Annotated in this window: 54 protein-coding genes (1 of these 54 running past the window's edge); 34 read left to right on the top strand and 20 right to left on the bottom strand. The window is 71.9% G+C overall.

The features are described 5' to 3' along the window. Positions 1-193, bottom strand: partial view of a D-alanyl-D-alanine carboxypeptidase family protein gene (locus tag WN71_RS30215; RefSeq protein ID WP_338058708.1) — the start only. 1,196 nt of this gene lie to the left of the window's left edge; only the first 193 of its 1,389 coding nucleotides appear in the window; its start codon is at positions 191-193; the stop codon falls past the left edge of the window. Positions 194-284: 91 nt separating this feature from the next. Between WN71_RS30215 and WN71_RS42965 the strand changes: the two genes are divergently transcribed. The 3 genes from WN71_RS42965 (at position 285) to WN71_RS30200 (ending at position 3,591) form a co-directional block, all read left to right on the top strand. Continuing rightward, the gene (locus WN71_RS42965; RefSeq protein WP_046584942.1) at positions 285-524 is read left to right on the top strand and encodes an SCO4848 family membrane protein; all 240 of its coding nucleotides are present in this window, start codon (positions 285-287) and stop codon (positions 522-524) included. A 16-nt stretch (positions 525-540) separates the two neighbouring features. Next, a complete protein-coding gene (locus WN71_RS30205) occupies positions 541-1,842 on the top strand; it encodes a metallophosphoesterase (protein ID WP_046584846.1) in 1,302 nt (433 codons plus the stop codon). A 192-nt stretch (positions 1,843-2,034) separates the two neighbouring features. Further along, on the top strand, positions 2,035-3,591 hold the full coding sequence (locus tag WN71_RS30200; RefSeq protein ID WP_046584847.1) for an ABC transporter substrate-binding protein: 1,557 nt from the start codon (positions 2,035-2,037) through the stop codon (positions 3,589-3,591). Positions 3,592-3,654: 63 nt separating this feature from the next. Here the strand turns inward: WN71_RS30200 and WN71_RS30195 are convergent, their stop codons facing one another. Both WN71_RS30195 and WN71_RS30190 read right to left on the bottom strand, forming a co-directional pair. Next, positions 3,655-5,190: a sensor histidine kinase gene (locus tag WN71_RS30195; protein ID WP_079178223.1), complete on the bottom strand. Its 1,536-nt coding sequence runs from the start codon at positions 5,188-5,190 to the stop codon at positions 3,655-3,657. Then, positions 5,187-5,873, bottom strand: coding sequence for a response regulator transcription factor (locus WN71_RS30190; protein WP_046584848.1), 687 nt, complete (start codon positions 5,871-5,873; stop codon positions 5,187-5,189). Before WN71_RS30190 ends, WN71_RS30195 begins: the two co-directional genes overlap by 4 nt. A 164-nt stretch (positions 5,874-6,037) precedes the next feature. Here WN71_RS30190 and WN71_RS30185 point away from each other — a divergent pair, with 164 nt between their 5' ends. Further along, the gene (locus WN71_RS30185; RefSeq protein ID WP_046584849.1) at positions 6,038-8,467 is read left to right on the top strand and encodes an MMPL family transporter; all 2,430 of its coding nucleotides are present in this window, start codon (positions 6,038-6,040) and stop codon (positions 8,465-8,467) included. A gap of 42 nt (positions 8,468-8,509) precedes the next feature. Here the strand turns inward: WN71_RS30185 and WN71_RS30180 are convergent, their stop codons facing one another. The 4 genes from WN71_RS30180 to WN71_RS30165 all read right to left on the bottom strand — a co-directional run bounded on the left by WN71_RS30180 (position 8,510) and on the right by WN71_RS30165 (position 10,891). Then, complete coding sequence (locus WN71_RS30180) at positions 8,510-9,307, bottom strand: TetR/AcrR family transcriptional regulator (RefSeq protein WP_079178222.1); 798 nt, start codon at positions 9,305-9,307, stop codon at positions 8,510-8,512. A gap of 9 nt (positions 9,308-9,316) precedes the next feature. Continuing rightward, entirely contained in the window at positions 9,317-9,925 is a 609-nt protein-coding gene (locus WN71_RS30175; RefSeq protein WP_079178221.1) for a thiol-disulfide oxidoreductase DCC family protein, read from the bottom strand. A 5-nt stretch (positions 9,926-9,930) separates the two neighbouring features. Further along, the gene (locus WN71_RS30170; RefSeq protein ID WP_046584850.1) at positions 9,931-10,338 is read right to left on the bottom strand and encodes a hypothetical protein; all 408 of its coding nucleotides are present in this window, start codon (positions 10,336-10,338) and stop codon (positions 9,931-9,933) included. A 130-nt stretch (positions 10,339-10,468) separates the two neighbouring features. Further along, the gene (locus WN71_RS30165; RefSeq protein WP_046584851.1) at positions 10,469-10,891 is read right to left on the bottom strand and encodes a VOC family protein; all 423 of its coding nucleotides are present in this window, start codon (positions 10,889-10,891) and stop codon (positions 10,469-10,471) included. Positions 10,892-11,020: 129 nt separating this feature from the next. Here WN71_RS30165 and WN71_RS30160 point away from each other — a divergent pair, with 129 nt between their 5' ends. Further along, complete coding sequence (locus tag WN71_RS30160) at positions 11,021-11,461, top strand: hypothetical protein (protein WP_046584852.1); 441 nt, start codon at positions 11,021-11,023, stop codon at positions 11,459-11,461. 58 nt (positions 11,462-11,519) lie between these two features. Continuing rightward, positions 11,520-12,431, top strand: a complete 912-nt coding sequence (locus WN71_RS30155) for a hypothetical protein (RefSeq protein ID WP_046584853.1) — start codon at positions 11,520-11,522, stop codon at positions 12,429-12,431. On the opposite strand, the gene WN71_RS30150 is transcribed toward WN71_RS30155, so the two are convergent. From WN71_RS30150 to WN71_RS30120, 7 genes are all read right to left on the bottom strand, one after another. Next, a complete protein-coding gene (locus WN71_RS30150) occupies positions 12,386-12,733 on the bottom strand; it encodes a hypothetical protein (RefSeq protein WP_046584854.1) in 348 nt (115 codons plus the stop codon). The genes WN71_RS30155 and WN71_RS30150 overlap by 46 nt on opposite strands. Beyond that, positions 12,733-13,305: a hypothetical protein gene (locus WN71_RS30145; protein WP_143074890.1), complete on the bottom strand. Its 573-nt coding sequence runs from the start codon at positions 13,303-13,305 to the stop codon at positions 12,733-12,735. The genes WN71_RS30150 and WN71_RS30145 overlap by 1 nt, the downstream gene beginning before the upstream one ends. 143 nt (positions 13,306-13,448) lie before the next feature. Further along, the gene (locus tag WN71_RS30140; protein WP_046584856.1) at positions 13,449-14,210 is read right to left on the bottom strand and encodes a succinate dehydrogenase iron-sulfur subunit; all 762 of its coding nucleotides are present in this window, start codon (positions 14,208-14,210) and stop codon (positions 13,449-13,451) included. After that, positions 14,210-15,964, bottom strand: coding sequence for a succinate dehydrogenase flavoprotein subunit (gene sdhA, locus WN71_RS30135; protein WP_046584857.1), 1,755 nt, complete (start codon positions 15,962-15,964; stop codon positions 14,210-14,212). Before sdhA ends, WN71_RS30140 begins: the two co-directional genes overlap by 1 nt. A 19-nt stretch (positions 15,965-15,983) precedes the next feature. Beyond that, a complete protein-coding gene (locus tag WN71_RS30130; protein ID WP_046584858.1) occupies positions 15,984-16,466 on the bottom strand; it encodes a succinate dehydrogenase hydrophobic membrane anchor subunit in 483 nt (160 codons plus the stop codon). A 5-nt stretch (positions 16,467-16,471) separates the two neighbouring features. After that, complete coding sequence (gene sdhC, locus WN71_RS30125; RefSeq protein WP_079178220.1) at positions 16,472-16,852, bottom strand: succinate dehydrogenase, cytochrome b556 subunit; 381 nt, start codon at positions 16,850-16,852, stop codon at positions 16,472-16,474. Between the two features lie 408 nt (positions 16,853-17,260). Continuing rightward, positions 17,261-17,782 (bottom strand): 2-oxo-4-hydroxy-4-carboxy-5-ureidoimidazoline decarboxylase, encoded by a 522-nt coding sequence (locus tag WN71_RS30120; RefSeq protein ID WP_276208139.1) that lies wholly within the window; start codon positions 17,780-17,782, stop codon positions 17,261-17,263. A gap of 154 nt (positions 17,783-17,936) precedes the next feature. Here WN71_RS30120 and WN71_RS30115 point away from each other — a divergent pair, with 154 nt between their 5' ends. From WN71_RS30115 to WN71_RS42035, 8 genes are all read left to right on the top strand, one after another. Then, on the top strand, positions 17,937-19,583 hold the full coding sequence (locus WN71_RS30115; RefSeq protein WP_046584861.1) for a beta-N-acetylhexosaminidase: 1,647 nt from the start codon (positions 17,937-17,939) through the stop codon (positions 19,581-19,583). Between the two features lie 240 nt (positions 19,584-19,823). Continuing rightward, on the top strand, positions 19,824-20,390 hold the full coding sequence (locus tag WN71_RS30110) for a hypothetical protein (protein ID WP_046584862.1): 567 nt from the start codon (positions 19,824-19,826) through the stop codon (positions 20,388-20,390). Between the two features lie 171 nt (positions 20,391-20,561). Further along, a complete protein-coding gene (locus tag WN71_RS30105; protein WP_206300177.1) occupies positions 20,562-20,984 on the top strand; it encodes a hypothetical protein in 423 nt (140 codons plus the stop codon). Between the two features lie 59 nt (positions 20,985-21,043). Further along, a complete protein-coding gene (locus WN71_RS30100) occupies positions 21,044-22,522 on the top strand; it encodes a DHA2 family efflux MFS transporter permease subunit (RefSeq protein WP_046584863.1) in 1,479 nt (492 codons plus the stop codon). A 168-nt stretch (positions 22,523-22,690) separates the two neighbouring features. Further along, positions 22,691-23,419 (top strand): RNA polymerase sigma factor, encoded by a 729-nt coding sequence (locus WN71_RS30095; RefSeq protein WP_079178219.1) that lies wholly within the window; start codon positions 22,691-22,693, stop codon positions 23,417-23,419. Next, positions 23,412-23,612, top strand: coding sequence for a hypothetical protein (locus WN71_RS30090; RefSeq protein WP_046584864.1), 201 nt, complete (start codon positions 23,412-23,414; stop codon positions 23,610-23,612). Before WN71_RS30095 ends, WN71_RS30090 begins: the two co-directional genes overlap by 8 nt. Before the next feature lie 485 nt (positions 23,613-24,097). Beyond that, a complete protein-coding gene (locus WN71_RS30085; protein WP_046584865.1) occupies positions 24,098-24,760 on the top strand; it encodes an RNA polymerase sigma factor in 663 nt (220 codons plus the stop codon). Continuing rightward, positions 24,760-25,806 (top strand): hypothetical protein, encoded by a 1,047-nt coding sequence (locus tag WN71_RS42035; RefSeq protein ID WP_052743015.1) that lies wholly within the window; start codon positions 24,760-24,762, stop codon positions 25,804-25,806. Before WN71_RS30085 ends, WN71_RS42035 begins: the two co-directional genes overlap by 1 nt. Positions 25,807-26,114: 308 nt before the next feature. On the opposite strand, the gene WN71_RS30075 is transcribed toward WN71_RS42035, so the two are convergent. Continuing rightward, the gene (locus tag WN71_RS30075) at positions 26,115-27,095 is read right to left on the bottom strand and encodes a L,D-transpeptidase family protein (RefSeq protein ID WP_079178218.1); all 981 of its coding nucleotides are present in this window, start codon (positions 27,093-27,095) and stop codon (positions 26,115-26,117) included. 157 nt (positions 27,096-27,252) lie between these two features. Here WN71_RS30075 and WN71_RS30070 point away from each other — a divergent pair, with 157 nt between their 5' ends. The 3 genes from WN71_RS30070 (at position 27,253) to leuE (ending at position 30,236) form a co-directional block, all read left to right on the top strand. Next, positions 27,253-28,833 carry an acyl-CoA mutase large subunit family protein gene (locus WN71_RS30070; RefSeq protein ID WP_046584866.1) on the top strand — a complete coding sequence of 527 codons (1,581 nt, stop codon included), beginning with the start codon at positions 27,253-27,255 and terminating at the stop codon, positions 28,831-28,833. Between the two features lie 92 nt (positions 28,834-28,925). Further along, positions 28,926-29,504, top strand: a complete 579-nt coding sequence (locus WN71_RS30065; protein WP_046584867.1) for a Uma2 family endonuclease — start codon at positions 28,926-28,928, stop codon at positions 29,502-29,504. Between the two features lie 75 nt (positions 29,505-29,579). Further along, positions 29,580-30,236: a leucine efflux protein LeuE gene (leuE, locus tag WN71_RS30060; protein WP_046584868.1), complete on the top strand. Its 657-nt coding sequence runs from the start codon at positions 29,580-29,582 to the stop codon at positions 30,234-30,236. On the opposite strand, the gene WN71_RS30055 is transcribed toward leuE, so the two are convergent. Beyond that, positions 30,211-31,686, bottom strand: a complete 1,476-nt coding sequence (locus WN71_RS30055; protein WP_046584869.1) for an FAD-dependent monooxygenase — start codon at positions 31,684-31,686, stop codon at positions 30,211-30,213. The two genes, leuE and WN71_RS30055, sit on opposite strands and share 26 nt — an antisense overlap. Before the next feature lie 77 nt (positions 31,687-31,763). Between WN71_RS30055 and WN71_RS30050 the strand changes: the two genes are divergently transcribed. The 3 genes from WN71_RS30050 (at position 31,764) to WN71_RS30040 (ending at position 34,968) form a co-directional block, all read left to right on the top strand. Beyond that, the gene (locus WN71_RS30050) at positions 31,764-32,414 is read left to right on the top strand and encodes a TetR/AcrR family transcriptional regulator C-terminal domain-containing protein (RefSeq protein ID WP_046584870.1); all 651 of its coding nucleotides are present in this window, start codon (positions 31,764-31,766) and stop codon (positions 32,412-32,414) included. Between the two features lie 131 nt (positions 32,415-32,545). Beyond that, a complete protein-coding gene (locus WN71_RS30045; RefSeq protein WP_046584871.1) occupies positions 32,546-33,529 on the top strand; it encodes a glycosyltransferase family 2 protein in 984 nt (327 codons plus the stop codon). Then, entirely contained in the window at positions 33,526-34,968 is a 1,443-nt protein-coding gene (locus WN71_RS30040) for an alpha-2,8-polysialyltransferase family protein (protein ID WP_240529819.1), read from the top strand. The genes WN71_RS30045 and WN71_RS30040 overlap by 4 nt, the downstream gene beginning before the upstream one ends. Positions 34,969-35,100: 132 nt before the next feature. Here the strand turns inward: WN71_RS30040 and WN71_RS30035 are convergent, their stop codons facing one another. The 3 genes from WN71_RS30035 to WN71_RS30025 all read right to left on the bottom strand — a co-directional run bounded on the left by WN71_RS30035 (position 35,101) and on the right by WN71_RS30025 (position 38,791). After that, positions 35,101-36,267 carry an acyltransferase family protein gene (locus tag WN71_RS30035; protein WP_206300176.1) on the bottom strand — a complete coding sequence of 389 codons (1,167 nt, stop codon included), beginning with the start codon at positions 36,265-36,267 and terminating at the stop codon, positions 35,101-35,103. 131 nt (positions 36,268-36,398) lie between these two features. Beyond that, complete coding sequence (locus WN71_RS30030) at positions 36,399-37,811, bottom strand: polysialyltransferase family glycosyltransferase (RefSeq protein WP_046584872.1); 1,413 nt, start codon at positions 37,809-37,811, stop codon at positions 36,399-36,401. Beyond that, positions 37,811-38,791 carry a glycosyltransferase family 2 protein gene (locus tag WN71_RS30025; protein ID WP_046584873.1) on the bottom strand — a complete coding sequence of 327 codons (981 nt, stop codon included), beginning with the start codon at positions 38,789-38,791 and terminating at the stop codon, positions 37,811-37,813. The genes WN71_RS30030 and WN71_RS30025 overlap by 1 nt, the downstream gene beginning before the upstream one ends. Before the next feature lie 198 nt (positions 38,792-38,989). Between WN71_RS30025 and WN71_RS30020 the strand changes: the two genes are divergently transcribed. The 14 genes from WN71_RS30020 to WN71_RS40290 all read left to right on the top strand — a co-directional run bounded on the left by WN71_RS30020 (position 38,990) and on the right by WN71_RS40290 (position 55,167). Beyond that, the gene (locus WN71_RS30020) at positions 38,990-40,306 is read left to right on the top strand and encodes a DUF6716 putative glycosyltransferase (protein WP_046584874.1); all 1,317 of its coding nucleotides are present in this window, start codon (positions 38,990-38,992) and stop codon (positions 40,304-40,306) included. A 20-nt stretch (positions 40,307-40,326) separates the two neighbouring features. Beyond that, positions 40,327-41,553 (top strand): N-acylneuraminate cytidylyltransferase, encoded by a 1,227-nt coding sequence (locus tag WN71_RS30015; protein WP_046584875.1) that lies wholly within the window; start codon positions 40,327-40,329, stop codon positions 41,551-41,553. 11 nt (positions 41,554-41,564) lie between these two features. Then, positions 41,565-42,503, top strand: a complete 939-nt coding sequence (locus WN71_RS30010) for an N-acetylneuraminate synthase family protein (RefSeq protein ID WP_046584876.1) — start codon at positions 41,565-41,567, stop codon at positions 42,501-42,503. 37 nt (positions 42,504-42,540) lie between these two features. Then, positions 42,541-43,629 carry a hypothetical protein gene (locus tag WN71_RS30005; RefSeq protein ID WP_046584877.1) on the top strand — a complete coding sequence of 363 codons (1,089 nt, stop codon included), beginning with the start codon at positions 42,541-42,543 and terminating at the stop codon, positions 43,627-43,629. 495 nt (positions 43,630-44,124) lie between these two features. Continuing rightward, entirely contained in the window at positions 44,125-45,342 is a 1,218-nt protein-coding gene (locus WN71_RS30000; RefSeq protein WP_046584878.1) for an amidohydrolase, read from the top strand. A gap of 296 nt (positions 45,343-45,638) precedes the next feature. Then, positions 45,639-46,667: a BMP family lipoprotein gene (locus tag WN71_RS29995; RefSeq protein ID WP_046584879.1), complete on the top strand. Its 1,029-nt coding sequence runs from the start codon at positions 45,639-45,641 to the stop codon at positions 46,665-46,667. Positions 46,668-46,896: 229 nt separating this feature from the next. Continuing rightward, entirely contained in the window at positions 46,897-47,946 is a 1,050-nt protein-coding gene (locus WN71_RS29990; RefSeq protein ID WP_046584880.1) for a BMP family lipoprotein, read from the top strand. 247 nt (positions 47,947-48,193) lie between these two features. Then, positions 48,194-49,897, top strand: coding sequence for an ABC transporter ATP-binding protein (locus WN71_RS29985; protein WP_167382968.1), 1,704 nt, complete (start codon positions 48,194-48,196; stop codon positions 49,895-49,897). Then, on the top strand, positions 49,894-51,021 hold the full coding sequence (locus tag WN71_RS29980; protein WP_046584882.1) for an ABC transporter permease: 1,128 nt from the start codon (positions 49,894-49,896) through the stop codon (positions 51,019-51,021). Before WN71_RS29985 ends, WN71_RS29980 begins: the two co-directional genes overlap by 4 nt. After that, positions 51,021-52,283: an ABC transporter permease gene (locus tag WN71_RS29975; RefSeq protein WP_046584883.1), complete on the top strand. Its 1,263-nt coding sequence runs from the start codon at positions 51,021-51,023 to the stop codon at positions 52,281-52,283. Before WN71_RS29980 ends, WN71_RS29975 begins: the two co-directional genes overlap by 1 nt. Continuing rightward, positions 52,280-52,681, top strand: coding sequence for a cytidine deaminase (locus WN71_RS29970; RefSeq protein ID WP_079178217.1), 402 nt, complete (start codon positions 52,280-52,282; stop codon positions 52,679-52,681). Before WN71_RS29975 ends, WN71_RS29970 begins: the two co-directional genes overlap by 4 nt. Before the next feature lie 87 nt (positions 52,682-52,768). Beyond that, positions 52,769-54,052 carry a thymidine phosphorylase gene (locus tag WN71_RS29965; protein WP_046584884.1) on the top strand — a complete coding sequence of 428 codons (1,284 nt, stop codon included), beginning with the start codon at positions 52,769-52,771 and terminating at the stop codon, positions 54,050-54,052. A 109-nt stretch (positions 54,053-54,161) separates the two neighbouring features. Beyond that, positions 54,162-54,755, top strand: coding sequence for a Uma2 family endonuclease (locus tag WN71_RS29960; RefSeq protein ID WP_046584885.1), 594 nt, complete (start codon positions 54,162-54,164; stop codon positions 54,753-54,755). A 25-nt stretch (positions 54,756-54,780) separates the two neighbouring features. Beyond that, positions 54,781-55,167: an STAS domain-containing protein gene (locus tag WN71_RS40290; protein ID WP_143074889.1), complete on the top strand. Its 387-nt coding sequence runs from the start codon at positions 54,781-54,783 to the stop codon at positions 55,165-55,167. Here the strand turns inward: WN71_RS40290 and WN71_RS29955 are convergent. Then, complete coding sequence (locus WN71_RS29955) at positions 55,051-56,073, bottom strand: sigma-70 family RNA polymerase sigma factor (RefSeq protein ID WP_046584886.1); 1,023 nt, start codon at positions 56,071-56,073, stop codon at positions 55,051-55,053. The two genes, WN71_RS40290 and WN71_RS29955, sit on opposite strands and share 117 nt — an antisense overlap. Between the last annotated feature and the right edge of the window lie 191 nt (positions 56,074-56,264).

The following is a 56,264-nucleotide window of genomic DNA, read 5'->3' as shown; positions in this document are numbered from 1 at the left end:
CGGACGCGCCGGAGCCCGCGGACGGGCCGGAGGTCGCCGAGGGGCCGGAACCCGTGGCGGCGCCGGAACCCGCCGACGGGCCGGGCGAGACCCCGGGCGCGGCGAGGGCGACGGGCGCCGACAGGGCGAGGGACAGCGAGGCCGCGGCTGCGACCAGCGGGAACCGCCTGCGCGGCGGGACGGGAGCGGGCACGGACGAGACCGTACCCGCCGCGTGGGCCGATGTGCCGCTCCCCACCCCACCCCGGGACCGGAACCGGCCGGACGGCGGAGATACTGAACGCATGAAGCTCACCCGCCCCCTCTCCTGGTTCCTGCTCGCCTTCGGGGTGTACTCGTGGGTCATCTGGGTCACTTTCGTCAAGAATTTGGTCGCGGACAGCAGTGGGCAGGCGTTCCACGACGGCAGTCCGACCGCCTTCTTCTGGGTGCATCTGACGCTGGCCGTCGTGTCCTTCGTATTGGGGACGGTCATCGGGGGCATCGGGTTGCGCGGCCTGCGCGCACTGCGCCGGACCGCATAGCGAAAGGGCCGGCAGCGTGATCGTCGTCTTCGTCCTCGCCGCCCTGGTCGCGCTCGCCGTCCTGGCGCTGGGGCACTGGTACCTGTGGCGGCGGCTGGTGCGCGACACCACCCGCGGCCCCGGCGCCGCCCGCCGCGCGGGCACCGCCGTCTTCGTGGCCGGACCCGTCCTGATGGTCGCGGCCCTGGTCACCGAGCGCTCCCACGCGCCCTTCTGGCTCCAGCGCACGCTGGCCTGGCCGGGGTTCCTGTGGATGGCGCTGGTGCTGTACCTGCTGCTCGCGGTGGTCGCGGGCGAGGTCGTACGACCGCTGCTGAGGCGCGTCGTGGAGCGCCGGGCCGCCACCGCGGCGCGGGCGGCCGCCCCGGAACCGGAACCGGCCGTGCGGACGCCCGAGGCCGTACTGCCGCGCCCGCGCCCGGAGCCGGACGGCGGCGCCACGCCGCCCGAGCCTCCGCCCGCCGTCACCCCGGACCCGCCCGGGTCCGACGGCCCCTCCCGGCGGCTGTTCGTCTCCCGGGTGGTCGGGGGCGCCGCCGCCGCGGCCGCCGTCGGTACGGTCACAGGCGGCACCTACGGCGTGCTGCGCGGGCCCTCCGTCAAGCGGGTCTCCGTGCCGCTGGCCAAGCTGCCGCGCTCCGCGCACGGGTTCCGGATCGCGGTCGTCAGCGACATCCACTTGGGCCCGATCCTCGGCCGGGGCTTCGCGCAGAAGGTCGTCGACACCGTCAACCACACCCGGCCCGACCTGATCGCGGTCGTCGGCGACCTGGTGGACGGCAGCGTGAAGGACCTGGGGCCCGCCGCGGCCCCGCTGGCCCGGTTGCAGGCCCGCCACGGCGCCTGGTTCGTCACCGGCAACCACGAGTACTTCTCCGGCGCCGAGCAGTGGATCGAGGAGGTCCGCACGCTCGGTCTGCACCCGCTGCTCAACGCCCGCACCGAACTGCCCGGCTTCGACCTCGCCGGGGTGAACGACCTCCAGGGCGAGAGCGAGGGCCAGGGCCCCGACTTCGACAAGGCGCTCGGCGACCGGGACACCACCCGCGCCTGCGTGCTCCTCGCCCACCAGCCCGTCCAGATCCACGAGGCCGTCCGGCACGACGTCGACCTCCAGCTCTCCGGCCACACCCACGGCGGGCAGCTCTGGCCCGGCAACCTGGTCGCGGAGCTCGCCAACCCGACCGTCGCGGGCCTCGAACGCTACGGCGACACCCAGCTCTACGTCAGCCGTGGCGCGGGCGCCTGGGGGCCGCCGACCAGGGTCTGGGCGCCGTCCGACATCACGGTCGTGGAGCTCTTGTCCCGCAAGGCGTGAAGCGCTTTCTGAGCGCCCTGTCCGGAACATTGGATTCCACTGTGCGTGGTCACGAGAACACTCATGGGTAACGTCTTGCTCATGTCCCTCACATCCTCTTCCCCCGCCTGAAACTCCTGTGGTTATGTGTGTCGCCGCCGCTAGGGGAGCGGCATTTCCACAGGGCCCTGGCCGGGTCCGGGGAGGGCACCCATGCGATCGGTTCGCATGCGCATTCTCGCCACGCTCGCCGTACTGGCGGCCGTCGGCGTCGGCGGCTGGCAGTTACTGCCGTCGCAGGAGAACACCGGCAAGACCATCACCGTCGGCACGACCGACGCCGTCACCTCGCTGGACCCCGCGGGCGCCTACGACGCCGGCTCGTGGGCCCTGTACAGCAACGTCTTCCAGACGCTGCTGACCTTCCAGCCGGGCGGCTCCTCGCCCGTCCCGGACGCGGCGAAGTCCTGCGGCTTCGTGGGCACCGCCCTGACGACGTACCGCTGCACGGTGCGCGACGGGCTCACCTTCCCGAGCGGGCGCGCGATGACCGCCGAGGACGTGAAGTACTCCTTCGACCGGGTCAAGAAGATCGCCGCCGACGTCGGCCCGTCCTCGCTGCTCTCCACGCTCCGCTCGGTCGACGCGAGCGGCATGACGGTCACCTTCCACCTGTCCTCGGCGGACGCCACCTTCCCGTTCAAGGTGGCCACCGGGGCCGGCTCGATCGTCGACTCCACGGAGTACCCGAGGAACTCCCTGCGCACCGGCACCTCCGTCGACGGCACCGGCATGTACCGCCTGACGTCGTACGACAAGGGCAAGCAGGCCCGGCTCAAGCCCAACCCCGGCTACCAGGGCGCGGTCTCGGGCGGCGGGCGCCCCATCGACCTGCGGTACTACGGCTCCGCGGCGCAGCTCGACACCGCCTGGAAGACCAAGCGGATCGACGTCGCCTCCCGCGCCCTGACGCCCAAGCTGCTGGCGAGCCTGTCCCCGAGCGACCCCGACATCAGGGTCTCGGTCTCCGACAGCTCCGAGACCCGCAACCTGTACTTCAACACCCGCTCCGGCTCGCCGCTGCACGACGTGCTGGTCCGCCGCGCCATCGCGCTGCTGGTCAACCGCGAGCAGCTGGCCGCCACGGTCTACGACGGCACCGTCGACCCGCTCTACTCGCTGATCCCGACCGGCATCACCGGCCACACCACGGCCTTCTTCGACGCCTACCCCGAGCAGGACGTGCAGAAGGCGAAGGCGCTGCTGAAGCAGGCCGGCGTGACCACCCCGGTCACCTTCACCTACGGCTACGGCAAGGGGCGCGGCGCCGCCGCCGAGGAGGCGGCGGACCTGAAGCAGCAGCTGGAGGCGAGCGGCCTGTTCAAGGTCCATGTCGTGGGGTACGAGTGGACCGACTTCCAGAAGCGCTGGGCGGGCGGGAAGCTGGACGCCTACGCGGTCGGCTGGGTCGCGGACTACCCCGACCCGGACACCTTCGCGGCCCCGCTGATCGGCACCGGCTCCACGATGAACACCGGCTACAGCAACAAGATCGTCGACGGGCTGATCCAGGACAGCCAGCGGTTCGTCGAACGCGACCGGACGGACGCCGACTTCCGCGACCTCCAGGCGGACGTGGCCGCGGACGTGCCGCTGATCCCGCTGTGGCAGGGCAAGGAGTACGTGATCAGCACCGAGGACATCGGCGGCGGGCAGTATCTCTCCGACGGCACGGGCGTGTTCCGGCTGTGGAAGCTGTCGTGGATCTGAGCCGACCGCGGACCGGGCGCCCGCGCACCTCGGAACGTGACGTGAACCGCTCGCGGTGCCGTGTCACGGCAGCGCGGGCGCCCTCGCCGGGGCCGCGCCCTGGTCGTGGGCGGCTCCCGGATCCTGGGCGGCTCCCGGGTCGTGGGCGGCTCCCCGGGGCAGGGTGACCGTCACCTCCAGGCCCCGGTCCGGCTCCGTGCGCACCGACACCGCGCCGCCGTGCGCCTCCACCACGCCCTGCACGATCGCCATGCCCAGGCCGCTGCCGGCCCCGCCGCCCACCCGGAAGAACCGGTCGAAGATCCGGGCCGCGTCCTCCGCGTCGAGCCCCGGACCCTCGTCCGCGACGCGCAGCCGCACCGCCCCGTCCACCCGGTCCACGCCGAGCCGTACGGGCACGTCGGCGGGCGTGTGGGTGCGGACGTTGGCCACCAGGTTGCCGAGGACCTGCCGCAGCCCCGACTCGTCGGCGTGCACCAGCAGGGCGCCCTCGGCGTCCACCGCGACCGGCCGGCCCGGCTGCTGGGCACGCAGATCCGCCGCCGCGTCCCGGACCAGCCGGCTCATGTCGACGTTGCGGAACCGCAGTTGGGGCCGCTGGTCCAGGCGGGCGAGGGTGAGCAGTTCGTCCACGAGCCGCCCCATCCGGTCGACCTCGCCGTTCATCCGGTCCCAGGCCCGCCGGCGCTCGTCGGGATCGCGCAGCATCCCCTGGTCGTAGAGCTGGAGGTAGCCGCGGATCGCGGACAGCGGGGTGCGCAGCTCGTGCGAGGCGTCGGCGACGAAGCGGCGCAGCTGCGCCGCGCTGCGCTCGCGGGTGCGGTGCGCCGACTCCACCTGCTGGAGCATCGAGTTGAGCGCGAGGCGCAGCTGCTCGACCTCCTGGGTGGGGTGGTGGCTGGAGGGCACCCGCCGGGTCAGGTCGCCCTCGGCGATCGCGGAGGAGGTCTCCACCATGTCCTCCAGCGGCCGCATCCGCGTGCGGACGCTGAACATCGTCAGACAGGCCAGCAGCGCGAGCAGCAGGGTGCCGACCGCGAGGTCGAGGTGGAGCGCCTTGCTGATGCCCTTGTGCAGGGCGTCCGCGGAGGTGGCGAGCAGGATGTAGTCCCCGTCGGACAGGCGTACGGCGGTGGCCCGGTAGGCCGCGCCGTGCACCTGGACCTCGCGCGGCTCGGGCGCCGCGGCCAGCGCGCGCGGGTCGCCGGCCGCGGCGGCCAGGGCGTGCTGCGCGGCCGTCGGCTCGAACCCGGCGATGGTCAGCGACCGGCCGGTGGAGTCGACGGCGGTGAAGATCGACTGGGGGCGGGCCTGGCCGCCGTCCGGCGGGGTGACGAACCGGTCGCGGACCACGGCGAGCGCGGCCAGCGAGTCGACCTGCTCCAGGGTCAGTCCCGAAGCGCCCAGCGACTGGCGGGTCTTGGTCAGCTGGGCGTCGATCTGCCCGAGCAGGTAGTGCCGCATCCCCATCAGGCTCACGGCGGTCGCGACGACGATGCCGACCGCGAGCAGTGCCACGTTGGCCAGGGTCAGCTTGCCGCGCAGCGAGTGGATGCCGTGGTGGCAGCGCAGCCGGGCCGGGAGCGAGGGCAGCCTCATGCCAGCCCGTATCCGATGCCCCGGCGGGTGGTGATGACCGGCGGCCCGAGGGCGTCGAGTTTGCGCCGCAGATAGCTGATGTAGGTCTCCACGACGGTGGATTCGGCCGGCGCGTGCTCGTACTGCCAGACGTGGCGCAGCAGTTGCTCCTTCGGTACGACCCGGCCGCCGTTGCGGACCAGGAAGCGCAGCAGCGCGTACTCGGTGGGGGTCAGCTCCACCGAGCGGCCCGCGCGGCGCACCGAGTAGGTGGCCTCGTCGAGTTCGAGGTCGCCGTAGCGCAGGGGCGGCCGTTCGGGCAGCACGTCGGCGGGCCGGGTGCGGCGCAGCACCGCGCCGATCCGCGCGACGACCTCGTCGATGTTGAACGGTTTGGTGATGTAGTCGTCGCCGAAGCCGAGGGCGCCCACTATCTCGGCGGGGGAGTCCCGCGCGGTCAGGAAGACCAGCGCGAGGCCCGGCTGGCGGGCGCGCAGCTCGCGGCCGAGGGCCCGCCCGTCGCCGTCGGGCAGCATCACGTCGAGCAGGGCCACGTCCGGGCGGGTGCCCTCGGCGAGCGCGAGGGCCGCGCGGACGGTGCCCGCGGTCATCACCTCGAAGCGGTGGAAGCGCAGGGCGATGGCGAGGACGTCCGCGATGCTCGGTTCGTCCTCCACGACCAGCACGGTGCCGGGAGCCGTCATGCCCTCAAGTATCGGCGCGGGGGCGGGCGACGGGGGCGGCCGGTCCCTTGGAGTTCCTTGAGAGTCCGCCGTGACGCCTCCCCGTGCGCGAGCCCCGCCGGAAATCCTGGTGCCCACGACCTGGGGGACCGACCGAGCAGTGAAGGAGTCAGAGCGTGGCGGCATTGGCGCGGTGGTGCTACCGGCACCGGCTGGTGGTCGTGGTCGTCTGGGTGGCGGCCTTGCTGGGCCTGGGCGTTTCGGCCTCGGCGGCGGGTACGGACTACGCGAACGTGTTCTCCCTCCCCGACACCGATTCGAAGCAGGCCTACGACCTGTTGCAGAAGGCGTTCCCGGCGGGGGCCGGCGACACGGACACGGTGGTGTGGCGGACCACCGGCACCTCGGTGCGGGAGGCGTCCGTCAAGGAGCGGATCCAGCCCGCCCTGGACGAGATCGCGCGGATGAAGGGCGTCGGTGAGGTCACCGGCCCCTACTCCGGGGCGCAGGGAGCGGCGCAGATCAGCCGGGACGGGCACATCGCCTATGCCCGGATCACCTTCACCGAGCAGGCGAACGCGGTGCCCAAGGACCTGGTGCAGCGCGTCCTCGACACCGCGCAGGGGGCGCGCGCCGAGGGCCTTCAGGTCGAGCTGGGCGGGCAGGCCATCCAGCGGGTGCAGCAGCCGCCGCAGGGCCTGTCGGAGACGGTCGGCATCCTCGCCGCGGCCGTCGTGCTGTTTCTGGCGTTCGGCTCGTTCCTCGCGATGACGCTGCCGATCGGGATCGCGGTGTTCGGCGTGGGCACGGGGCTGTTCTCCGTGCAGCTGCTCAGCCACGCCACCGACATCCCCGACATCGCGCCGCTGCTGTCGTCGCTGATCGGCCTCGGCGTCGGGATCGACTACGCCCTGTTCATCGTCACCCGGCACCGGCGCGGCCTGCTGCGCGGCATGGATCCGGAGGAGTCCGCGGTCACCGCGCTCGACACCTCGGGGCGGGCCGTGCTGTTCGCGGGCGGCACGGTGTGCATCGCGCTCGCCGGGATGCTGGTGACGCGGCTGCGCTTCCTGGACGGCGTGGTCATCGGCACCTCGCTGACCGTCGTGCTCAGCGTGCTCGCGGCGATCACCCTGCTGCCGGCCCTGCTCGGCCTGCTCGGGCCGCGGGTGCTCAGCCGCGGACAGCGCCGCAGGCTCGCGGCCGAGGGCCCGGAGCCGGAGCGGGCGAGCGGTCTCGCGGCCCGCTGGTCGGGGGCCGTGCAGCGGCGCCCGCGCGCGATCGCGGCGGTCGCCTTCGTCGTCATGGCGGTCCTCGCGCTGCCGGTGCTGTCGCTGCGCCTCGGCGCCACCGACCAGGGCAACGACGACGCCTCCACCACCACCCGCAAGGCCTACGACCTGCTGGCGGACGGCTTCGGACCCGGCTTCAACGGGCCGCTCCAGGTGGTCGTGCAGAGCGGCGACACGACCGCGCTGGTCAAGGACATCCGGGCGACCGCGGACGTCGCCCAGGCCGGGGCGGTGCCCGCCCGCGGTGGTGTGACCGTCGTCCAGGTGGTGCCGAAGACCTCGCCGCAGTCGAAGCAGACCGACGACCTGATCGACGACCTGCGCGACCGGGTGATCCCCGAGGCCGGGGTGCAGGCCCATGTCGGCGGGGTGACCGCGATCTCCAAGGACTTCGCGTCCGTCACCGGCGACCGGCTGCCGTACTTCGTCCTGACCATCATCGGGCTCGGGTTCCTGCTCCTGATGGTGGCGTTCCGCTCGGTGGTGGTGCCGCTGACGGCGGCCCTGATGAACCTGATCGCCGCGGCCGCCTCCTTCGGCGTCCTCGTCGCGATCTTCCAGTGGGGCTGGGGCCTGGATCTGCTGGGCCTCGGCAAGGAGGGCCCGATCAACGCCTTCCTGCCGGTGATCATGCTGTCGCTGCTGTTCGGACTCTCCATGGACTACCAGGTGTTCCTGGTCAGCCGGATGCACGAGGAGTGGGTCCACACCAAGGACAACGCGCGCGCGGTGCGGGTCGGCCTCGCGGAGACCAGCCGGGTCATCAACAGCGCCGCGCTCATCATGGTCTGCGTCTTCATGGCGTTCGTGCTCAGCGGCGACTCGGGCGCGGCGATGGCGGGCGTCGGCCTCGCGGCGGCGGTCGCCCTGGACGCGTTCCTGCTGCGCACCGCACTCGTGCCGGCCGCGATGCATCTGCTCGGCTCGGCGAACTGGTGGCTGCCGGGCTGGCTGGACCGGCGGCTGCCGCATCTCGCGGTGGAGCCCGCCGACCCGGCCGCGGAGCGCGGCGCCCCGGCCGACGGCCCCGGCCCCGGCGCGTCCGGTCCCGCCTCGGCCGTGCACGGCTTCGTCCGCGCCGCCGACGGCGCCGCGGTGGAGGGCGCGTCGGTCTCCCTGCTGACCCGCGGCGGCCGCCGCCTGGACGGGGTGGCCTCGCTGGCCGACGGCTCCTACATCCTGTCGGTCCCGGCCCCGGGCCCCTACCTGCTGTCGGTCTCCGCGCCGTCGTACCTCTCCCGCGCGGAGCAGGTCGTGGTGCAGGACGGGCCGCTGGTGTACGACGTCGAGCTGGCCGACGGCGAGGTCGACGCGGTCAACTGACGTACGGCCGACGCGGTCGACCGACGTACGACCGGAGGTTGTTCAGTCGGACTTCTTGCCGGGGTCGGGCAGTGCCCGGGTCATCCCCGGCAGGAAGTCCGTGAACAGTTCGTGCACCTCGCGGACCAGGGGGCGCAGCACGCGGAAGCGGGCCAGTGACACGCCGCGGGCGGTCAGGCGGGCGCCGCGCTCGGCGAGCCGGTAGCTGCGCTCGCGCCCCTCGGTCCGGTCGAAGATCCAGTACAGCACCAGGCCCATCTGCGACAGCCACATCAACTCGGGCAGGATGTCCCGCAGTTCGTCCGGGACCTTGGTCTTCGTGGCCCCCGCGAGCACCTGCCGGTGGACGCTGATCGCCTCCAGGCGGGCGTGCTCCGACTCCGGCGAGAACGGGCTGAGCGGGCTGTCCGGGTCGGCGGCGTTCTTGAAGAACTGCACCGCGAACTCGTGGTACGGCGTGGCGATGTCGAGCCAGGCCGTCAGCACGCCCCCGAGCCGCGCCTCCAGTTCGGTCTCCCGGGCCAGGACCTCCCGGACCGCCGCCTGGTGCTCTGCGGCGATCCGGTCGTAGAAGCCCTGGATCAGGTGCTCCTTGCCGTCGAAGTAGTAGTAGGCGTTGCCGACGGAGACGCCGGCCTCCTTGGCGATGGCCCGCATGGTCGTCTTGTCGTAGCCCCGCTCCTGGAACAGCCGCATCGCCGTCTCGAGGATCAGGGCGCGGGTCTGCTCGGACTTGCTCAGGGAGCCGGCCGCGCCGGGGCGGTCGTCGGCGGCCGCCGGACGGTCGTCGGCGGCTGCCGGTCGCTCGCCGGGCGCGGGGCTGTCGTTCTTCGCGGGCACGGACCGAGCCTAACCAGTGGGGCAGGTCCCGTCGTCACAGGCCGGTGCGTGGTGGGTCCACCCGCGGTCCGGGTCGTACCACCAGCCGTCCGCGCGCCGGTAGCCGGTGCCGCCCCAGCGGGGCTGGGTGTTCCACTGCGCGCCGCGCCACTTGGCCGCGCCGAGCACCGCGCCGCGGGCCAGCCGCGCGCCCGTGGGGGTGCTCAGCCGGTGGGCGAGCGGGCGCAGTTCGCGCAGCGCCCACAGCACGACGATCCAGGCGGCCGTTCCCCGGTAGACCTGGCCGGCGTCCCCGACGACGGTGACCTCGTCGAGGGTGGCCGCGTGGTCGAGCCCCGGCAGGCGGCGCCGGGCCTCCGCGGAGCCGGCCGGGACCAGTTCGAGCGGCACGAGCTGCGCCTGCCGTACGAGCCAGTCGCGCACGTGGACGCAGAGGGAGCAGTCGGCGTCGTACAGGACCGTGAGCCCCCGGACGGGGACCCGCGGGGCGGCGTCCCGGACGGGGGCGCCGGGCGCGGTGGCCGCTGCCGGGGCCGCGGTGGCCCGCACCGGGGCCCCGGGTGCCGTCGCCCCGACGGGGGTGCCGGGCGTCGCGGCCCGGCTCCGCCGTTCGGTCATGGCGCTCACGCCCCGGCCGTCGGGGCGACCCAGCCCTGCGGGGCGACCGGCGGGACCTGCTCGCGCTCCATGAGCCCGCGCCGCCGGATCCGGTTGAGCACGTAGACGTTGCCCAGGTGCATCACGCCGAGGACCAGCAGCACCACGCCCAGCTTGGTGGACAGGGCCTCGAAGATGCCGCGGGTGTCGGCTATGTCGTCGTCGCTGCTGAGATACAGAGCGACGAAGCCGAGGTTGACGAGGTAGAAGCCGACCACGAGCAGGTGGTTGACGGCGTCGGCCAGCTTCTCGTTGCCGTGCAGCACGTCGGCGAGGAAGACCCTGCCGTTGCGGCTGAGCGTGCGGGCGACCCAGACGGTCAGCGCGATGCTGACCAGCAGATAGATGACGTAGGCGATGACGGTGCGGTCCATGCCCCACCCCTCCGTGAGCATTCTTGAACCCGTTCAAAACGCTGACGAGAGAGACTCTAGACGCGTTTCTGAACACGTTCAACTCGGCGGGGGAGTGGCGCCGTTCACGCCCGGCGCGCACCAGCGCCCTTCACATCCCGCGTGCCCCCGTGCGCCCCAGCTCGGGCCGCTTGCCGTAGTCCGTGAACCCGACGACGTTGCCCCAGGGGTCCGCGATCTCGACGGTCCAGCCCGTGGCCACGGCGAACGGCTCGTCGAGCAGCCGGATCCCACGGTTCGTCAGCACCTTGGCCGCCAGCCGCGCGTCGGCCACCTCGACCCATACCCGCCCCGACGGCCAGGGCGGCGGCCGGTGCCCGACGGCCTCCTCGGCCCGCAGCAGGATCCCCGGCGTCTCGCCCCCCACCTTGAGCGACGCGATCCCGCCCGCATCGAACCGGAACCCCACGGCGAACCCGGCACGCCGGTAGAAGTCCACGGCCTCGTCGAGATCTCCGACGGGCAGAAGAACATGGTCGAAACCGAGCAGTTCGTACGACTCGTCATCTGACATGCGATCACATTAGGAGCAGAAGCGAAGCTTGCCGGGCGGCCTGCCCGCGGGGTCACTCATTGAGCCGAGAAGCGGCACGCGACGGCGCTACGCTGAGCCGCCTTCAGTACGGCACGTGAGGGGGCGGGCATGGCGTTGGGGACGGAAGCCTTCTTCGGCGAAGTGCGGGCGGCGTTCGCCGATGTGGCCGAGCGGCTGGGGCTGGACGGCCCGGGCCGGGCGGAGGTGGATCGGCATCTCGCCGTGGCCACGTATTCCGGTTCCGGGGTGACCTACAACGCCGTACTCGGCCTGTGGCAGGGGGACATCGAGATCCACGCCTGCCGCGCGACGGCCTGGTCCGAGTGCAAGGTCGGCGTGGAGGGGCTGGCCCTGGCGGCGGGTGTGGTGGGCCGCCGGGGCGGGGTCACCTTCGGCGCCCGCAGCGTGCGACAACTGCGCAAGTCGCTGACCGGCCAGGTCCGTTGCGTCGAACTCGTCCACCCACTGATCTCCGGCGAGCCGGACTCGGCGCTCCGGCTGATGCGCGCGGCGGGCGCGAGGGAGTGGCGCAAGCCCGCCATGAGGTGAGAAAGCCGCCGGCCTCATACTGAACACCGCTCAGGGGTGTTCGGGGAGGACGGGCTTCGTGCGACGGGTGCTGTCGGTGCGCTTCGCGCCGTGCGCGCTGTTCGTCACGGGCGTGCTCGCGCTGATCCGCGCGGGAAGCTTCTCGGGCCGGAGCCACTGGGCCACGGTGTGGCCGCAGCGACCCACCGCCATGCTGGAACTGGTTGCAGCGACCGCCGCCGGCGCAGCAGTACTCGGCCTCCTGGTGCAGCCGTTCCAGGTGCGGGCAGTGCGCGTGCTGGAGGGGTACTGGGACCGCTGGCCGCTGACGGCCCGGCTGGCCGGATTTCTCGCCCGCGTCCAGCGCAGACGCTGGCGGGCCTTGCAGCGGCGTGCCGTGGCGTCGGCGGACGACGACACCGACCGGCGGGTACGGGCCGACGCGCGTCGGCGCCTGGCCGTCCGGCCCGCGGTCGAGGTGCAGTTGCCCACCGCGCTGGGCAACGCGCTGCGAGCGGGGGAGTTGAGCGCGGGCGAACGCTACGGACTGACGACGCTGCCCTCCTGGCCGCGTATCTACCTCCAGGTCTCCGAGCGGCTGGCCGAGGTGCTCGGCTCGGCACGCGACACCCTGGATGGCGCGGTGAACCTGTGCTGGGCGTTCTCGGCCCTCTCGGTCCTGGGCGTCGTCGCCCTGCATGACGAGCCGTCGGCCTGGTGGCTGTGTCTGGTCGGCCTGATGCTGGCGGCGGTGGCGTACAAGGGCGCGGTCACCGCTGCGCAGGCGTACTCCGGCCTGATGCACATCGTGTACGACCTGCACCGCTTCGACCTGCTGGACGCGCTGCACTACCCACTGCCCGCGGACCCGGCGAGCGCGGAGGCTCTGTTCGCGGAGCTCTCCGACGAGTTCGCCGGGCGCCGACCGCGGCGGCGGCCGTACGATCAGGCGTCGTCGGCCGGACCGGAGGCGGAGTCACCGGAGGGCTGACAGTCGTCCAGGACCGCCCCCACCTTCTTGAGCTGAGCGAGAAGTTCCTCGTTCCCGCAGAGCGCCAGTACTGCCGGCGGCAGACACCTGAAGGGGCATCCGGGCATGTGCTGCATCGTGAGAGCCCCGGAGATCTCGAGGTGGGCCTTCGCGGCTTCGGGCCCCACCTGGAGCGCCTCTTCCCACTTGTCGATGTCGCGCCTGGAGAACCTCGCGTTCGGAAATGTCGCGGGGCACTGGAGCTGGGGGCACTCGATCGTTCCCGGCCCGTTGCCAGGCAGTGTCACGTCGTAGAGAACCATCAGGTCCCTCCGTCCAAGGGCTTTGGCTTTTCTGGGGTCTCATCGAAGCGCTCGTGGAAGAGGTGGTGGAGCCACCATGCCTCGACCAGGGCGCTCGCGAGCGTCAGTCCCGAGGCGATCCAGCGCACCACGGCATGGTTGTCGCGCGGGAACAGAGCGGTGGACACCGCAAGGATCAGCAGCATGGTGCCGGCGTTGAAGACCACTACTGCAAGGCGATTGCGCTTTCTCCACTCGATGAAATGCTTGGTGCGCCTCACCAGTATCCCGGCGCGTTTGGCCTCGTCTTCCGTGTACCAGGCGGCGATGGTCTCCCGGTTGTAAAGGTACTTCCGGGCGTCGGCACCTATTTGAATGCTTGCGATCAGCGCGATGGATGAGGTGACCACAAGGAGCAGAGTCAATTCAGGGACTCGAAATTTTGTGTCGTCGACGATGATCACGCCCACGAGGGTCAGCGCTGCCCCCGTCAGCAGTGGAGCCGTCATCGTCTGAGTGAACGAGGTCGCCTCGGCATAGCCGAGCGGATACGGGACTCGCGGTCCTATCTCAGGTTTCAGGTTCTGTGTCATGACCCGCCCCACCGATTGGGCAATGTGCCCGGAGTGTGGCAGGCGGAACGGGCCGTTCAGTAGATGGCAATTTCGGCCGGGAACGCCAGAGGGCCCTGTTTCCGGAGTTTCGGAAACAGGGCCCTGAGGCGAAGCCGAGGAGATCAGTAGCGGCGCGTGATCAGTGCTCGCTTGACTTCCTGGATGGCCTTCGTGACCTCGATGCCGCGCGGGCAGGCGTCCGTGCAGTTGAAGGTCGTGCGGCAGCGCCACACGCCGTCGCGGTCGTTCAGGATCTCCAGGCGCTGCTCGCCGGCCTCGTCACGCGAGTCGAAGATGAAGCGGTGCGCGTTGACGATCGCGGCCGGGCCGAAGTACTGGCCGTCGTTCCAGAACACCGGGCAGGACGACGTGCACGCGGCGCACAGGATGCACTTGGTGGTGTCGTCGAAGCGCTCGCGGTCCTCGGCGGTCTGCAGGCGCTCGCGCGTCGGCTCGTTGGTGTCCTTCGTGATCAGGAAGGGCATCACGTCCCGGTACGCCTGGAAGAACGGCTCCATGTCGACGACCAGGTCCTTCAGGACCGTCAGGCCCTTGATGGGCTCGACCGTGATCGGCTTCTCGGGGTTGATGTCCTTGATCAGCGTCTTGCACGCGAGGCGGTTCTTGCCGTTGATCCGCATCGCGTCCGAGCCGCAGATGCCGTGCGCGCAGGAGCGGCGGAACGTCAGCGTGCCGTCGACCTCCCACTTGATCTTGTGGAGGCCGTCGAGGACGCGCTCCTTCGGGTCGATGTCCAGCTGGAAGTCTTCCCACACCGCCTCGGCCGAGACCTCGGGGTTGAAGCGGCGGACCCGGAACGTGACCGTGATGTACGGGGAGGCCGCGGACTCCGCCTCGACCTTGTCCAGAACGGGGGTTGCCATCAGTACTTACGCTCCATCGGCTGGTAGCGGGTCTGCACGACCGGCTTGTAGTCGAGACGAATGGAATCGGTGCCGTCGGCGCCGACCTCGCGGTACGCCATGGTGTGGCGCATGAAGTTGACGTCGTCGCGGTTCGGGTAGTCCTCGCGGTAGTGACCGCCGCGGGACTCCTTGCGGGCGAGCGCCGAGACGGCCATGACCTCGGCCAGGTCCAGCAGGTTGCCCAGCTCGACGGCCTCCAGCAGGTCGGTGTTGAACCGCCGGCCCTTGTCCTGGATCGCGACGTTCTTGTACCGCTCGCGCAGCTCCGCGATCTTCTCGACCGCCGTCTTGATCGTCTGCTCGGTGCGGAACACCATGACGTTGGCGTCCATGGTGTCCTGGAGTTCGCGGCGCAGGGTCGCCACCCGCTCGGTGCCGGTCGAGGAGCGCAGGTTCTCGATCTGCTCGACCACGAGCGAGGCCGGGTTCTCCGGCAGCTCGACGTACTCGGCCTTCTGGCTGTACTCGGCGGCGGCGATGCCGGCCCGGCGGCCGAAGACGTTGATGTCGAGGAGGCTGTTGGTGCCCAGGCGGTTGGCGCCGTGCACGGACACGCAGGCGACCTCGCCGGCCGCGTACAGACCCGGGACGACGGTGGTGTTGTCCGAGAGGACCTCACCCTCGACGTTGGTCGGGATGCCGCCCATCGCGTAGTGCGCGGTGGGCTGGATCGGGATCGGGTCCGTGTAGGGCTCGATGCCGAGGTAGGTGCGCGCGAACTCCGTGATGTCCGGGAGCTTGGCGTCCAGCTGCTCCGGCGGGAGGTGCGTGAGGTCGAGGTAGACGTGGTCGCCCTCGGGACCGCAGCCGCGGCCCTCACGGATCTCCGTGTAGATGGAGCGGGACACGACGTCACGGGACGCGAGGTCCTTCATGACCGGCGCGTACTTCTCCATGAAGCGCTCGCCGTCCTTGTTGCGGAGGATGCCGCCCTCACCGCGGGCGCCCTCCGTCAGCAGGATGCCCATGCGCCAGATGCCGGTCGGGTGGAACTGGAAGAACTCCATGTCCTCCAGCGGCAGCCCGCGCCGGTAGACGGCGGCCTGGCCGTCACCGGTCAGGGTGTGCGCGTTGGACGTCACGCGGAAGAACTTGCCGCAGCCGCCGGACGCGTAGATCACGGCCTTCGCCTGGAAGATGTGGATCTCGCCGGTGGCCAGCTCGTAGGCGACCACGCCGGCCGACGTCTTCACGCCGTCGACCTCGGTGATCAGCTGGTCCAGGACGTAGAACTCGTTGAAGAACTCCACGCCCTCCTTGACGCAGTTCTGGTACAGCGTCTGGAGGATCATGTGGCCGGTGCGGTCCGCGGCGTAGCAGGACCGGCGCACCGGGGCCTCGCCGTGGTTGCGGCTGTGCCCGCCGAAGCGGCGCTGGTCGATGGTGCCGTCCGGCGTGCGGTTGAACGGCAGGCCCATCTTCTCCAGGTCGAGGACGGAGTCGATGGCCTCCTTCGCCAGGATCTCGGCGGCGTCCTGGTCGACCAGGTAGTCACCGCCCTTGACCGTGTCGAAGGTGTGCCACTCCCAGTTGTCCTCCTCCACGTTGGCGAGCGCGGCGGCCATGCCGCCCTGCGCGGCGCCCGTGTGGGAGCGGGTGGGGTAGAGCTTGGTCAGCACGGCGGTGCGGCTGCGCTTCGTCGACTCGATGGCCGCGCGCATACCGGCGCCACCGGCGCCGACGATGACGGTGTCGTACTTGTGGATCTTCATGATTCTCGCAGCCCCGTGCCTAGCGGATGTTCGGGTCGAAGGTGAAGATCACCAGCGTGCCCAGCAGGATGGTCCACACCGTGGCGGTGTACAGCAGGGCCTTCAGCCACATGCGCGAGGCGGGCCGCTCCGCGTAGTCGTTGATGACCGTGCGCAGGCCGTTGGCGCCGTGCAGCATCGCGAGCCACAGCATGGCGAGGTCCCAGACCTGCCACCAGGGCGAGGCCCAGCGGCCCGCGACGAACGCGAAGCCGACCTTGGACACGCCACCGTCCAGCACCAGCTGGATCAGCAGGTGGCCGAGGACCAGGACGACCAGCACCACGCCGGACAGGCGCATGAACAGCCAGGCGATCATCTCGAAGTTGCCGCGGGTGGACCGCGGGGTCTTCTTGGTGCGCCGGCGCGGGGCCTCGATCAGCGGGGCCGGGTTGTCGACGCCGTAGAAGGGCGCGCCTTCGACCGGTCCGATCCCGGAGGGGGTGGTTTCAGTGGTGGACATCGCGGTCAGCTCCCGAAGACGACACGAGCGGCGTGGCCGAGGACGGGGTAGATCGCGCCGGCCATCAGCACGACCCAGAGTCCGACGACGGACCAGAGCATCTGCTTCTGGTAGCGCGGGCCCTTCGACCAGAAGTCGACGGCGATGACGCGCAGGCCGTTGAGCGCGTGGAAGAGGATGGCGGCGACGAGGCCGTACTCCAGGCACGCGACGATCGGCGTCTTGTAGGTGGCTACGACCTTGTCGTAGTCCTCGGGTGAGACACGGACGAGTGCGGTGTCCAGCACATGGACGAACAGGAAGAAGAAGATGAGGACGCCGGTGACTCGGTGAGCCACCCAGGACCACATTCCTTCCCGTCCGCGGTACAGCGTTCCAGCCGGCACGGAAGAACCCTCCGGGAGCGGGGACTAGGGCCGCGCCGGCTTCACTGTCGGTCGGGCCCGGCCGGGTACGGTCCACCGGCCCCCAGCATCGTAGCCAGCCGCTGGCGCTGGGCTTACAGGGGGCCTACCTGTGTGATCAAACTGGCACGCGTTCGGGTGAGCGGTACGGCGCCCGGACCCGCCCGAACGGCCCGGCGGCCCGACCTGCGGACGCGTTCGCACTCCGGGCGTGGCGACGGCCCCGCGGGGGACGGAATCGGCGCGAGCGGGCGAAAGGGACGCGGTGGTTCAGCCGCCTGGGGCCGGTGGTTCAGCACCCCGGCGCGGTGGTCCAGCACCCCGGCGCGGTCGCACGGCCGCCCCGGCGGGGTCGCTCGGCCGCCCGGCGAGGTCGCCCGGCACGGCTGCTCAGCCCCCCGGCGTGGTGGCCGGTTCGTCCGAGGGGCGGGGCAGGCGGGGAGCGGGTGCGGACGCCGTGGACCGCAGCGTCCCGGCCAGCCGGGACCGGGCCAGGCGGCGCAGCTGCTCCGCCGCCACCACGCGCTCCTCCTCGGGATCGTTCGCCAATCGTGACCGGATGCCGGTGAGCACATGGTCGAGGGCGTGGCGGGGATCCACCCCGTCGAGCGCCACAACGAACACGTGTCCGAATCGGGTCTCGTAGGCGGCGTGCGCCGCGCTCAGCGCCGTATGGGCCGCGAAGTAGGTGCCCGCGGGCAGCGCCGGCAGGGACTCGCCGGCGAGCGCCTCCGCGATGTCGCCCGCGGTCATGTCGTACGCCGCCTCGTCCGACGCGGCGAGGAGCGAGTCCAGGTCCGGGTAGGGGCGGTGGGCCACTATCCGGCGCGCCCAGTGGCGGCTGCGCAGGCAGGACAGCACCATGCGGTGCGCCTCGGCGGCGGGAGCGGAGTTCAGATCGGTGAGCGTCACGTGAGTGCCGGCAGGGGATGCTGTGTGCAAAGTGATCTCACGCTATCGACACCGGTCAGTACCTGTCCGACGGATGCCCGAATTTCACCCGGACGAGAGGACTTCGCGTCACGAGGTGGACGAGCCGTGCGCCGGGCGGGCTTAGGTTGGTCCGGTGAGTCAGCACAGGCGCCGACGGCCGGCGAAGAAGAAGGTGAAGCAGCGCAACGCCATCGTCGCCGGGGCGTTGGCCGCGACCGTCGCCCTCGGGATCGGCATCGCCCTCGCGGCCGGCGGCGGCGACGGCGGGTCACCGGACGGCGCCACCCGGGCCTCCGGCGCCGGGTCCGCGGCCTCGCGGAGCGGCTCCGGCGCCGCGAGCCCGTCGCCGACCCGCAGCTACCCGCTCTCCACCACCCCGCAGGTCATCCCGGCCGTGCGCGCCCACACCCCGGCGCACGGCCCCGGCTGGCGGCCCGCGCACGGCGAGCGGGTGGTCGTGACCGACGCCCGGCTCGCCGACGAGGGGCGGCTGATCGCCCAGGAGCTGGGCCTCACCTACGCCGGCGAGAAGAAGGACGCCCGCGCCGGCGACGTACGCCTCGCGATCGCGGGCGGCGGGAACGCCGAGTCGTACACCATGACCGTGCGCGGCGGCCGGGTCGACATCACCGGACCCACCGACACGGGCGTCTTCTACGGCACCCGCACCCTCAAGCAGGAGGTGCACGGCTCCGCCGCCGCCCCGGAGGGCGTGGTGCGCGACCAGCCGGCCAAGCCGGTGCGCGGCTTCATGCTGGACATCGCGCGCAAGCCGTTCACCGCGTCCTGGATCGAGGACCGGGTGCGCGAGCTGGGCGACCTCAAGTTCAACGAGCTCGGCCTGCACTTCTCCGACGACCAGGGCTTCCGCATCGAGTCCGACACCCACCCCGAGATCGTCTCCGCGGACCATCTCACCAAGGCCGAGGTGCGGCGGATCGTGGCCCTCGCGGCGTCCCGGCACATCACCGTCGTGCCCGAGATCGACTCGCCCGGCCACCTCGGCGCCGTCCTCGCCGCCCACCCGGACCTGCAACTGCGCAACGCCTCGGGCACGCCCACGCGCGGCGCGATCGACATCTCGAACGCCAAGTCCGCCACCGTCCTCGACGACCTCCTCGACGAGTACGCGAGCCTGTTCCCGGGCGGCGAGTGGCATCTCGGCGGCGACGAGTACCAGGCCCTCACGGTCAGCGACCCGCAGGCGTCCTACCCGCAGCTCGCGGCCGCCGCGCGCAGCGCCTACGGCTCCGGCGGCAACGTCGCCGACCTGACCACGGGCTGGCTCAACGACCGCGCCTCGACCGCCCGCGCCCACGACCGCACCCTGCGGGTCTGGAACGACGGCTTCTTCCGCAGCAGTTCCGTGCAGCCCGCCAAGGACCTCCAGGTCGCCTACTGGACCGGCAAGGAGTTCGGCGCCCGGCTGCCCACGGAGTACCTCGCCGCCGGGCGCAAGGTCGTCAACTACAACGACGAGTACCTCTACTACGTCCTCGGCGAGCCGCAGACCTTCGTCTACCCGACGGGCGAGCGCATCTACGAGCAGTGGAACCCGCGGGTGCTGCGCGGCACGACCGCCGTCTCCGCGCGCTACGACTCCCAGATCCTCGGCGGCACCTTCGCCGTCTGGTGCGACCTGGCGAACTCGCAGACCCAGGACCAGGTCGCCGCGGGCATCCGGATGCCGCTGCGCGCCACCGTCCAGAAGCTCTGGGACCCGGGGCGGCCGGCGATGTCCTGGAGCGCCTTCGAGAAGCTGGCGGACCGGCTGGGCTGAGGGCCTGTCCCGATGGTCCCGTTCGTCCTCCCGGTTCCGTTCGTCCCCCGCCCGGCGTGGAGATCCGGTGAGGGTCGCCCGTTATTCCCGCGGATCGGGCGTTGCCGACCCGTTGGCCGAAAACCACTTCTTCCGTATGCTCGGGCGCCTTGGTGCGGTGCCCTGTGACACTCGGGCGCCGTCGCACGCAGTAAGGGGAAGTGCGGGCTCCGTTAGGGCGCCCTGGCAAGGGAGACGTTGATGAGCCTGGTAAACCTGATCGCTCAGGCCGACGAGCGAGGGCTGGCCGCCAGCGGGTTGGCTTGTTTGGATCGGTGCGTCCCCCTGCTGGGCGGCGACGACGAGATCCTGCGTCCGCTGTGGGCGAGCCTCTCCCCGGGCGCGGCCGACACCGACTGGGGCAGCTCGCTGGAGCAGGCGCGGGAGAAGCTCGCCGCGGCCGAGGGCGTGGACGCGGACGGCGACGAGGCCGCGCGGCTCGCCCACCGGATGCTGGAGACCGCCCCCGCCGAGCCCGCCGGCGAGCAGCTGCGCCTGTGGGCGGACGCCTGCTCCGTCGCCGCGCTCCAGATCCACCGGCTGCTCGACCCCGCCGAGAACGCGAACGAATGCGTCGACTCCCGGCGCGAGGGCCGTACCGAGGACATGTCGCCGCTCGTCGCCGCGGAGCTGCGCCGTCAGGTCACCGTCCTCGAACTGCTCGCCGAGCACGGCGCGGGCGCCCTGCGCCGGGCCCTGGAGATCTCCGTGGAGGGCCGCCGGGTGCTGCGCGCGGTCGTCTCCCGCCGGGCCCGCTCGCAGGGCTGAGGACCCGTCCGCGGCTCACGTGTGACGGTCCTGCGGGAAGCTGGGGCGGTCCTGCGCCGGTTGCCGCCCCGGGCCGGAAGGCGGGTGACGAAACCGCCCGCGACCTGGATCTTCTCTGGTGTGACCAGTGTGACGACTGTGACGACCGCCCTGACCGCCTCGATCGTCCCGATCGCCCCGACCGGTAGGGACACCGCGACCGCGCCCCGGGCCGGAAGGCCGCACGCCGCGGCGAAACCGGTGCGCTGGGCCGCGGACATCGTGTCCGTGATGCGCGAGGGCGCGCGGCTGCGCCTCGACCACTCGGCCCAGAGCCTGTGGCGGGTCGACCGGGTGATCGACGACCTGCGCCGCGAGGGCGCCCCGTACCCGGCCGTGGCGCGCGTGCTGCGCGGCTTCGGCGCCTACGCCGGTGAGGTGATCGTGCGTCAGGCCGGCGGCGAGTGGTGGGCCACCGGCGCCGAGCACTGGGTCCGCACGCCCGAGGGCCGGCTGTGGGACCCCATCGAGGAGGCTCGGCGCTGCTTCGGCGGGCACGGCTCGCTGCGGCTGCTGTGCCGGGAGGCGGCGGCGTCGGCAAAATCGGCGCAATGACGCCCCGATAAGAGACGCGACCGTTCCCAAATCCCGTACGGCGGGAGCACGATGAGGGCATGGCCGACAACCGTCGTTGGTGGGCGCTGGTCGTCATAGCGCTCGCCCAGCTGATGGTCGTGCTCGACATGACCATCGTGAACATCGCCCTGCCCTCCGCCCAGTCCGCGCTGCACATGTCGGACGGGAACCGGCAGTGGGTCATCACCGCCTACACACTCGCCTTCGGCGGCCTCCTCCTGCTGGGCGGCCGCGTGGCCGACCTCGCGGGCCGCCGGAACACCTTCATGATCGGACTGCTCGGCTTCGCCGCGGCGTCCGCGCTCGGCGGCGCCGCCGTCAACTCCGGGACCCTGTTCGCCGCGCGGGCGCTCCAGGGCGTCTTCGCGGCACTGCTCGCCCCCTCCGCGCTGTCGCTGCTCGCGACGACGTTCACCGATCCCAGGGACCGTGGCAAGGCGTTCGGCATCTTCGGTGCCATCGTCGGCGCGGGCGCCGCGATCGGGCTGCTCGCGGGCGGCTTCCTCACCCAGTACCTCGACTGGCGCTGGTGCCTGTACGTCAACGTGCCCATCGCGCTGGCCGCGTTCCTCGGCGCGCTCACGCTGCTCGCGCCCGGCGAGCGGCACCCCGACGCCCGGCTCGACGTGCCCGGCGCGCTGCTCGGCTCGGCCGGAATGCTCTCGCTGGTCTACGGCTTCTCCGAGGCCGAGTCCCGCGGCTGGCACGACGCCCTGGTGCTGTCGCTGCTCACGGCCGGGGTGGTGCTGCTCGCCGGGTTCGGCTTCTGGCAGACCCGGGCCCGGGTGGCGCTGCTGCCGATGTCGGTGGTGAAGGACCGTCAGCGGATCGGCGCGTTCCTGACCACGCTGCTGGTCACCATCGGCATGTTCGGCGTCTTCCTCTTCCTCACCTACTACATGCAGGGCGTGCTCGGGTACTCCCCGGTGAAGACCGGCGTCGCCTATCTGCCGGTCACGGTCGGCATGGTGACCGGCTCCACGCAGATTGCGGCCCGGCTGCTGAACCGGGTGCCGCCGCGGCTGCTGCTGGTGCCCGGTCTGCTGCTCGCCGCGGGCGCGCTCGCGATCATCGCCCAGATCGGCGTGGAGCCGGCGTACGCCTCGCACGTCCTGCCCGGGATGCTGATGCTCGGCCTCGGCATGGGTACGGCGATGATGACCTCGGTGTCGCTGGCGACCGGCGGCGTGGCGCCCCGGGACTCGGGTGCCGCGTCGGCGACCTTCAACACCGCCCAGCAGGTGGGCGGTTCGATCGGTACGGCGCTGCTCAACACCATCGCGGCGTCGGCCACCACCCGCTATGTCGAGGCCCACGCGGGCCGCGCCGCCGGGAGCGGGCGGCGCCTGGTCCAGGCGGAGGCCACGGTCCACGGCTTCAACGTGGCCACCTGGTGGGCGATGGGTGCGCTGCTGCTCGCCGCCCTGATCGCCGGTCTGGTGGTGAACGTGGACCGGGCCCCGGCCCTCCAGGCGCGGCCCGCGCCGACTCCGGAGGCCGTGGAGTCGCACAGCTGACGTAGCGTCAGAACAAGCCAGGGCGCCGCCCGTTCACGGGACCTCGGTCCGGTGGGCGGGCGGCGCCTCGCTGTGACACTTCCGTCCGGCCCGGCGCTGATGACCATGGGGCGTGCCCGCGGGCGCGGTCCACCGCGGACTCGGTACCGACACGGACGAGGACACTTCGTGGGCCAGGGAGGCGAACCCCGCCGCGCGCAGCCGTACGACGGTGACCTCGGCGCGGCCGTCGCGCGGGCCCAGGAGGGCGACGAGACGGCGTTCGCGGCCGTGTACCGCCTCGTGCAGCCGGGCCTGCTCGGCTATCTGCGCGGACTGGTCGGCGACCCGGACGCGGAGGACGTGGCGGCCGACGCCTGGCTGGAGATCGCCCGCGACCTCGGCCGGTTCCGCGGCGACGGGGCCGGCTTCCGCGGCTGGAGCGCGACCATCGCCCGGCATCGCGCCCTGGACCATCTGCGGCGCGGCCGGGCCCGGCCGGGGCTGGCGCCGCCGACGCCGGAACTGCTCGAACTGCCCGGCCCGCACGACACGTACGTCCAGGCCATGGAGGCCCTGTCCACCGACCGGGCGCTCGCCCTGGTCCGCGAACTGCCGCCGGACCAGGCGGAGGCGGTGCTGCTGCGGGTGGTCGTCGGCCTCGACGGCCCCGCCGCGGCCCGGGTGCTCGGCAAGCGCCCCGGCGCCGTCCGCACCGCCGCCCACCGGGGCCTCAGGCGCCTGGCCCGGCGCCTGGGGGTGGAGGGGGAGGGCGGGAGCGAGGAGCCGGCGCCTGAGCGGGAGGCGGGGTCCGACGGGCGCGCCGGGCCTGGGTCCGATGGGCGAGCCGGGCCTGGGTCCGATGGGCGAGCGGGTGTGGGTCCGATGGATGAGGGGGGCGGAGAAGGCGATGGATGAGCGGCAGGGGGCCGGCCCCGTCGGGTTCGAGCGGCTGCTCGGTCATGCGCTGCGCGAGCCCGCCGTGGACCGCGAGGCGGCCGCGCGGGCGCTCGCCGCGTTCCGCGACGCGCGGGACAGCGGGGCGCACCGGGTGCGGCCCCGCCGCCGGGACGACTGGCGGCCGGGCGAGCGGCGGCTTTCCGGCCGATGACGAAGCCGATAGCGAGGCCGACGACGAGGCCGACGACGAAGCCGATGACGAAGCCGATGACGGATCGGGACGGCACGGGTGCGAAACGGGCGCCCGGGGAAGGGCGGTCGCGGGTCCCCGGGTCCGGCCACGCGGCCGGGGCGGGTGCGAGGTGAGCGCTCTCATCGCGCCGGTGATGTGAGCGCTCCCACCGGGCAGGAGGGGAAAGGGTGCCGCCAAGGCAACGGCCGGGGCCGCCACCCCCCACAGGAGAGGCCCCGGCCGTCGCGCGGCACGGGCCGCGCGGCGGCCCGTACTTCCTACAGCGCCATGAGTGCGTTTTCTGTCACACCCCGCCCCGTCCCGCATTGGTTGAGTCTTGTACGGACATGGACGAGCAGCGGTTTCACGCCGTAACGTGCCTTTCGCGCCGGGCGCGGGACGGCCGATCCCCCGGAGACGGCGACCGCAACGAGTCATTCACAGGCGCAAGAGGGGCATGCGGGGTGCTGGGGGACGACGCGGAGCTGACCGCCGCGGTGCTTGCGGCACAGGACGGGGACGAGACCGCGTTCCGGACTGTGTACCGCGCTGTGCATCCGCGCCTGCTCGGATATGTCCGCACGCTGGTCGGTGACCCGGACGCCGAGGACGTCGCGTCCGAGGCGTGGCTGCAGATCGCCCGCGACCTGGAACGCTTCTCCGGCGACGCGGACCGGTTCCGCGGCTGGGCCGCCCGGATCGCCCGCAACCGCGCGCTCGACCACATACGGATGCGCGGCCGCCGCCCCGCGATAGGCGGTGACGAAACGGAACTGACCGGCCGCGCCGCCGAGTCCGACACCGCGGGCGAGGCCATCGAGGCGCTGACCACCGACAGCACCCTCTCCCTCATCGCCCAACTGCCCCAGGACCAGGCCGAGGCGGTCGTCCTGCGGGTGGTCGTGGGCCTGGACGCCAAGACCGCGGCGGAGACCCTCGGCAAGCGCGCCGGCGCCGTACGGACCGCGGCGCACCGGGGTCTGAAGCGGCTCGCCGAACTGCTCGGAGCCGATCCGGAATCCGCCGGTGTGCTCGACGCGTTGCCGCCCCAGCGGGAACGGCGACCACGTGCGGTGACGTCCACCACTGTGACGCATCCGCGGACGCGGACGCAGAAGGACATGTGATGGCCGACGAGCAGTACAGATGGCTGGACCGCGCGACCGCGGAGCGGTTGCTGCGCGGCGAGCCCCTGGACCCCGTCGATGTGACTTTCCGTGACCAGGCCGAACGGCTCGCCGGAGCCCTCGGCGCGCTGGCCGTGCCGGACGCCGAGGAGGGCGCCGAACTTCCTGGTGAGGCCTCCGCGCTGGCCGCGTTCCGCAAGGTGCGCGAGGCTCGCGCCGGCGACCCGCTGGCCGCCGGCCACGGCGTCACCGGCCCCCGTAACCGGGTCGCCGACGCGGGCCTGGTGCGACTCGGCGTCCCCGGCGGCCGCGGTGTGCGTCGCCGGTCGCGCTGGGGCCGCCCGGTGCGCTTCGCCCTCGGGGCCGCGCTCGCCTTCGGCACGGTCGGCGGGGTCGCGGTCGCGGCCGGTACCGGGGTGCTGCCGACGCCGTTCGTGGACCAGAAGCCCGGCCGCCCCGCCTCCTCCGTCTCGGCCGCGGACCGGCCCGGCCGCCCGTCGGCCTCGCCGTCCGAGGATGCCGTGACCGGCCCCGGGTCCGGCCTGCCGCTCTCCGGCGGCGTGACGGGCGCCCCCTCCGCCGGCGCGTCCCCCGCCCCGACGGGCACCGACACGCCCGGCTCCACCCCGTCCGGCGGCCCGGAGCCCAGCGGCCGCGCGTCGGCCGGCAACTGGCCCGGGACCACCGCGGCCTGCCGGGCCGTCAGGGACGGCAAGCGGCTCGACGCGGACCGCAAGCGCACCCTGACCAGCCTGGCGGGCGGCTCCGGCCGGGTGTGGCGGTTCTGCCGCGGGGTGCTGGAGGCCGCAGGTGAGAGCGTGCAGTCCGGCGGCCACGACGACGGCCAGGGCGGCGACGGGCAGGACGGCGGCGGCCAGGACGACCAGGGCGGGAGCGGCGACGACGACGGGCACCTGGCCCCGGGCGGGCACCACGGCAGCGGCGTCGTCGCCACCCCCGAGGCGACGGCCGTCGCCCCGGCGACCCGGGAGGCCGTGCCGACCACCCCCGTCCCGGAGCCGGACACCTCCTACACGCCGCTCTGACCTGCCCCGTACGCCGCGCCGACCGGCTCTGCACGCCGCGCTGACCTGCCCCGCACACCGCGCCGACCGGCTTTACACGCCGCGCTGACCTGCGGAAACGCGAGTCTCGGACATTTTCTGGAAATTCCCGGCCGCCGGGTGTGACGTTTCCGCCGACTACGGCGCAGTAGTAAGTGAGCCGACTGGTCATCGGCTTCGCACAGAGCCGGGGTTCCCCCCGTACCTACGGCTCGTGCACACGGCGCGGGCGGGACACGTTCCCCCGGTCCCGCCCGCGCCCCGAACTCTTCTCCCCGCACGCGGGTTCCTCACCAGTACACGACGACCTTGTCGCCGACCCGTACCTGGTCGAACAGCCGGCTCACGGCCGCCTGGTCGCGGACGTTCACGCAGCCGTGCGAACCACCGGCGTATCCCCGGGCCGCGAAGTCGTAGGAATAGTGCACGGCTTGGCCGCCGCTGAAGAACATCGCGTACGGCATCGGGGAGTTGTAGAGCGTCGACACGTGGTGCAGCGACTTCCAGTAGACGTGGAAGACGCCCTCCCGGGTAGGGGTGTACTGCGCGCCGAAGCGGACGGACATCGTCGACACGGTGCGTCCGTCGATCATCCAGCGCAGGGTGCGGGTGGTCTTGTCGATGCACAGCACCCGCCCGGACAGGCAGCGGGCGTCGGGGGCTCCGGCCGGCTGGCCGCCCATCAGATACAGCTCCCACTTGCCCGGGGTGTGGGTCATCTTGAGCAGCCGCTGCCAGGTGACCGTGTCGGTCCGGCCGGTGCGCGGCAGCCCGCGCTTGCCCTGGAAGCCCTTGACCGCGTCCTCGGTCAGGTCGTCGTAGCTCCCGGTGGGGCCGTCGAAGAGCCAGCCGACCTGGCGCAGCCGGGCCTGGAGCTCGCGCACCCCCTTGCCGCTGTCGCCGCGGGACCACAGCACCTTCGCGCTCGCCGGGGTGCCCGAGCCCGTCGTGGCCGTGGCCGAGGGGGTGCTGGTGGCGGGGGCGGTCGAGGAAGGCCGCGCGGTCGGCAGGGAGATGTGGACGGGGGAGGTGTGCTTGGCGTCGGCGTCGGTGGGCTGGACCGTGCAGCCCGCGCCGAGGGCGACGAGTGCGGCGGCGCAGGCGAGCGCGGCGCCCGGCCCGCCACGCCGGCCCGCCACGGCGCCGCCGCCCGCCCGCGCGACCTCGCCGAAGCCGACGCCGGCACCATCGCCCGCGGTCCCGCCCCGGCCCGCGCTCCCGTCCCCGCCCGTGCCGCCGTCGACCCCCACGACCGTGCCCCTGGTACGCATCCGGCTCCCCGTCGTCTCACGCGTCACGGCCGTGTCCCGCCGTCCGTCCCCCTGATGTTTCCCCCCGGGTGACCGCCGCCGAACTACCGGGCATGGTGGTGAGGGAGAGCGCGGCGCGCCCGACCCGGCGGGCCGCCGAGGACCGCGGAGGCAGACCATGGTGCGCGAGTCGGAGTCGGGACTGCCCGTCGAACCGGTCTACGGGCCGGACGCCCTGGCGGGCTGGGACGCCGCGCGGCAGCTGGGCGAGCCGGGCGCCTACCCCTTCACCCGGGGCGTGTACCCGACCATGTACACCGGCCGCCCCTGGACCATGCGCCAGTACGCCGGCTTCGGCACCGCGACCGAGTCCAACGCCCGCTACCAGCGGCTGATCGCGAACGGCACCACGGGCCTGTCGGTCGCCTTCGACCTGCCGACCCAGATGGGCCACGACTCCGACGCGCCGCTCGCGCACGGCGAGGTCGGCAAGGTCGGGGTGGCGGTCGACTCGGTCGAGGACATGCGGGTGCTGTTCGACGGCATCCCCCTGGACCAGGTCTCCACGTCCATGACGATCAACGCCCCGGCCGCGCTGCTGCTGCTCATGTACCAGCTGGTCGCCGAGGAGCAGGGCGTCGCCGCCGGCCGGCTCACCGGCACGGTCCAGAACGACATCCTCAAGGAGTACATCGCGCGCGGGACGTACATCTTCCCGCCGAAGCCCTCGCTGCGGCTGGTCGCGGACCTCTTCAAGTACTGCCGCGCCGAGATCCCGAGGTGGAACACGATCTCCATCTCCGGCTACCACATGGCCGAGGCCGGGGCGTCGCCCGCGCAGGAGATCGCCTTCACCCTCGCCGACGGCATCGAGTACGTCCGCACCGCGGTCGCGGCCGGCATGGACGTCGACGACTTCGCGCCGCGCCTGTCGTTCTTCTTCGTCGCCCGTACGACCCTCCTGGAGGAGGTCGCCAAGTTCCGCGCGGCGCGGCGGGTCTGGGCGCGGGTCATGCGGGAGGAGTTCGGCGCGCGCGACCCGAAGTCGTGGATGCTGCGCTTCCACACCCAGACGGCGGGCGTCCAGCTGACCGCGCAGCAGCCGGAGGTGAACCTGGTGCGGGTCGGCGTGCAGGCGCTGGCCGCGGTGCTCGGCGGCACGCAGTCGCTGCACACCAACTCCTTCGACGAGGCGATCGCGCTGCCCACCGACAGGTCCGCCCGGCTCGCCCTGCGCACCCAGCAGGTCCTCGCCCACGAGACGGACCTGACGGCGACGGTGGACCCGTTCGCGGGGTCGTACGTCGTCGAGAGCATGACCGACGACGTGGAGGCGGCCGCCGTCGACCTGATGCGCCGGGTCGAGGACCTCGGCGGCGCGGTCGCGGCCATCGAACAGGGCTTCCAGAAGGGCGAGATCGAACGCAACGCCTACCGCATCGCCCAGGAGCAGGACTCCGGCGAGCGGGTCGTCGTGGGCGTCAACCGCTTCCGCCTCGACGAGGAGGAGCCGTACGAGCCGCTGCGCGTCGACCCCGCCATCGAGGCCCGCCAGGCCGAACGCCTGACGCGGTTGCGCGCGGAGCGCGACGGCCGGGCGGTGGACGCGGCCCTGACCGCCCTGCGCAAGGCGGCCGGGGGCGAGGACAACGTGCTCCCCCCGATGAAGGAGGCCCTGCGCGCCCGCGCCACGGTCGGCGAGGTCTGCGACGCGCTGCGGGACGTGTGGGGGACATACACACCCACGGACACCTTCTGACCTGGGTGATTCCTTCGTACGAGGGAACGAGGGCGGAAGCCGCACCCGCCCGGTTGCTCTCGTGGAGAGTGACCCCTGAAAAGGAGGATGCCGTGGCCGTACTGCAGCACGAGCTGACGTTGGGCGAAGCCGCCGACCTGCTCTCCCGTGCACTGCCTGGGCACCGCGTGGAGATTCTCCAGGGGAGGCTCACTGTGACACCACCGCGGGACGGCTCGCACGCGCTGTCGCTGACTAAGCTGGGCAGGGCTTTCGACCGCGCAGGAATCGTGGAGGCGGGACTTGAGTACGTCCAGGGCGTCGGCCTCTGGCTGCCCACGCTCGCCGCCGACTTCGCGATCCCCGACTTCTCGATCGTCGACGAGGACTTCCGCGACGCGCTCGTCCAGAGGAACTGCTACGCCCCGAACGTCTTCCGCATGGTCGTCGAGGTGACCTCGGCGAACTGGTCCGACGACCTCGGCCCGAAGGTCGAGTGCTACGCCGAGGCCGGGGTCCCCGTCTACGTCGTGGTCGACCGCAAGCACGACGAGGTCCTGCTCCACCGCGACCCGGTGAACGGCAAGTACCCGGCCCCCGAGCGCTACAAGCGGGGCCAGAGCGTCCCGGTCCCCGAATCCGTCGGCGTCACCCTGGAACTCCCCGTGGACACCCTCCTCGACGGCGACTGACCAGGCGGCCTGCCGGGCGACTGACCCGCGAGACGCCCTCCCGGATTGTCCGAGGCCCGTGCGACACTCCATCCCATGTTCGGTGTCATCGACCTCCCCACCTATCTGGCGGGACTTGTCCTGATCGTGCTGCTGCCCGGTCCCAACTCGCTCTACGTCCTGTCCGTGGCCGCCCGCCGCGGCGTGCGCGCGGGCTACACGGCCGCGGCCGGCGTCTGGTGCGGCGACACCGTGCTCATGACGCTGTCGGCGGCCGGCGTCGCCTCGCTGCTCCAGGCGAACGCGGTGCTGTTCGGGATCGTGAAGTACGCGGGCGCCGGATATCTGACCTGGCTCGCGGTCGGGATGCTGCGCGCCGCCCGCGGGATGTGGCGCGACCGCCGCGAGCGGCTCGCCGAGGAGGTCGCCCAGGAGGCGGCCGCGCCCGCGCAGGAACGGCCGTTCCGCCGCGCCCTGGTGGTCAGCCTGTTCAACCCGAAGGCGATCTTGTTCTTCGTGGCGTTCTTCGTCCAGTTCGTGGACCGCAGCTATGGGCACCCGGCGCTGTCGTTCCTCGTGCTCGGCACGTTCGCGCAGATCGCCAGCTGCCTCTACCTGACCGCGCTGATATTCGGCGGCACCCGGCTCGCCGCCGCCTTCCGCCGCCGCAAGCGGCTCGCGGCGACGGCGACCTCGGCCGCGGGCGCGCTGTTCCTCGGCTTCGCGGTCAAGCTGTCGCTGGCGAGCGTGTAGCGCCCGGCGCCTCCGCTACGACCCCGTCCCGTCGCAACCCGATCCGGTCCAGACGGGCGGCGAGTCCGGCCGCCGTGTCGCCCGCCCAGCCGACGTACCCGTCCGGCCGCACCAGCAGCAGCCCGCTGCCGTAGGGATCGACCGCGCTGCCGCGCACCACGCGCACCCCGTCGGGGACGCCGGGTGCCTCGGTGTCCAGGGCGAGCAGCGTCCAGTGCGGGCCGCGGAAGGCGTCCACGAGCCGGACGCCGCCGATCACCGCGTCGGGCGCGCGCTCGCCCGCCCGCACGCCGGACGGCCGTGCCCGGGTCTCCTCCGTGAGCGAGGAGCCGGGGTAGCCGAGGCCCAGCTGCCGGGTGGCCTTCCCGCGCCGGGCCTGGTCGCGGTGGATGGCGGTGGACAGCCCGAGGACGTGGGCGGCGACCGGCCGGCGTTCCTCCTCGTAGGTGTCGAGCAGCGCCTCGGGCGCCTCGCCGCGCAGCACGGCGGCGAGCTTCCAGCCCAGGTTGTAGGCGTCCTGGACGCCGGTGTTGAGGCCCTGGCCGCCCGCGGGGGAGTGCACGTGCGCCGCGTCCCCGGCGAGCAGGACCCGCCCGGCGCGGTAGCGGTCCGCGAGGGCCGCTCGGGGCCGGAAGGCGGACGCCCAGTGCACCTCCGTCACGTCGTCGGCGGCGAGATGGGTGCGGGCGCCGACCACCGCGCGGACGCCGTCGAGGCTCAGGTCGATGTCGGTCCCGTCCGGGAACTGGGCGACCAGCTGGAAGTACGGGGTGCCGGCGAGCGGGCAGAGCGCGGCGAACCCGGCGCCCTCGCCGGACGGCGGGAAGATGTGCCAGTGGCCGCGGTCCAGGCCCGCCACCCGTACGTCCGCCACCAGGAACGGGTCGGGGTCGACCGTCTCGCCGTCCATGGCGATGCCCAGCGCCCGCCGCAGCACCGAGCGGCCGCCGTCCGCGGCCACCGCGTAGCGGGCCCGGACGGCGGGCCCGGCCGCGAAGCGCACGCCGACGCCGTCGGCGTCCTGGTCCAGGCCGACGGCCTCCCGGCCGAAGGCGACCTCGCCGCCGAGCTCCCTCAGGCGCGCGAGCAGGATCTCCTGGGTGCGCCACTGCGCCACCATCAGCGGCTCCCGGTACGCCGAATGCTCCTCGCCGTCCTCGTCCGGGTCCCACATCGCATGTTCGCCCTGCCGCACGCCGTCGGCCCAGATCATCCCGACCGGATAGCCGCCGCCCGCCGCGCGCAGCGCGTCGATCACCCCGAGGTCGTCGAAGACCTCCTGGGTCCGCGGCTGAAGTCCCTTGCCGCGCGAGCCGGGGGCGGTGCCCTCGCCCCGCTCCACCACCAGCGCGTCCACCCCGCGCCGGGCGAGGTCCACCCCGAGCGTCAGGCCGGTCGGCCCCGCGCCCACGATCAGGACGTCCACATCCGTACGTACGCCCACACTCATGATCCACTCTCCTTAACGCCATTAAGTGCTGCCTTCGAGCGTGCCCTTAACGGCGTTAAGGTGTCAAGCTTGCCCGCGTGAGCACGGAACGACGGACCCCACTCGACCGCAAGCGCGTCGCCGACACGGCCCTGAAGCTGCTGAACGAGACCGGCCTCGACGGGCTGACCCTGCGGGCCATCGCGACGGCGCTCGACGTGAAGGCGCCCGCCCTGTACTGGCACTTCAAGGACAAGCAGGCGCTGCTCGACGAGATGGCCACCGAGATGTACCGGCGGATGGTCGCCGGGGCCGTCCTCGACCCCGCCGACACCTGGGTCCGGCGCCTCACGGTGATGAACCGCAGCCTGCGCGCCGCGCTCCTCGGCTACCGCGACGGCGCCCGCGTCTTCAGCGGCTCCCGCTTCACCGGCGTCGACCACGCCGTCGAGATGGAGCAGAACCTGGCCCTGCTCACCGGCGCGGGCTTCACCCTCGTCCAGGCGGTCCGGGCGACCACCACGGCGTACTCGTACACCATCGGATTCGTCGTCGAGGAGCAGGCCGTCAAGCCGCTCCCCGACGAGCGCACCGCCGGCTACGACCTCGACGAACGGGCCCGGCTGCTCGCCCGGTTCCCCCTGTCGGCCGAGGCCGGCACCGAACTGTTCGACCGCCACGACGAGGGCTTCGAGGAGGGCCTGGCGCTGATCGTGGCGGGCGTGGGGGTGCGCTACGGCGTCTCCTAGGAGCCGTGTCGCCGGGCGGAGGGGGATGTCATGCCGAGTTCACCTGGAGGTCGGCGTGAGGACGCGTCCGGGCGGTTCGGGCGTCCCTAGGATTTCGCGAATCTTTCCGCAGAAAACACAGGTGCGCACACGTGGCCAAAGAACCGACACTGTCCGTCGTCGTCCCCTGCTTCAACATCGAGACGTACGTGCCCGACACGGTGACCAGCCTGGTCAACAACGCTCGGGACGACTTCGAGTTCGTCTTCGTGGAGGACCGGTCGACGAAGGACCGGACCTATGAGGCACTCCTCGCCCTGACCAAGGGCCTGAGGAACAGCAGGGTGATCCGGCATGAGCGGAACGGCGGGCTGGCCACCGCACGCAACACCGGCATCGACGCCGCCGAGGGCCGCTATCTGACCTTCCTGGACGGCGACGACTGGCTCGCCCCCGGTTACCTCGCCGACCTCGTGGACGCCGTCCAGCGCCTCGACGTGGACTTCGTGCGCACCGACCACGTCCAGGTCACCGGCCTGGAGCGGGCCGTCCACAAGGCCCCCGAGGGCCGTCGGCACATCCCGCTCGACCCGCGCGGCTCGATCTTCCCCGTCGACGACACCACGATGGTCGACTACCCCTACGCGTGGGCCGGTGTCTACCACCGCCGTCTGCTCGACCGCGGGCTGCTGCGCTTCCACGACGGCCTGCGCACCGCCGAGGACCGGCCCTGGATCTGGGGGCTGCACCGCAGCGCCGAGTCCTACGCCGTCGCCAGCCTGCGCGGGGTGTTCTACCGCCGGGGCGTCACCACCTCGCTGACCCAGATCGGCGACGTGCGGCAGCTGGACTTCTTCCGCTCCTTCGACCTCGTGCTCGCCGAGCTCGCGGACGACCCCGAGGCCGCGAAGCTGCGCAAGAAGGCCCTGCGCAACTACTGCGTCGTCATCGCCCACCAGCTGCTCGACCGCGGCCGGTTCGAGCGCGGGGTCGCCTCCCGGCTGCGGCAGATGGCCGCCGAGGCGCTCGGCCGGATGACCGAGGACGAACTGAACGAGGCGCTCGTCGGCATGGGCGAGGAGCGCGTGCACACACTGCGCCGGATACGCGGCGGCCTGAAGGGAGTCGCGGCATGAGCGGCACGAACGACCCGACCGGTACGACCGGCACGAACGACCCGACCGGTACGACCGGCACGAACGAACCGACCGGTACGCCCGGCACCGTCCAGATCTTCTTCTCCGCCACGCAGTACGCCGCCGCGACCGTCACCGCCGCGCTGCGCGCCGGGCTGTTCGGCCCCCGCGCCGCCCACCGCCGCATCCTCGTGGTCAGCAACGTCGCCGCGATCCCCGAGGTCAGCACCCCGCTGGACCGGATGGCCGGATTCGAGAAGCTGCGCCCCGAGTTCGACGAGGTGCGCTCCTGGAACGAGTTCATCTCCCCGCACCACCCGGTCGGCTGGTCGCCCCGCCTCCAGGACGCCGGGCTGTGGGAGAAGGCCGTCCGCCTCGCCTGGAACCTGGGCGACGCGCCCGTGGAGATCGCCTGCGAGTCGATCCAGGCCAACCCCTCGCGCGCGGTCGCCGAGATCTTCTCGGACAGCCCGATCCACGTCTACGCGGACGGCCTGATGAGCTACGGCCCCACCCGCAACCGCATCCCGCACCACATGAGCAGCCGTATCGCCCGGGTGCTCCACCTCGACCTGATCCCCGGGCTGCGCCCGATGCTGCTCGCCGAGTACGGCGTGCAGCCGGAGGCCGTGCCCAACGCCGCCATCGTCGGCGTCCTGGCGCAGATCGGCGCGGACGGCGCCGAACTCCTCGCCCGGCGCCTGCCGGAGCGCGACCGGCCCACGGCCGTGCTGCTCGGCCAGTACCTCTCCGCGATCGAACTGATCACCCAGGACGAGGAGGAGCAGCTGCACGTGCGGATGCTCCGCGCCGCCGCCAGGGCGGGCCACACGGACATCCTGTTCAAGCCGCACCCCAGCGCCCCGGTCGCGTACAGCACGTCGCTGGAGGCGGCGGCCGCGGAGCTCGGCGTCCGGGTGACCGTGCTGTCCGAACCGGTGCTCGCGGAGACCGTGTTCGCCTTCCTGAAGCCCCAGCTCGTCATCGGCTGCTTCTCCACCGCCCTGATGACCGCGGCGGCCTTCTACGGCATCCCGGTGGCCCGCGTCGGCACGGAGATGCTCCTCGACCGCATCACGCCGTACGAGAACAGCAACCGGGTCCCGCTCACCGTCATCGACGCGGTGCTGCCCGACGCCGAGCACGAGAGCGTCGGCGAACCGCTCGACCTGTCCGCGGCGGGCGCGGCGCTCGGCCCACTGGTGCGCGCCGTCGGGTACTGCATGCAGTCCCGCAAGCACCCGGATCTGCGCACCGAGACGATCGCCTGGCTCACCGGCCATCTCGCCACCCACGGGCGCTACTTCAAGAAGCGCCGGCTGACCACCCTGCGCCTGCCCGGCGGCAGCCCGGTCCGCGCCGAGGCGCTGCGCCGCCACCCGGCGGTCCGCCGCGCGGTGCGCCAGCTGCGCGCCACCGCGGCCGCCCGCCAGGGCTGACGGCCCGGCAGTCGCACGGAAGGCCTGGCAGTCGCACGGAAGCACGGCAGCCGCACGGAAGCACGGAAAGGCCCGCCCCGGACCCGGGGCGGGCCTTTTTGCCGCGCGCCGCCTCAGCGCGTCACGGGCGTCTCAGCGCGTCACGGGCGCCCCGGCCGGCCGGCTCACGAGGGCCCGCTTCATCCGCGGCCCGAGCGGCTTCTCCACGAACCGGTGCATGAGATGGGCGAGCACGAGCAGTCCGGCCACGGTCAGCGCCAGGGTGGCGTACGGCGGCAGCCCGAGGCCCCGGTGCAGCACCCGGATGGCGAACCAGCCCAGGTGCTCGTGGATCAGGTAGAAGGGGTACGTCAGCGCGCCGGCCGTGGTCAGCCAGCGCCAGTTCGCCCAGTGGGTCCAGCCGACCGCGACCACCGCGACGGACGCGAAGGCGAGCGTGACGATCAGCTCGATCACATGCGGGTCGCGGTGGAAGTCGCCGTGCATGCCCGGGTGCCACAGCGCCGTCACCGAGTAGCGCTGGCCGAGCAGCAGGGACATGCCGACGATGCCCCACAGCATCAGATTGCCGCCGTGGCGGTGGATCAGGTACAGGGCCAGCCCGCCGATGAAGAACGGCGCGTGGTCGCGCATCACCAGCTGGTCGGCGAGCTCGCTGTGCGCGACGCGCGCGAACATCGACACGAACGTCCACACGGCGCAGAACATCACCACCCGGCGGTAGGTGACGCCCCGCCAGACCACGAACAGCCCGAACAGCGCGTAGAAGCGCACCTCGACCCAGAGCGTCCAGCACACGCCCAGCACCCGCGGCACGCCCATCGGCTGCTGGAGCAGGGTCAGGTTCACCAGGAACTCGTCCATCCGCAGCGGCTTGACGACGACCGGCAGCAGCAGGGAGGCGCCCGCCACGATGAACAGGGCGGTCCAGTAGGCCGGGTAGATGCGGGTGACCCGGGAGCGGACGAAGTCGCCCAGGGTGCGGCCCCAGCTGCTCATGCAGATCACGAAGCCGCTGATGACGAAGAAGAACTGCACGCCGAGGCAGCCGTAGACCGCGAGGCGGGACAGCGTCGGGAACATGATGCCGGGGGACTGGTGCCAGGAGGCGTCCACCGGGCCGTTCTTGCCGGCGAAGTGGTAGAGGCAGACCATCAGGGCGGCCAGCAGCCGCAGGCCGTCCAGCGCCCGCAGCCGGGCCCCGCCGGACCGCTGCCGGGCGGGTGCGGGTGCGGGCGCGTCCGCGGCGGCCGGGGTGCCGGGTATCGACGGCTTGGGGACCAGGTCGGTGGGATTCATCCCGGGGCTTTCTGCGAGGGGCCCGCGGGCGCGGAGGCCGCCGCTCCCGCGAGGCGCGGCGGCGGCCCGCGCACCCGCGGGCCGGGAACAGGGCAGGGGCGGTACGGCCCGGGGCGAGCCGTACCGCCCGGTCAGCGCTTGGCCGCCCGGCTCAGCGCGCGGGCGCGGCGGGCCAGCCGGCGGACCGTGGCATTGCGCGGGATGAACGACAGCTGCGCCGGTAGGGCGCCCGGCAGGGCCAGCGAGGTCAGCCGGCGGCGCTTGAAGTACCGCCAGGTGCGCGGCGAGAGATGCCGCGAGAGGTACTCCTCGGCCGCCCCCCGCAGCTGCGGGTGGATCTTGGGCTGCATCGCGAAACCGACCGCCGCGAGCAGTCCGGCCAGCGCGGCGCCCTGCTCCGCCCCCGGCATGGACCACGCCTCGACGGCCGCCCGGTCCGCGAGGTCGGGCAGCAGCGCGTCGGCCAGGGTGAGCGGCACCCGGTTGCTGTTCTGGTACGGCGTGAGCCGGGCCAGCAGGGTGTCGGTGCCGACCCGGGCCACCGGGATGCCGTAGAAACCGGCCGCGGTGAACAGGGCGGTGGAGAAGCAGCCCACGACGAGCGCCGGGCGCATCCGCTGGAACGCCACCTCGGCGAGGACTGGCCGGTCGAGGACGCTCAGGCGCGCGCCCAGTTCGGCCGCCCGGTCCTCCAGGAGCCGCGACCAGCGGGCCGGGGCGGTGGGGTGCGGCTTGAAGACGAGCGTGCGGTGGCCGAGCGCCACCGCGCCGCCGACCATGCGCAGATGCAGCCCCTCCTCCTCGGCGTCGGTGAGGATGCCGAGGGCGGACAGGTACTGGCCGAGCAGCAGCGCGGGCCGCTCGTCGGCGGCGGGAGGTACGGCCGACCCGGCCGACCCGGCTGATCCGAGCGCCCCGGACGCCCGGGTGAATTCGGCCAGTTCGCTCTCGGGTTCGGCGAGTTCGCCGAGCACCTTCAGGAACGCCTCGGCCGGTACGAGTTCCGGGCGCACGTCGAACTCGGTGAGCAGCAGCGGGGTGAGGCCCGGGACCAGATCGAGGTGCAGCAGCCGGCCGATCCGGGTGCCGACCAGCGGGTCGATCTTGTCGCGCGTGGGGCCGTAGCTTATGAGGCCGTCCGCGTAGACGTCGACGGGGGCGCCGGTGAACAGCTGGCACAGCGCGAGCGCCGGGTTGACCTGGACGGACTCCACGGCGAGCTGCACCTCGTCGTCGCCGAGGTTCCACAGCAGCCGTACGTACCGCTCCCACATGGGGACGTCGTCGGCGCGCGGCGCCCAACCGCCCGGGTGGAACGGCGAGATGGTCTCGTTCCACGACAGCACCTCGTCGAAGCGGTCGCGCACGGCGGCGAAGCCGGGCATCGCGTCGACGGACGGCGTGGTCTCGGGGGTCGCCGAGTTGTTCGTGATCAGCAGCAACTGGCGGTCGACCGGCGAGAACAGGCCCGCGTCGAGAGCGGCGGCCAGGGTGGCGGCGCCGTAGAGCGTCGACGCGCAGAAGATACGGGTGGTGCGTGGCATCAGGCGGCCACCGTCCGCGCGCCGGTGGGCCTGCGCTTGAGGCGCCGGAGCCGGGCCGCCCGCTGCTGGTCCATCGTGTCCATTACCTCCGCCAGCACGTCCTGCGGCATTCGCTTCAGCGCCGCGGAACTCAGTGAACGCAATTTTCTGGCCACCGCGGGTTCGAACCTCTCGATCGAGCCCAGATGATGAGCCATGATCGCGCAATAGGTGCGCACCGCTTTCGGCAGCAGCTTATCGGCATCGGGATCGGCCGCCGTCTCCTCGATCACCTGGTCGAATGCGCGAATGAAATCGAGTTGACGCACATCACCGATCTGGGTGAGAGAGGAGGCGACTCCGCGCCGGTAGAAAACGCCCAGCAGGCCCACGGCGGCGAAGGATTCGGCCCGCCGGTGCAGCTTCCAGATCCACGGCCGGTCCTCCGCCGTGCGCAGTCCGTCGGTGAAGTGCAGCAGCCCCCGGTCCACCAGCCGGCGGTGGTAGATCCCCGCCCACGCGTACGCGTAGTCCACGGAGGTGGAGCGGTCGGGCGGCAGGATCGCGTCGCGCGGGTCGAGCACGACACCCCGGCGCCCGACGGGCACCCGGTGCACGGCACGGGCCCGCGCGGTGCACTGCACATGATCGGTACGGACGAAATCGCAGCCCAGATCCTCGATGGCGGCGACCAGTTGTGGGTAATAGCCGGGAGCGAGCCAGTCGTCCCCGTCGAGGAAGGTGAGGTACTCGCCCCGTGCGCGATCGATTCCGGTGTTGCGGGCGGTGGCCAGTCCTCCGTTCTGTTCGTGTCTCACGAGGACCGCGCCGGGCAGTTCGCGCTCCGCGCGCGCGAGAATGTCCGGGGTCCCGTCGCGGGAACAGTCGTCGACGAGAATGAATTCGAAGTCGTCACGTGCGTTCGCACGCAGACTCTTCAGAGTGTCGGGCGCGTATTGCTGCACGTTGTAGAACGGCACGATGACGGAGAGCTTGACCACCCGTCGGACGTTAGGGTGCGGCCCGTCACCCCTCCTTTCTGTGAACTTGATGTCAGGTGAACGACGCGTGGCGAACCTGTGAACCAGGTTTTTTTGCTGTGGAAACCGGACCTGATTCCCTATTCGGCGGGGCGCTGTTAACCTCTTGTTCAATTCGGGTTGGGCGGATCCTGGGAATCGCTTCCTACGGTCTTCGACGTGCCAGCAAGTCCAACGAAGTCCCGACGAGTTGCCGTCCTCGCCGACTCCGACACCCGGTGGAAATGGGGTGCGCTCACCGCGCAACGCCTCCTGCCCGCCGGCACGGAGATGCGGCTCGACGGCTACCTGCTCCGGGGCCGTGCCACCCCGACCCCCCGTCAGCTCGCGGAAGTCGGCGTCCACGCCGAGTCCCTCCGTGAGGTCACCGGCGTCGAGTTCCTGCGCGCCCTGCGCGAGCAGTCCTACGACGTCCTGGTCCTCGCGCTGGTCGGCGGCGGCGTGCAGGCGATGCTGCACGGGCTGCGGCACCTGTGGGCCGACACCACCGAACGCCCCGTCGTCGTCACCGGATACGTCGGCGTCGTCTACGAGAAGCTCGCCGACGGCCTGCTGCTGCGGCACGGCGCGGACCTCGTCCTCGCCAACTCCCGCCAGGACGCCGACCGTTTCCGGGCCGTGTACGACGGGGTGGGCGCCGAGGCGACCGCGGTGACCGAGGTGGCGCTGCCCTTCCTCGGCGGCGCGCCCTACACCGGTGAACACGAGCCCTACACGGTGGTGTTCGCCGCGCAGCCCTCCGTGCCGGAGAGCCGCAAGGACCGTGCCTACCTGCTGGAGCGGCTGATCCGGCACGCCCGCCGCCACCCCGAGCGCGAGGTGCTGCTCAAGCTGCGCTCCAAGCCGGGCGAGCACACCACGCACATCGAGGAACTGCCCTACCAGAAGCTGGCGCAGAGCCAGGACCTGCCCGCCAACCTCAAGCTGGTCTACGGGCACATGGGCGAGGTCCTCGACCGCACCGACCTGCTGGTCACCGTCAGTTCCACCGCCGCCCTGGAGTCGCTGCACCGCCAGATCCCGACGGTGCTGCTCACCGACCTCGGGGTGCGCGAGGGGCTCGGCAACCACCACTTCGTCGGCTCCGGCTGCCTCGCCTCCTGGGACCAGCTCGACGCCGGTCACCGGCCCGAGCCCGACCCCGCGTGGGTGGCCCGGCAGGGGGTCGCGGCCGGCGGGGCGTCGTACGACGCGGCCTTCGACGCGGCGCGCGAGCGCATCGGCAAGCTGCTCGACCGCCCCGGCGGTCTCGCGCCCCTCGACCCCTACTACACGCTGCGCACCGCGCCCGGTTACCTCCCGGGCATCCTCGCCCGCCACCACCTCGGCCCCGACGGGGCCCCGCTGCCCGGCGCGCCCGCCGCCGACAAGGCCCCGGGGCCGGTCCGGCAGATCGTCCGCCGCGCGGCGCGCGGCGCCTACCGCCACGGCGTCCAGCGCGTCGCCCCCGTGATCCGGCGGATGGGGGAGCTGTGAGCCACCAAGGAGAAAAGTCCATGTCCGACACAGCAGTCGGGGAGCGGCGCATCCTCGCCGTGATCCCCGCGCGCGGCGGCTCCAAGGGAGTGCCCGCGAAGAACCTCGCGCCCATCGGCGGCGTGCCGCTGGTCGCGCGAGCGGTCCGCGAGTGCCTCGCCACCCGGCTCGTCACCGACGTCGTCGTCTCCACCGACGACCAGGCCATCGCCGCCGCCGCCCGCGAGGCGGGCGCCGAGGTCGTGCTGCGTCCCGCCGTCATCGCCGGCGACACCGCCACCTCCGAGGCGGCCGTGCTGCACGCGATGGACGCCCACGAGACCCTGCACGGCGCCTCCGTCGACGTGGTCCTCCTCGTCCAGTGCACCAGCCCCTTCCTGATCCGCGAGGACGTCGACGGCGTGGCCGGGGCGGTCGCCGAGCAGGGCGCGGACACCGCGGTGACCGTCGCCCCCTTCCACGGCTTCGTCTGGCGCCACTCCGACGAGGCGGGCGAGGGCGGCCTCGGCGTCAACCACGAGAAGTCCTTCCGCCCGCGCCGCCAGGACCGCCCCCAGGACTTCCTGGAGACCGGCGCCGCCTACGCGATGGACGCGGCGGGCTTCCGCAAGCACCAGCACCGCTTCTTCGGCCGTACCGAACTGGTGCGCACCGACCCCGCGCGGGTGCTGGAGATCGACGATCCGCACGACCTCGCCCGCGCCCGTGCGCTGGCCCCCCTCTTCGACGCGGACCGCCCCGGTTCGCTGCCCACCGCCGACGACATCGACGCGGTGGTCCTCGACTTCGACGGCACCCAGACCGACGATCGGGTGCTGATCGACTCCGACGGACGGGAGTTCGTCTCCGTGCACCGCGGGGACGGACTCGGCATCGCGGCCCTGCGCAAGAGCGGGCTCAAGATGCTGATCCTGTCCACGGAACAGAACCCGGTGGTCGCCGCCAGGGCCCGGAAGCTGAAGATCCCGGTCCTGCACGGCATCGACCGCAAGGACCTCGCGCTCAAGCAGTGGTGCGAGGAACAGGGCATCGCGCCGGAGCGCGTGCTCTACGTCGGCAACGACGTCAACGACCTCCCGTGCTTCGCCCTCGTGGGCTGGCCCGTGGCGGTCGCCAGCGCCCACGACGTCGTACGCGGCGCCGCACGCGTGGTCACCACCGTCCCCGGTGGCGACGGCGCGATCCGAGAGATCGCCGGCTGGATCCTCGGACCCTCTCTCGACTCTCTCGACCCTCTCTCCAAGTAAGGAAATCCCCCATGAGCACCAACTCCCGCATTCGCAACTTCGGTTCGCGTGAGGTCGGCCCCGGCAAGCCCGTCTACATCTGCGGCGAGATCGGCATCAACCACAACGGGGAGCTGGAGAACGCCTTCAAGCTCATCGACGTGGCGGCCGAGGCCGGCTGCGACGCCGTCAAGTTCCAGAAGCGCACCCCGGAGATCTGCACCCCGCGCGACCAGTGGGACATCGAGCGCGACACCCCCTGGGGCCGGATGACCTACATCGACTACCGCCACCGCGTGGAGTTCGGTGAGGACGAGTACCGCCAGATCGACGAGCACTGCAAGAAGCAGGGCATCGACTGGTTCGCCTCCCCGTGGGACACCGAGGCCGTCGCCTTCCTGGAGAAGTTCGACGTCCCCGCCCACAAGGTGGCCTCCGCCTCCCTCACCGACGACGAGCTGCTGCGCGCCCTGCGCGCCACCGGCCGCGCGGTGATCCTCTCCACCGGCATGTCCACCCCGAAGCAGATCCGCCACGCGGTCGAGGTCCTCGGCTCGGACAACATCCTGATGTGCCACGCCACCTCCACCTACCCGGCCAAGGCCGACGAGCTGAACCTCCGCGTGATCAACACGCTGGAGAAGGAGTTCCCGAACGTCCCGATCGGCTACTCCGGCCACGAGACCGGCCTGCAGACCACGCTCGCCGCGGTCGCCCTCGGCGCCACCTTCGTCGAGCGCCACATCACCCTCGACCGCGCCATGTGGGGCTCGGACCAGGCCGCCTCGGTCGAGCCGCAGGGCCTCGTCCGCCTGGTCCGCGACATCCGCACTATCGAGGAGTCCCTCGGTGACGGCGTCAAGAAGGTCTACGACTCCGAGCTCGGCCCGATGAAGAAGCTGCGCCGCGTCTCCGGCGTCGTCGCCGAGGCGGAGATCGCCGCGGCGGCCGGCGAGCCGCTGGCCGTCTGAGCCGGGACCACCCACGGTCAGGGGACGGACGAACCCGATGAGCACCCGCGCCGGCACCGCCGGCTTCACCCCCCACACGCTCGCCTTCGTGGAGAGCCCGGTGCAGCTGCTGAACGTCCTGGAATGGGCGTACGCGCACGCACCCGGTGACTCCGGCACGCTCGGCGCGGCACTCACTCTCGTCGTCCTGTCCCCGACCGACCCCATGACCCGGGGCCAGCTGCGCCGCATGGCGGAGCTGGCCCGGGACGAGGGGTACGAGGTCCGCTGGGAGGAGGCGCGGGGCGGCACCACCGCGCCCTTCCAGACCGTCGGGGGACTCGCGCCGCTGCTGCGCCGGGCCGGCCGGGTGGTGATGGGCGACCCGTTCTCCCGCTACGTCCAGCTGCTGCTGACCATCACCCGGGCCCGCGAGCTGGTCGTCGTCGACGACGGCACCGCGACGATGGAGTTCGTCGCGCAGCTCGCCCGCGGGGAGCGGCTGGTGCGCTGGCACCGCAAGGGCGGCCGCCCTGGCCCCCGGGACCTGCTGTTCGCCCCCGTGTCCGCCTCGGCGCGGCGCAGACTCACGCCGACCGGCCGGCGCACGGTGGAGGTTTTCTCCTCCATGCCGATCGACGACGTGCCGGACGGGGTCACCGTCACGGCCAACGACTTCGCGTGGACCCGCGCCCGGTTCGGGCCACCGCGCATCACCAAGGGCGCCGACATGGTCGGCACCTCCCTGGTGGAGACCGGTGTCGTGGACGACGCGCACTACCTGGAGGCCGTCCGCGTCCTCGCCAGGGCGCACGGCGTCACCCGCTACTTCGCGCACCGGCGGGAGAACACGGAGAAGCTGCACCGGCTCGCGGGGGAGACCGGTCTCGAGATCGTCCGCCCCGACCTGCCGCTGGAGCTGATCGCCCGGCGCGGGCCGATAGGCGCCACCATCCTCAGCTTCCCGTCGACCGTGGTCCACACCCTGCCGCTGGCGCTGGCCGGCACGGGGGTGCGGGTCGCGGTCTGCGACATCGACCCGGCCTGGCTCACGGAGAACGCCTCGCCGCGGGCCCAGGGCTTCCTCTCCGGCGTCACGGGCACGGCTCGCGACGTCCACCGCCTGGCGGCCGTGACGGCCGTATAGCCCCCTTGCACCCGAACGGCTGCCCCTGTCCGGGTGCGGACCTGTCGTGGCTGGTCGCGCAGTTCCCCGCGCCCCCAGGAGGTGACCGGCAGCCCCGTCAGGGGCGCGGGGAACTGCGCGCTCGACCCCCACCGGCCCGCGGCCGGGAACGGCGGGTGCGCCCGGCAGGGGCGCGGGGAACTGCGCGACCAGCCCCCCACCGGGCCGCGGCCGGATGTCATGCGAGCCCGCCGCAGGCGTTCGAGCGTGGCTGCGGCCCTGCGTGGTATCCGTTGAAGGAAGCAACGAGAATGGGAGACGGGTAACGGGATGTGACGGAAGTCACCACCCGTGGATTCCATGATCCACTCGGCCGCGAGCGGGCGAGTTTACCCATCTCACCCACCGGTCATGCCTGCGGTGGCCAGAATTTCTTACCCTAACGGGCTGAAGTTTTGTTGATCGAGGGTCAGTTGACCGGCCGGGCGTCCTACCCTTCAGAGGGTGAACCAATTGATGTCCCGAGAGTCCGAGGCCGACCTCCCCGGTGACGCACTCCCCGGAACGCTGAGCGAGGCGCTGTTCGCCGAGCTCGTCGCGTTCCGGCGCGACCTGCACATGCACCCCGAGCTCGGCAATCAGGAGTTCCGCACGACGGCGGCCATCAAGGCGCGCCTGGAGACGGCCGGCCTCGAGCCGCGCGTACTCGCCGTGGGGACCGGACTCGTCTGCGACATCGGCGAGTGGGACGGCGTCACGCCCATGCTCGCCCTGCGGGCGGACATCGACGCCCTGCCCATCCCGGACACCAAGAGCGAGTGCGCCTACCGCTCGACCGTGCCCGACCGGGCCCACGCCTGCGGTCACGACGTGCACACCACCGTGGTGCTGGGCGCCGGCCTGGTCCTGGCAGGCCTGCACCGCGAGGGCCGGCTGCCGCGCCCGGTGCGGCTGGTCTTCCAGCCCGCCGAGGAGGTGCTGCCCGGCGGCGCCGCCGACGCCATCGCGGGCGGCGCGCTGGAGGGGGTCGGGCGGATGATCGCCGTGCACTGCGACCCCCGCGTCGACGCCGGCCGGATCGGCCTGCGCACCGGCGCCATCACCTCCGCCTGCGACCGTCTGGAGGTCGCCCTGGACGGACCCGGCGGGCACACCGCGCGACCGCATCTGACCACCGACCTGGTCACCGCGGCGGCCCGGGTGGCCGTCGACGTGCCCGCGCTGGTGGGCCGGCGGGTCGACACCCGCAGCGGCCTCGCGGTCACCTGGGGCCGGATCGAGTCCGGTCACGCGCCGAACGTCATCCCGCAGCACGCCGAGCTCTCCGGCACCGTGCGCTGCCTCGACATCGAGGCCTGGCGGGCGGCGCCCGACATCGTCGTGGCGGCCATCGACGAGGTCGCCAACCTGCACGGCGCCAAGTCCGAGATCAACTACGTCCGCGGGGTGCCGCCCGTGGTCAACGACGCGGACGTGACCGGGCTGCTGCGGGACGCGATGACCGTGCGGCGCGGCGCCGAGTCCGTCGAGGGCACCGAGCAGAGCCTCGGCGGCGAGGACTTCTCCTGGTACCTGGAGCAGGTGCCCGGCGCGATGGCGCGGCTCGGCGTGCGCACCCCGGGCGAGCGGACCGTGCGCGACCTGCACCAGGGCGACTTCGACGCCGACGAACACGCGATCACCGTGGGCGTGGAGCTGTTCACCGCCGCCGCCCTGCTGGACGCGGGGAACTGACCGGCGGGTCGGACGGGTCGGACAGGTCCGGACGAAGGGGCGCCCGCTTTGGCGCCCCTTCGTCCACTTGTGTCACCCCGGTGTAACCCGGGGAACGAGGCTGTAACGCGCGGGCGGCACGAATCGATAACGGCCGCGAGAAACCCCGTTCCCCTCCCCTTCTACGCGCGTTACTGTGCGCCGAACTCGCCACCACTGGCGGCACATTGGGGAAGCGGGCCGGTGACGGCGCCGTGGGGATGAAGGGGCTTGCTGTGCGTCTGAACTCTCGTAGGACCAGGTTCTCCCGAACCGCGGTGACCGTCGCTGTCATCGCCCTCGCGGCCGCCGGGTGCGGCAAGTCCAGCAGCGATTCGGCCGGTGACACGTCCAAGGACGGCAAGTACACCGGCAAGGGCATCGGTCTCGCCTACGACGTCGGCGGCAAGGGCGACCAGTCCTTCAACGACGCGGCGTTCGACGGCTTCTCGAAGGCGGAGAAGGACTTCAAGATCGGCGGCCGGGACATCGAGCCGCAGGACAACGAGTCCGACGCGGACAAGATCCAGCGTCTGGAGACGCTCGCCAAGGCCGGTTACAACCCGATCATCGGGGTCGGCTACTCCTACGCCCCCGCGGTCAAGGAGGTCGCCGCGAAGTACCCGAAGATCACCTTCGGCATGATCGACGACTCGACCATCAAGGCCGACAACGTCGCCGACCTGGTCTTCGCCGCCGAGCAGTCCTCCTACCTCGCGGGCGTGGCCGCCGCGTCGGCGACCAAGAAGGACCACATCGGCTTCATCGGCGGCGTGGACATCCCGCTGATCCACACCTTCGAGGCGGGCTTCGACCAGGGCGCCAAGTCCGTCAACCCGAAGATCAAGATCGAGTCGCAGTACCTGACCCAGACGGCGGCCGAGGGCGGCTTCTCCAGCCCCGACAAGGGCAAGGCCGCCGCCCAGGGCCAGATCGACGCGGGCGCGGACGTGATCTACCACGCGGCCGGGCTCTCCGGCCAGGGCGTCATCCAGGCCGCGTCCGCCGCGAAGATCTGGGCGATCGGCGTCGACTCCGACCAGTACAAGCAGTCCGCGCTCGGGAACTACAAGGAGTACATCCTCGGCTCCGCGCTGAAGAACGTCGGCGGCGCGGTCTACGACCTCGCGAAGTCGGTCGTGGACGGCAAGCCGGAGAGCGGTGTGGTCGAGGGCACCCTGAAGACCGGCGGCGTGGGCTTCGCCGACTCCAACCCGAAGTACCAGGCCATGACCGAGGTCGTGGACGCGGTGAACAAGGCCAAGCAGGACATCATCGACGGCAAGGTCACGGTCAACACCAAGTGACCTTCTCTTGACCCTTCCGGTCGCCGAATCTGCTCCGGTCGGGCATCGTTGCAGACTGAACGCCCCTTGCGTCCCGCATGGGGCGTTCAGTCGTCCGTAAGGTTTGTGTCATCTGTGGCCACAGCTCGGTAACGGACCGGACAGAAGGGTTTTTCCGTCTGGTCTACGCGCGTTACGCTGCGGCGGAACCAGCGCCTGGTTGGGCGCTTGCACAAAGGAGTCACGTTCCATGCGCCGGGTGTCCCGTATCGCGGTTGCAGGCGTTGCAACCGCTGCACTTGCAGTCACCGTATCCGCCTGCGGCAGCTCGTCGAGCTCGTCCTCCAGCGGCAGCAACGAGAGCAAGGGCATCGGCCTTGCTTACGACGTCGGCGGCAAGGGCGACCAGTCCTTCAACGACGCCGCGTACGCGGGCTTCCAGCAGGCCCAGAAGGACTTCAACGTCGGCGGTCGGGACATCGAGCCGCAGGACAACGAGTCCGACGCCGACAAGGTGCAGCGTCTGGAGACCCTGGCCAAGTCCGGCTACAACCCGGTCATCGGCGTCGGCTACGCGTACGCGCCCGCCGTCAAGGAGGCCGCGGCCAAGTTCCCGAACACGACGTTCGGCATCATTGACGACAACACCATCAACAAGAAGAACGTCGCCGACATGGTGTTCCACGAGGAGCAGTCCTCGTACCTCGCCGGTGTCGCCGCCGCGCTCACCACCAAGACCAACACCGTCGGCTTCATCGGCGGCGTGGACGTCCCGCTGATCCACAAGTTCGAGGCGGGCTACGAGCAGGGCGTCAAGGACACCAAGCCGAGCGTCAAGGTCAAGGCCCAGTACCTGACCCAGACCGCGGCCGAGGGCGGCTTCTCCAGCCCCGACAAGGGCGAGACCGCCGCCGAGGGCCAGATCGCCGACGGCGCCGACGTGATCTACGCCGCGGCCGGCCTCTCCGGCCAGGGTGTCATCAAGGCCGCCGCCGCCCACAAGGTCTGGGCGATCGGCGTCGACTCCGACCAGTACAAGCAGGCCGCGCTGGCCCCGTACAAGAACTACATCCTCACCTCCGCGCTGAAGAACGTGCAGGGTGCGGTGTACGACCTGTCGAAGTCCGTCATCAAGGACAAGAAGCCGCTGTCCGGCGAGGTCCGTGGCTCGCTGTCCAACGGCGGTGTCGGCCTGGCCGACTCCAACCCGACCTTCAAGAACAACGCCGAGCTCCAGGCGGCGCTGAAGAAGGCCGAGGAAGGCATCAAGAACGGCACGATCACGGTCAAGACCTCTTGATCGACGCGCGGCCCTAGGGTCACGGACGGCACACAGGTCCGGCCGGCCCATGGTCACAGCGGCGCTGCAATGGCAGCGTTACGACCACGGAACGGGGTGCGGAGAGGATGAAACTCCCCGCGCCCCGTTCGCGCGGCAGAATGCTCGGAACGGATCGAGAACGAAAAGCGATCGGTCAGGTCCGGGCACTATTTAAAGCAGGGGCGCTACGCGCGTAGAGCGGCCCCTTTCCCAAGGAGAGTGCGCCATCGACGCGTCCAGCAGCCCTCCGCTCACCGCTCCGTCCGACATCGCGGTCGAGTTGCAGGGGATCACCAAACGGTTCCCCGGTGTGGTCGCCAACAGCGACATCCACCTGACCGTACGCAAAGGCACCGTGCATGCCCTCGTGGGTGAGAACGGCGCCGGCAAGTCGACCCTGATGAAGATCCTCTACGGCATGCAGAAGCCGGACGAGGGCACCATCGCCGTGGACGGCCAGGAGGTCGTCTTCGGCAGCCCGGCCGACGCCATCGGCCGCGGCATCGGCATGGTCCACCAGCACTTCATGCTGGCCGACAACCTGACCGTGCTGGAGAACGTCGTGCTGGGCAGCGAGAAGCTGTACGGCATCGGCGGCGGCGCCCGCAAGAAGATCAAGGAGCTCTCCGACCGCTACGGCCTCGGGGTCCGCCCCGACGTCCTCGTCGAGGACCTCGGCGTCGCCGACCGCCAGCGCGTGGAGATCCTCAAGGTCCTCTTCCGCGGCGCCCGCATCCTGATCCTCGACGAGCCGACCGCGGTGCTCGTCCCGCAGGAGGTCGACGCGCTCTTCGGCAACCTGCGCGAGCTGAAGTCCGAGGGCCTCTCCGTCATCTTCATCTCCCACAAGCTGGGCGAGGTGCTGTCGGTCGCCGACGACATCACCGTCATCCGCCGCGGCACCACCGTGGGCACCGCGATCCCCTCCGAGACCACCCCGCGCCAGCTCGCCGAGATGATGGTGGGCAGCGAGCTGCCGACCCCGGAGACCGCCGAGTCCACGGTCACCGACCGGGCCGTCGTCGAGGTCCGCAACCTCACCGTCTACGCCACCGGCGGCGCCTCCCTCGGCGAGGTCGCGGCCCCCGTCGCCAGCGCCACCACGGTCGCCGGCTCCACCACCGCAGGCAGCGTCCTCACCGACACCAGCCCCACGATCGAGGGCGCCAAGCGCGTCCTGGACGACGTCACCTTCACCATTCACGCCGGTGAGGTCATGGGCATCGCGGGCGTCGAGGGCAACGGGCAGACCGAGCTGATCGAGGCCCTCATCGGCCTGAAGAACGCCGACTCGGGCGACATCGTCTTCGAGGGCAAGGACATCACCTCCCAGCCCACCCGCAAGCGGCGCGAGAGCGGCATCGCCTACATCCCCGAGGACCGCCACCGGCACGGCCTGCTGCTGGAGGCCCCGCTCTGGGAGAACCGCATCCTCGGCCATGTCACCGAGCGCCCCAACGCCAAGGGCTTCTGGCTCGACCCGAAGGGCGCCCAGGAGGACACCCGCCGCATCGTCGAGGCGTACGACGTCCGCACCCCGGGCATCGATGTCACCGCAGCCTCCCTGTCCGGCGGCAACCAGCAGAAGCTCATCGTCGGCCGCGAGATGAGCCACGACCCCAAGTTCCTGATCGCCGCCCACCCCACCCGGGGCGTCGACGTCGGCGCGCAGGCCGCGATCTGGGACCACATCCGCGCGGCCCGCCGCGAAGGCCTCGCGGTGCTGCTCATCTCCGCCGACCTGGACGAGCTGATCGGCCTGTCGGACACCCTCCGCGTGATCTACGACGGCAGGCTGGTCGCGGACGCGGACCCCGCCACGATCACCCCGGAGGAGCTCGGCTCGGCCATGACCGGCGCCGCGTCCGGCCATCTGGAGCACGCTGACGAGACCGCGGACGACGCCGCTGCGGAGGACGAGGACCGATGAAGAAGTTCGACAAGGAGCGCATGCTCATCGCGGTGGCCGGCCCGGTCATCGCCCTGGTCCTGGCGATCGCGCTGACCTCGGTCGTCCTGCTCGCCTCCGACCGCAACCCGTTCGAGCCGTACCGGCTGATGCTCCAGCAGCTGTCGTACTCCGACGTGCAGGTGCTGATCGTCAACCAGGCGTCGCTGTACTACATCGCCGCCATCGCGGTCGCCCTCGGCTTCCGCATGAACCTCTTCAACATCGGCGTCGACGGCCAGTACCGCCTCGCCGCGGTGATGACCGCCGTGGTCGGCGCGAACGTCAACCTGCCGGCCCCCCTCCAGGTCGTCCTGCTGCTCCTGGTCGCCATGTGCACCGGCGCCTTCTGGGCCGGCATCGCGGGCGTCCTGAAGGTCACCCGAGGGGTCAGCGAGGTCGTCGCGACGATCATGCTGAACGCCATCGCCACGAGCGTCATCGGCTACGTCACCCTCGCCAACGTGTGGGGCGTGCAGGTCGGCGACAACATGACCACCGGCGTCATGCACAAGTCCGGCTGGATCCCCGGCATCAACCTCGGCTCGGACGTCGGCGAGATCTACGGCCTGGTCTTCCTCGCGATCCTGCTCGGCATCGGCTACTGGATCGTCCTCAACCGCACCCGCTTCGGCTTCGACCTGCGCGCCACCGGCGCCTCCGAGACCGCCGCCGCGGCCTCCGGTGTCGACGCCCGCCGCATGATCCTGGTATCCATGCTGATCTCCGGCGCGGTCGCGGGCCTGGCCGGCCTGCCCCTGCTGCTCGGCGACACCCACACCTACAGCCTGAGCTTCCCGGCCGGCCTCGGCTTCACCGCCATCGGCATCGCCCTGCTCGGCCGCAACAACCCCGGCGGCATCGCGCTGGCCGCGCTGCTGTGGGCCTTCCTCGAGAAGGCGTCCCCCGCCCTCGACTTCGCGACTCCGACTCCGTACGAGAAGGAGATCGCCACGATCATGGAAGGCCTGATCGTGTTCGCCGTCGTCATCTCCTACGAGGCCGTACGCCAGTGGGGCCTGCGCCGGCAGCAGAGCCGGGTCGGCGCCGAACTGGCCGCCGAGGCCGCCAAGAAGAACTCCGAGTCGAAGGGAGTGACGGCCTGATGTCCAGCGCTACCGTCGCCAAGCCGCAGGCGCAGCGTCCCGCCCGGGGCGGCCGCACGTTCTCGCTCCCGGTGCTCCTGCTGATCATCGCGGGTGTGCTGGTCCTGACCTCGATCGTCCGCCTGATCACGGGCGCGGACGGCATCACCTCGACCGGCCAGATGTCCACGGCTCTCCGGCTCGCCGTCCCGATCGGTCTGGCCGGTCTCGGCGGCCTGTGGTCGGAGCGCTCCGGCGTCGTCAACATCGGCCTCGAAGGCATGATGATCCTCGGCACCTGGTTCGGCGCCTGGGCCGGCTACCAGTGGGGTCCCTGGGTCGGTGTCGTCTTCGGCATCATCGGCGGCGCGCTCGGGGCGCTGCTGCACGCCATCGCCACCGTCACGTTCAACGTCAACCACATCGTCTCCGGTGTGGCGCTGAACATCCTGGCCCTCGGCGCCACCCGCTACCTGTCGAAGTTCACCTTCGCCAACACCACCGAGGGCTCCTCGAAGCAGTCCCCGCCGATCGACTCACTGGGCACCTTCGACGTCCCCGGCCTGTCGAGCTGGCTGGACACGCTCAACCAGAAGCACTGGTTCCTGATCTCCGACCTCGCCGGTCTGATCGGCGGCCTGGTCACCGACCTGTCGCCGCTCACGGTCATCGCGGTCGCCCTGGTCCCGGTCACCTGGTGGGTGCTCTGGCGCACCGCCTTCGGCCTGCGCCTGCGCTCCTGCGGCGAGAACCCGGTCGCGGCGGAGTCCCTCGGCGTCAACGTCTACAAGTACAAGTACATCGCCGTGATCATCTCCGGCGGCTTCGCCGGCCTCGGCGGCGCGTTCCTGTCGATCGTCGCCTCCAACGTCTACCTCGACGGGCAGACCGCGGGCCGTGGCTACATCGGTCTCGCCGCGATGATCTTCGGCAACTGGATGCCGGGCGGCCTCGCCCTCGGCGCCGGCCTGTTCGGCTACACCGACAGCCTCAACCTGCGCGGCGGCACGGTCAACGTCCACGCGCTGATCCTGCTGATCGCCATCCTGCTGGTGATCGGCGCGGCCTACCTCGTCTGGCGCAAGAGGTACGTGCCGGGCGTGGTGACCGCGGTGATCGGCGTCCTCATGTTCGTCTGGTACGCCACCACCAACGAGGTCCCGCGCCAGGTCGTGACCGCCACCCCGTACGTCGTCACCCTGCTGGTGCTGTCGCTGTCCGCGCAGTCCCTCAGGATGCCGAAGGCGGACGGCCTGCCGTACCGGAAGGGACAGGGCAAGTGACCACCGCGGCCGACGTCGACTGGGACGCACTGCGCGCCCTGGCGCGGGAGTCGATGACCCACGCCTACGCTCCCTACTCGGGCTTCCCGGTCGGCGCCGCCGCCCTGGTCGACGACGGCCGCACGGTCTCCGGCTGCAACGTCGAGAACGCCTCCTACGGCCTCGGGCTGTGCGCCGAGTGCGGTCTGGTCTCGGAGCTCCAGCGCACCGGGGGCGGCCGGCTCACCCACTTCACCTGTGTGGACGGCACCGGCGCGAGCCTCGTGCCGTGCGGGCGCTGCCGCCAGCTGCTCTACGAGTTCGGCGGCCCCGACCTGCTGCTCGACACCCCGGAGGGCATCCTGCCGCTGTCGCGGATGCTGCCCCAGGCATTCGGGCCCGACCACCTCACCAAGTAATGCCCACGGCCCCTCCGCGACCGCCCGGCCATCCGCCGGCCGCCGCGAGGGGCCGTACTCTTCGCCACCCCGGAAGGAACGCACGCCATGGCCATGGACGCCATCTCCGTCATCCGCACCAAGCGGGACCGCGGTGAGCTCAGCGACGCGCAGATCGACTGGGTCATCGACGCCTACACGCGCGGCGAGGTCGCCGACGAGCAGATGTCGGCCCTCGCCATGGCCATCCTGCTCAACGGCATGAACCGCCGGGAGATCGCCCGCTGGACCGCGGCGATGATCGCCTCCGGCGAGCGCATGGACTTCTCCGCCCTCTCCCGCCCGACCGCCGACAAGCACTCCACCGGCGGCGTCGGCGACAAGATCACCCTGCCGCTCGCGCCGCTGGTCGCCGCCTGCGGCGCCGCGGTGCCCCAGCTGTCCGGCCGCGGCCTCGGCCACACCGGCGGCACCCTCGACAAGCTGGAGTCGATCCCGGGCTGGCGCGCGCTGCTCTCCAACGAGGAGATGCTGCACGTCCTCGACACCACCGGCGCCGTGATCTGCGCGGCCGGCGACGGCCTGGCCCCGGCCGACAAGAAGCTCTACGCGCTGCGCGACGTCACCGGCACGGTCGAGGCGATCCCGCTGATCGCCTCCTCGATCATGTCGAAGAAGATCGCCGAGGGCACCGGCTCGCTGGTCCTCGACGTGAAGGTCGGCACCGGCGCCTTCATGAAGACCGTCGAGGACGCCCGTGAGCTGGCCTCCACGATGGTGGGCCTCGGCACCGACCACGGCGTGCGGACGGTCGCCCTGCTCACCGACATGAGCACCCCGCTCGGCCTGACCGCGGGCAACGCGCTTGAGGTCCGCGAGTCGCTGGAGGTGCTGGCCGGCGGCGGTCCCGCGGACGTCGTCGAGCTGACCGTCGCCCTCGCCCAGGAGATGCTCGCCGCGGCGGGCATCAAGGACGCGGACCCGGCGAAGGCGCTGGCCGACGGCTCCGCCATGGACGTGTGGCGCCGCATGATCGCCGCCCAGGGCGGAGACCCGGACGCCCCGCTGCCCACCTCGAAGGAGCAGCACGTCATCACGGCCCCCTCGACCGGCGTCCTGACCCGTCTCGACGCCTACGGCATCGGCGTCGCCGCCTGGCGCCTCGGCGCCGGCCGCGCCCGCAAGGAGGACCCGGTGCAGGCGGGCGCCGGCGTCGAGCTGCACGCCAAGCCCGGCGACACGGTCACCGCGGGCCAGCCCCTGCTGACCCTGCACACCGACACCCCCGACCGCTTCGCGTACGCCCTGGAGTCCGTCGAGGGCTCCTACGACATCGCGGCCCCGGGCACGGAGTTCTCGGCGTCTCCGGTCGTGCTGGAACGTATCGCCTGACGTATCGCCTGACCAGGCGAATTCCCTTTCGGGTGAACGGGACCGGTGGACCCCCACCGGTCCCGTTCGGCATGCTGGGATCGGTGACGCACCGATAGGAGACACCGCCATGAGCGCACTCAGTGCCGAGCCCGAGTCCCCGAGGGGTACGGGCTGGGACGAGATCGTCCGTGTCTGGGAGGAGACGGACGCTCCCGAGGGCAGCAAGGTGGAGATCATCGAAGGGGTCATCACCGTGTCGCCTCCACCGTCCGAGGAACACAACGACACGGCTGAGCTGCTTCATGAACGCCTGTATGGTGCCATTCCTCCTGACTGCAACTGGGGTATCTATCAGACACTCGGCCTGACGTGCCCGGAGACGGGAGGCCTGTTCATTCCGGATCTGTGCGTCGTGCCCAGGGAAGCCTTGCGCCGTGGCACACGGGTGCCCGCCACCGAGGCGGAACTGGTGGTCGAGGTCACGTCTCCGAGCAACGCGAACCACGACCGGATCAAGAAGGCCCACGGCTATGCCGTGGCGGGGGTGCCGCTCTACCTCCTGCTGGACGCCTGGCAGTCCGGACGTCCGACCGCAACGCTGTACGGAGAGCCACAGGGCGGCACGTACCGAGTGCTCGCCTCGGTGGAATACGGCGAGGAGCTCACACTGCCGGCGCCGTTCAAGCTGGTTCTCGACACCGGCATCTTCCCGCTCGGCTGAGAGCGGTCGACCGGTCGGGCCTCCGATGAGTTGGATCGGCCCGCCCGGTCTACCGCACGTGGACGCCAAGACACCCGCCGTACTCGTGCTGCACGGCCCCGCCGCCCGGGACGAGGCGGCGGGGCTCGGCGACGCTGTGCAGGCGCTGCTGGAGGTCTCCGGGTGCCGGGTCGTCGTCTGCGACGTCGGCGGGCTCGGGCCTCCCGGGCTGGGCGTCGTGGACCTGCTCGCCCGGCTCCAGCTCGCGGCCCGGCGCGGCGGAGGGCGCATACGGCTGCGCGGCGCCGGCCCCCCGCTACTCGCCCTGCTCGACCTCGTCGGGCTCCGCATCGAGGTGGAGGGGGAGGCCGAACAGCGGGAACCACCGCTCGGTGTCCAGGAAGAAGTGGAACCCGGTGAGCCGGCCCTCTGACACCTCCAGGACCTGGATCGCCCACGGCGCGTGGCCACCCGCCTCCGGGTCCGGCTTGTACTGCGCGAACCCCGGCAGCCCGTTGACCTCCACGGGCAGCAGCCGCGAGCCCTCGCAGGCCGCGCCCAGCGTCGTCATGAAGCCCGTGATGTCGTCGTGGCCGGTCAGCCACAGGTCGAACGGCGGCATCGACATGACCGCGTCCTCGTGCAGCAGCGCCGTCAGCGCCGTCATGTCGTACCCCTCGAAGGCCGCCACATAGCGCTCCAGGAGTTTCTGCTGCTCCTCGTCGAGGGGGTCCGAGACCTCCGCGTCCGCGCCGGGCTCCCGCCGCTCCGCCAGCGTCGCCCGCGCCCGCTGGAGCGCGCTGTTGACCGACGCGACCGACGTGTCCAGCAGCTCGGCGACCTCGGCGGCCCGCCAGGCCAGCACCTCGCGCAGGATGAGCACCGCCCGCTGTTTGGGCGGCAGCTTCTGCAGCGCGGCCATGAACGCCAGCCGCACGGACTCCTTCGCCACCGCCGCCTCCGCGGGGTCGCTCGCCGACGGCGGCAGTATCCGCGCGTCCGGCATCGGCTCCAGCCACGTGCTGTCCGCGCGCGGCGACAGGGCCGCGGAGGCGAGCGGCGTCGACTCGGAGAGGTCCATCGGCCGGGCCCGCTTGTTGCCCGCCGTGAGCATGTCCAGGCACACGTTGGTCGCGATCCGGTAGAGCCAGGAGCGCAGGCTGGAGCGGCCCTCGAAGGTGCCGTAGCTCCGCCAGGCGCGGACCAGGGTGTCCTGCACCGCGTCCTCGGCCTCGAAGGAGGAACCCAGCATCCGGTAGCAGTACCCGGTCAGCTCGGTCCGGTGCTGTTCCAGCCGGACCTCGAGGTCGTCCGCCGTCGCCGTCGTGCTGTCGCTCATCGTCCACCCACCCCTGTGGTGTCCCTGCCGCGCTCCGTCGCGCCCCAGCACTCCGGAAGCTACCCCAGCCCACTGACAATGGCCCCCGGAGTACGCATAACGGCAGGTCGGGGACTTGTCGGGCGGGGCGGAGACGCGGCGCCGCCCCGGCCGGGGCGGCGGGGGCGGCGGGGCGGCGGGGGTGGCGCAGG

Origin of the sequence: Streptomyces mangrovisoli (assembly GCF_000974985.2) — a bacterium.
GTDB classification, from domain to species: domain Bacteria; phylum Actinomycetota; class Actinomycetes; order Streptomycetales; family Streptomycetaceae; genus Streptomyces; species Streptomyces mangrovisoli.
The sequence above is the reverse complement of the archived record's forward strand: the minus strand, read 5'-3'. Positions and strand labels throughout refer to the sequence as shown.

What these genes read in the sequence shown, in the direction of transcription:
- WN71_RS40290 (WP_143074889.1), top strand. Translation starts at nt 54,781, where the DNA reads ATGAGTTGGATCGGCCCGCCCGGTCTACCGCACGTGGACGCCAAGACA.
- WN71_RS30040 (WP_240529819.1), top strand. Translation starts at nt 33,526, where the DNA reads ATGAGCGGCACGAACGACCCGACCGGTACGACCGGCACGAACGACCCG.
- WN71_RS30070 (WP_046584866.1), top strand. Translation starts at nt 27,253, where the DNA reads ATGGTGCGCGAGTCGGAGTCGGGACTGCCCGTCGAACCGGTCTACGGG.
- WN71_RS30110 (WP_046584862.1), top strand. Translation starts at nt 19,824, where the DNA reads ATGAGCCTGGTAAACCTGATCGCTCAGGCCGACGAGCGAGGGCTGGCC.
- sdhA (WP_046584857.1), bottom strand. Translation starts at nt 15,964, where the DNA reads ATGAAGATCCACAAGTACGACACCGTCATCGTCGGCGCCGGTGGCGCC.
- WN71_RS30130 (WP_046584858.1), bottom strand. Translation starts at nt 16,466, where the DNA reads ATGTCCACCACTGAAACCACCCCCTCCGGGATCGGACCGGTCGAAGGC.
- WN71_RS30190 (WP_046584848.1), bottom strand. Translation starts at nt 5,873, where the DNA reads ATGACGGCTCCCGGCACCGTGCTGGTCGTGGAGGACGAACCGAGCATC.
- WN71_RS30030 (WP_046584872.1), bottom strand. Translation starts at nt 37,811, where the DNA reads ATGCCACGCACCACCCGTATCTTCTGCGCGTCGACGCTCTACGGCGCC.
- WN71_RS30000 (WP_046584878.1), top strand. Translation starts at nt 44,125, where the DNA reads ATGTCCCGAGAGTCCGAGGCCGACCTCCCCGGTGACGCACTCCCCGGA.
- leuE (WP_046584868.1), top strand. Translation starts at nt 29,580, where the DNA reads ATGTTCGGTGTCATCGACCTCCCCACCTATCTGGCGGGACTTGTCCTG.
- WN71_RS30195 (WP_079178223.1), bottom strand. Translation starts at nt 5,190, where the DNA reads ATGAGGCTGCCCTCGCTCCCGGCCCGGCTGCGCTGCCACCACGGCATC.
- WN71_RS42965 (WP_046584942.1), top strand. Translation starts at nt 285, where the DNA reads ATGAAGCTCACCCGCCCCCTCTCCTGGTTCCTGCTCGCCTTCGGGGTG.
- WN71_RS30175 (WP_079178221.1), bottom strand. Translation starts at nt 9,925, where the DNA reads ATGACCGAACGGCGGAGCCGGGCCGCGACGCCCGGCACCCCCGTCGGG.
- WN71_RS30100 (WP_046584863.1), top strand. Translation starts at nt 21,044, where the DNA reads ATGGCCGACAACCGTCGTTGGTGGGCGCTGGTCGTCATAGCGCTCGCC.
- WN71_RS29975 (WP_046584883.1), top strand. Translation starts at nt 51,021, where the DNA reads ATGTCCAGCGCTACCGTCGCCAAGCCGCAGGCGCAGCGTCCCGCCCGG.
- WN71_RS30200 (WP_046584847.1), top strand. Translation starts at nt 2,035, where the DNA reads ATGCGATCGGTTCGCATGCGCATTCTCGCCACGCTCGCCGTACTGGCG.
- WN71_RS29965 (WP_046584884.1), top strand. Translation starts at nt 52,769, where the DNA reads ATGGCCATGGACGCCATCTCCGTCATCCGCACCAAGCGGGACCGCGGT.
- WN71_RS30015 (WP_046584875.1), top strand. Translation starts at nt 40,327, where the DNA reads ATGTCCGACACAGCAGTCGGGGAGCGGCGCATCCTCGCCGTGATCCCC.
- WN71_RS30160 (WP_046584852.1), top strand. Translation starts at nt 11,021, where the DNA reads ATGGCGTTGGGGACGGAAGCCTTCTTCGGCGAAGTGCGGGCGGCGTTC.
- WN71_RS42035 (WP_052743015.1), top strand. Translation starts at nt 24,760, where the DNA reads ATGGCCGACGAGCAGTACAGATGGCTGGACCGCGCGACCGCGGAGCGG.
- WN71_RS30075 (WP_079178218.1), bottom strand. Translation starts at nt 27,095, where the DNA reads ATGCGTACCAGGGGCACGGTCGTGGGGGTCGACGGCGGCACGGGCGGG.
- WN71_RS30005 (WP_046584877.1), top strand. Translation starts at nt 42,541, where the DNA reads ATGAGCACCCGCGCCGGCACCGCCGGCTTCACCCCCCACACGCTCGCC.
- WN71_RS30170 (WP_046584850.1), bottom strand. Translation starts at nt 10,338, where the DNA reads ATGGACCGCACCGTCATCGCCTACGTCATCTATCTGCTGGTCAGCATC.
- WN71_RS30035 (WP_206300176.1), bottom strand. Translation starts at nt 36,267, where the DNA reads ATGAATCCCACCGACCTGGTCCCCAAGCCGTCGATACCCGGCACCCCG.
- WN71_RS30055 (WP_046584869.1), bottom strand. Translation starts at nt 31,686, where the DNA reads ATGAGTGTGGGCGTACGTACGGATGTGGACGTCCTGATCGTGGGCGCG.
- WN71_RS29955 (WP_046584886.1), bottom strand. Translation starts at nt 56,073, where the DNA reads ATGAGCGACAGCACGACGGCGACGGCGGACGACCTCGAGGTCCGGCTG.
- WN71_RS30090 (WP_046584864.1), top strand. Translation starts at nt 23,412, where the DNA reads ATGGATGAGCGGCAGGGGGCCGGCCCCGTCGGGTTCGAGCGGCTGCTC.
- WN71_RS29980 (WP_046584882.1), top strand. Translation starts at nt 49,894, where the DNA reads ATGAAGAAGTTCGACAAGGAGCGCATGCTCATCGCGGTGGCCGGCCCG.
- WN71_RS29960 (WP_046584885.1), top strand. Translation starts at nt 54,162, where the DNA reads ATGAGCGCACTCAGTGCCGAGCCCGAGTCCCCGAGGGGTACGGGCTGG.
- WN71_RS30150 (WP_046584854.1), bottom strand. Translation starts at nt 12,733, where the DNA reads ATGGTTCTCTACGACGTGACACTGCCTGGCAACGGGCCGGGAACGATC.
- WN71_RS30140 (WP_046584856.1), bottom strand. Translation starts at nt 14,210, where the DNA reads ATGGCAACCCCCGTTCTGGACAAGGTCGAGGCGGAGTCCGCGGCCTCC.
- WN71_RS29990 (WP_046584880.1), top strand. Translation starts at nt 46,897, where the DNA reads ATGCGCCGGGTGTCCCGTATCGCGGTTGCAGGCGTTGCAACCGCTGCA.
- WN71_RS30145 (WP_143074890.1), bottom strand. Translation starts at nt 13,305, where the DNA reads ATGACACAGAACCTGAAACCTGAGATAGGACCGCGAGTCCCGTATCCG.
- WN71_RS30010 (WP_046584876.1), top strand. Translation starts at nt 41,565, where the DNA reads ATGAGCACCAACTCCCGCATTCGCAACTTCGGTTCGCGTGAGGTCGGC.
- WN71_RS30165 (WP_046584851.1), bottom strand. Translation starts at nt 10,891, where the DNA reads ATGTCAGATGACGAGTCGTACGAACTGCTCGGTTTCGACCATGTTCTT.